Origin of the sequence: Streptomyces europaeiscabiei (genome assembly GCF_036346855.1) — a bacterium.
Classification (GTDB): Bacteria; Actinomycetota; Actinomycetes; order Streptomycetales; family Streptomycetaceae; genus Streptomyces; species Streptomyces europaeiscabiei.
Window position 1 is genome coordinate 10,624,709 of the sequence record NZ_CP107841.1, and the last position, 56,579, is coordinate 10,681,287.

51 protein-coding genes and 2 pseudogenes (2 of these 53 running past the window's edge) are annotated in these 56,579 nt (G+C 73.3%); 13 read left to right on the top strand and 40 right to left on the bottom strand.

Translation table 11 applies throughout. The features are described 5' to 3' along the window. Both OG858_RS46220 and OG858_RS46225 read left to right on the top strand, forming a co-directional pair. Positions 1-64: the 3' portion of an MFS transporter gene (locus OG858_RS46220; RefSeq protein WP_319067553.1), read on the top strand. Its footprint begins 1,163 nt before the window's first position; only the last 64 of its 1,227 coding nucleotides appear in the window; its start codon lies beyond the left edge, outside the window; the stop codon is at positions 62-64. A 407-nt stretch (positions 65-471) separates the two neighbouring features. Further along, positions 472-648, top strand: a pseudogene (locus tag OG858_RS46225) (IS110 family transposase); the annotation flags it as partial. Between the two features lie 143 nt (positions 649-791). On the opposite strand, the gene OG858_RS46230 reads toward OG858_RS46225, so the two are convergent. The 3 genes from OG858_RS46230 to tnpA form a co-directional block, all read right to left on the bottom strand. Next, positions 792-1,307 (bottom strand): putative immunity protein, encoded by a 516-nt coding sequence (locus OG858_RS46230; protein ID WP_319270038.1) that lies wholly within the window; start codon positions 1,305-1,307, stop codon positions 792-794. Between the two features lie 98 nt (positions 1,308-1,405). Beyond that, complete coding sequence (locus OG858_RS46235) at positions 1,406-1,603, bottom strand: hypothetical protein (RefSeq protein WP_319270040.1); 198 nt, start codon at positions 1,601-1,603, stop codon at positions 1,406-1,408. Positions 1,604-1,697: 94 nt separating this feature from the next. Next, on the bottom strand, positions 1,698-2,126 hold the full coding sequence (gene tnpA, locus OG858_RS46240; protein ID WP_086747703.1) for an IS200/IS605 family transposase: 429 nt from the start codon (positions 2,124-2,126) through the stop codon (positions 1,698-1,700). A gap of 50 nt (positions 2,127-2,176) precedes the next feature. Between tnpA and OG858_RS46245 the strand changes: the two genes are divergently transcribed. Then, on the top strand, positions 2,177-3,307 hold the full coding sequence (locus OG858_RS46245; protein ID WP_328545254.1) for an RNA-guided endonuclease InsQ/TnpB family protein: 1,131 nt from the start codon (positions 2,177-2,179) through the stop codon (positions 3,305-3,307). A gap of 63 nt (positions 3,308-3,370) precedes the next feature. On the opposite strand, the gene OG858_RS46250 is transcribed toward OG858_RS46245, so the two are convergent. The 3 genes from OG858_RS46250 to OG858_RS46260 are packed head-to-tail and all read right to left on the bottom strand — an operon-like array spanning position 3,371 to position 4,618. Beyond that, on the bottom strand, positions 3,371-4,009 hold the full coding sequence (locus tag OG858_RS46250; protein WP_328543757.1) for an ExeA family protein: 639 nt from the start codon (positions 4,007-4,009) through the stop codon (positions 3,371-3,373). After that, a complete protein-coding gene (locus OG858_RS46255; protein WP_328543756.1) occupies positions 4,002-4,214 on the bottom strand; it encodes a hypothetical protein in 213 nt (70 codons plus the stop codon). The genes OG858_RS46250 and OG858_RS46255 overlap by 8 nt, the downstream gene beginning before the upstream one ends. Next, positions 4,211-4,618: a Mu transposase C-terminal domain-containing protein gene (locus tag OG858_RS46260; RefSeq protein ID WP_328543755.1), complete on the bottom strand. Its 408-nt coding sequence runs from the start codon at positions 4,616-4,618 to the stop codon at positions 4,211-4,213. Before OG858_RS46260 ends, OG858_RS46255 begins: the two co-directional genes overlap by 4 nt. Before the next feature lie 54 nt (positions 4,619-4,672). Here OG858_RS46260 and OG858_RS46265 point away from each other — a divergent pair. Continuing rightward, positions 4,673-5,685: pseudogene (locus OG858_RS46265) on the top strand (IS110 family RNA-guided transposase); the annotation flags it as partial. Between the two features lie 533 nt (positions 5,686-6,218). Here OG858_RS46265 and OG858_RS46270 read toward each other — a convergent pair. After that, the gene (locus tag OG858_RS46270) at positions 6,219-6,380 is read right to left on the bottom strand and encodes a hypothetical protein (protein ID WP_327747636.1); all 162 of its coding nucleotides are present in this window, start codon (positions 6,378-6,380) and stop codon (positions 6,219-6,221) included. Positions 6,381-6,866: 486 nt separating this feature from the next. Here OG858_RS46270 and OG858_RS46275 point away from each other — a divergent pair, with 486 nt between their 5' ends. From OG858_RS46275 to OG858_RS46315, 9 genes are all read left to right on the top strand, one after another. Further along, positions 6,867-7,844 (top strand): NADPH:quinone reductase, encoded by a 978-nt coding sequence (locus OG858_RS46275; RefSeq protein WP_319067555.1) that lies wholly within the window; start codon positions 6,867-6,869, stop codon positions 7,842-7,844. A 372-nt stretch (positions 7,845-8,216) separates the two neighbouring features. After that, the gene (locus OG858_RS46280; protein WP_086754350.1) at positions 8,217-8,771 is read left to right on the top strand and encodes an SRPBCC family protein; all 555 of its coding nucleotides are present in this window, start codon (positions 8,217-8,219) and stop codon (positions 8,769-8,771) included. A gap of 108 nt (positions 8,772-8,879) precedes the next feature. Further along, a complete protein-coding gene (locus tag OG858_RS46285) occupies positions 8,880-10,448 on the top strand; it encodes a class I adenylate-forming enzyme family protein (protein ID WP_319067556.1) in 1,569 nt (522 codons plus the stop codon). Between the two features lie 143 nt (positions 10,449-10,591). Beyond that, the gene (locus OG858_RS46290) at positions 10,592-12,568 is read left to right on the top strand and encodes an FAD/NAD(P)-binding protein (RefSeq protein WP_319268819.1); all 1,977 of its coding nucleotides are present in this window, start codon (positions 10,592-10,594) and stop codon (positions 12,566-12,568) included. Then, positions 12,565-13,962, top strand: a complete 1,398-nt coding sequence (gene pcaB, locus OG858_RS46295) for a 3-carboxy-cis,cis-muconate cycloisomerase (protein ID WP_328543754.1) — start codon at positions 12,565-12,567, stop codon at positions 13,960-13,962. Before OG858_RS46290 ends, pcaB begins: the two co-directional genes overlap by 4 nt. Positions 13,963-14,041: 79 nt before the next feature. Continuing rightward, the gene (locus tag OG858_RS46300) at positions 14,042-15,421 is read left to right on the top strand and encodes a nitrate/nitrite transporter (RefSeq protein ID WP_319067559.1); all 1,380 of its coding nucleotides are present in this window, start codon (positions 14,042-14,044) and stop codon (positions 15,419-15,421) included. Continuing rightward, positions 15,411-17,546 carry a molybdopterin oxidoreductase family protein gene (locus tag OG858_RS46305; RefSeq protein WP_327745708.1) on the top strand — a complete coding sequence of 712 codons (2,136 nt, stop codon included), beginning with the start codon at positions 15,411-15,413 and terminating at the stop codon, positions 17,544-17,546. The genes OG858_RS46300 and OG858_RS46305 overlap by 11 nt, the downstream gene beginning before the upstream one ends. Beyond that, positions 17,543-18,973 (top strand): FAD-dependent oxidoreductase, encoded by a 1,431-nt coding sequence (locus OG858_RS46310; RefSeq protein ID WP_328543753.1) that lies wholly within the window; start codon positions 17,543-17,545, stop codon positions 18,971-18,973. Before OG858_RS46305 ends, OG858_RS46310 begins: the two co-directional genes overlap by 4 nt. Continuing rightward, positions 18,970-20,190 (top strand): FAD-dependent oxidoreductase, encoded by a 1,221-nt coding sequence (locus OG858_RS46315; RefSeq protein WP_319067565.1) that lies wholly within the window; start codon positions 18,970-18,972, stop codon positions 20,188-20,190. The genes OG858_RS46310 and OG858_RS46315 overlap by 4 nt, the downstream gene beginning before the upstream one ends. Before the next feature lie 302 nt (positions 20,191-20,492). Here OG858_RS46315 and OG858_RS46320 read toward each other — a convergent pair whose 3' ends face one another. The 33 genes from OG858_RS46320 to OG858_RS46480 form a co-directional block, all read right to left on the bottom strand. Then, entirely contained in the window at positions 20,493-21,077 is a 585-nt protein-coding gene (locus OG858_RS46320) for an NADPH-dependent FMN reductase (RefSeq protein ID WP_037697755.1), read from the bottom strand. A gap of 154 nt (positions 21,078-21,231) precedes the next feature. Next, positions 21,232-21,396, bottom strand: a complete 165-nt coding sequence (locus OG858_RS46325) for a hypothetical protein (RefSeq protein WP_179201269.1) — start codon at positions 21,394-21,396, stop codon at positions 21,232-21,234. Between the two features lie 42 nt (positions 21,397-21,438). After that, positions 21,439-23,112 (bottom strand): class I adenylate-forming enzyme family protein, encoded by a 1,674-nt coding sequence (locus tag OG858_RS46330; RefSeq protein WP_319268829.1) that lies wholly within the window; start codon positions 23,110-23,112, stop codon positions 21,439-21,441. A 227-nt stretch (positions 23,113-23,339) separates the two neighbouring features. Next, the gene (locus tag OG858_RS46335; RefSeq protein WP_086750881.1) at positions 23,340-23,978 is read right to left on the bottom strand and encodes an NAD(P)H-dependent oxidoreductase; all 639 of its coding nucleotides are present in this window, start codon (positions 23,976-23,978) and stop codon (positions 23,340-23,342) included. Positions 23,979-24,148: 170 nt separating this feature from the next. Next, on the bottom strand, positions 24,149-24,532 hold the full coding sequence (locus OG858_RS46340; protein ID WP_037697753.1) for a YybH family protein: 384 nt from the start codon (positions 24,530-24,532) through the stop codon (positions 24,149-24,151). Positions 24,533-24,566: 34 nt separating this feature from the next. Then, on the bottom strand, positions 24,567-25,181 hold the full coding sequence (locus tag OG858_RS46345; RefSeq protein WP_319268833.1) for an NAD(P)H-dependent oxidoreductase: 615 nt from the start codon (positions 25,179-25,181) through the stop codon (positions 24,567-24,569). A 106-nt stretch (positions 25,182-25,287) separates the two neighbouring features. Then, complete coding sequence (locus OG858_RS46350) at positions 25,288-26,412, bottom strand: MFS transporter (RefSeq protein ID WP_179201270.1); 1,125 nt, start codon at positions 26,410-26,412, stop codon at positions 25,288-25,290. A 247-nt stretch (positions 26,413-26,659) separates the two neighbouring features. After that, positions 26,660-28,147 (bottom strand): MFS transporter, encoded by a 1,488-nt coding sequence (locus tag OG858_RS46355; RefSeq protein ID WP_086750884.1) that lies wholly within the window; start codon positions 28,145-28,147, stop codon positions 26,660-26,662. Positions 28,148-28,239: 92 nt separating this feature from the next. Continuing rightward, positions 28,240-28,704, bottom strand: coding sequence for an RrF2 family transcriptional regulator (locus tag OG858_RS46360; RefSeq protein WP_218779655.1), 465 nt, complete (start codon positions 28,702-28,704; stop codon positions 28,240-28,242). Positions 28,705-28,760: 56 nt separating this feature from the next. Further along, complete coding sequence (locus tag OG858_RS46365; protein WP_319268841.1) at positions 28,761-30,362, bottom strand: FAD-dependent oxidoreductase; 1,602 nt, start codon at positions 30,360-30,362, stop codon at positions 28,761-28,763. A 6-nt stretch (positions 30,363-30,368) separates the two neighbouring features. Continuing rightward, a complete protein-coding gene (locus OG858_RS46370) occupies positions 30,369-31,169 on the bottom strand; it encodes an arylamine N-acetyltransferase family protein (RefSeq protein WP_319268844.1) in 801 nt (266 codons plus the stop codon). A 10-nt stretch (positions 31,170-31,179) separates the two neighbouring features. Further along, entirely contained in the window at positions 31,180-32,235 is a 1,056-nt protein-coding gene (locus OG858_RS46375) for a 3-oxoacyl-ACP synthase III family protein (protein WP_319268846.1), read from the bottom strand. Positions 32,236-32,396: 161 nt separating this feature from the next. Further along, a complete protein-coding gene (locus OG858_RS46380) occupies positions 32,397-34,313 on the bottom strand; it encodes an anthranilate synthase family protein (protein ID WP_319268848.1) in 1,917 nt (638 codons plus the stop codon). Then, positions 34,310-34,933, bottom strand: coding sequence for an isochorismatase family protein (locus OG858_RS46385; protein ID WP_319268851.1), 624 nt, complete (start codon positions 34,931-34,933; stop codon positions 34,310-34,312). Before OG858_RS46385 ends, OG858_RS46380 begins: the two co-directional genes overlap by 4 nt. Positions 34,934-35,024: 91 nt before the next feature. Then, a complete protein-coding gene (locus OG858_RS46390) occupies positions 35,025-35,795 on the bottom strand; it encodes a 2,3-dihydro-2,3-dihydroxybenzoate dehydrogenase (protein ID WP_086750892.1) in 771 nt (256 codons plus the stop codon). A gap of 53 nt (positions 35,796-35,848) precedes the next feature. Next, positions 35,849-37,018, bottom strand: a complete 1,170-nt coding sequence (locus tag OG858_RS46395; RefSeq protein ID WP_086750890.1) for a 3-deoxy-7-phosphoheptulonate synthase — start codon at positions 37,016-37,018, stop codon at positions 35,849-35,851. 122 nt (positions 37,019-37,140) lie between these two features. Then, positions 37,141-38,781 (bottom strand): carboxylesterase/lipase family protein, encoded by a 1,641-nt coding sequence (locus OG858_RS46400; RefSeq protein WP_328543752.1) that lies wholly within the window; start codon positions 38,779-38,781, stop codon positions 37,141-37,143. A gap of 229 nt (positions 38,782-39,010) precedes the next feature. Next, positions 39,011-40,249 (bottom strand): IS701 family transposase, encoded by a 1,239-nt coding sequence (locus OG858_RS46405; protein ID WP_319067574.1) that lies wholly within the window; start codon positions 40,247-40,249, stop codon positions 39,011-39,013. A 594-nt stretch (positions 40,250-40,843) separates the two neighbouring features. Further along, positions 40,844-41,062: a hypothetical protein gene (locus tag OG858_RS46410; protein ID WP_086750110.1), complete on the bottom strand. Its 219-nt coding sequence runs from the start codon at positions 41,060-41,062 to the stop codon at positions 40,844-40,846. A 164-nt stretch (positions 41,063-41,226) separates the two neighbouring features. Beyond that, positions 41,227-43,221, bottom strand: coding sequence for an AfsR/SARP family transcriptional regulator (locus OG858_RS46415; protein WP_328543751.1), 1,995 nt, complete (start codon positions 43,219-43,221; stop codon positions 41,227-41,229). Continuing rightward, positions 43,218-44,969, bottom strand: a complete 1,752-nt coding sequence (locus tag OG858_RS46420; RefSeq protein ID WP_328543750.1) for an AMP-binding protein — start codon at positions 44,967-44,969, stop codon at positions 43,218-43,220. Before OG858_RS46420 ends, OG858_RS46415 begins: the two co-directional genes overlap by 4 nt. Continuing rightward, the gene (locus tag OG858_RS46425) at positions 44,966-45,832 is read right to left on the bottom strand and encodes a helix-turn-helix domain-containing protein (RefSeq protein WP_179201191.1); all 867 of its coding nucleotides are present in this window, start codon (positions 45,830-45,832) and stop codon (positions 44,966-44,968) included. Before OG858_RS46425 ends, OG858_RS46420 begins: the two co-directional genes overlap by 4 nt. Positions 45,833-46,112: 280 nt before the next feature. Further along, on the bottom strand, positions 46,113-47,192 hold the full coding sequence (locus OG858_RS46430; protein WP_328543749.1) for a transaldolase family protein: 1,080 nt from the start codon (positions 47,190-47,192) through the stop codon (positions 46,113-46,115). Further along, on the bottom strand, positions 47,189-47,479 hold the full coding sequence (locus OG858_RS46435) for a hypothetical protein (RefSeq protein WP_328543748.1): 291 nt from the start codon (positions 47,477-47,479) through the stop codon (positions 47,189-47,191). The genes OG858_RS46430 and OG858_RS46435 overlap by 4 nt, the downstream gene beginning before the upstream one ends. Continuing rightward, positions 47,476-48,816: an IS701 family transposase gene (locus OG858_RS46440; protein ID WP_328543747.1), complete on the bottom strand. Its 1,341-nt coding sequence runs from the start codon at positions 48,814-48,816 to the stop codon at positions 47,476-47,478. Before OG858_RS46440 ends, OG858_RS46435 begins: the two co-directional genes overlap by 4 nt. Continuing rightward, positions 48,813-49,913 carry a 3-dehydroquinate synthase family protein gene (locus OG858_RS46445; RefSeq protein WP_319320678.1) on the bottom strand — a complete coding sequence of 367 codons (1,101 nt, stop codon included), beginning with the start codon at positions 49,911-49,913 and terminating at the stop codon, positions 48,813-48,815. The genes OG858_RS46440 and OG858_RS46445 overlap by 4 nt, the downstream gene beginning before the upstream one ends. Before the next feature lie 8 nt (positions 49,914-49,921). Further along, entirely contained in the window at positions 49,922-51,106 is a 1,185-nt protein-coding gene (gene aroC, locus OG858_RS46450) for a chorismate synthase (RefSeq protein WP_319269941.1), read from the bottom strand. Between the two features lie 232 nt (positions 51,107-51,338). Continuing rightward, positions 51,339-52,505 carry a prephenate dehydrogenase gene (locus OG858_RS46455; protein ID WP_086753159.1) on the bottom strand — a complete coding sequence of 389 codons (1,167 nt, stop codon included), beginning with the start codon at positions 52,503-52,505 and terminating at the stop codon, positions 51,339-51,341. Further along, positions 52,505-53,356, bottom strand: a complete 852-nt coding sequence (locus OG858_RS46460; RefSeq protein ID WP_086753149.1) for a class II aldolase/adducin family protein — start codon at positions 53,354-53,356, stop codon at positions 52,505-52,507. The genes OG858_RS46455 and OG858_RS46460 overlap by 1 nt, the downstream gene beginning before the upstream one ends. A 54-nt stretch (positions 53,357-53,410) precedes the next feature. Beyond that, positions 53,411-54,949: an FAD/NAD(P)-binding protein gene (locus tag OG858_RS46465; protein ID WP_086753151.1), complete on the bottom strand. Its 1,539-nt coding sequence runs from the start codon at positions 54,947-54,949 to the stop codon at positions 53,411-53,413. Between the two features lie 355 nt (positions 54,950-55,304). Next, the gene (locus OG858_RS46470; protein WP_327723089.1) at positions 55,305-55,613 is read right to left on the bottom strand and encodes a LysR family transcriptional regulator; all 309 of its coding nucleotides are present in this window, start codon (positions 55,611-55,613) and stop codon (positions 55,305-55,307) included. Positions 55,614-55,718: 105 nt separating this feature from the next. Beyond that, positions 55,719-56,099, bottom strand: coding sequence for an AMP-binding enzyme (locus OG858_RS46475; protein ID WP_327723088.1), 381 nt, complete (start codon positions 56,097-56,099; stop codon positions 55,719-55,721). After that, positions 56,096-56,579 carry the 3' end of a class I adenylate-forming enzyme family protein gene (locus tag OG858_RS46480; RefSeq protein WP_327723087.1) on the bottom strand. It continues 1,130 nt past the right edge of the window, so the window shows 484 of its 1,614 coding nt (coding positions 1,131-1,614); the start codon falls outside the window, past its right edge; it ends in the stop codon at positions 56,096-56,098. The genes OG858_RS46475 and OG858_RS46480 overlap by 4 nt, the downstream gene beginning before the upstream one ends.

Sequence of the window (56,579 nt, forward strand, 5' to 3'; positions counted from 1 at the left end):
CCTGCGCGTACCGGGGCCGGCCGCCGTGCACGAGCACAAGACACCGGCCGCGGCCCCCGCCTGACGGTACGCCAGGACCGGCCGTACACCGGCTTCGGCACCGGCCGGCCCCGCAGCCGGATCGCATGTGCCCGGGCCCGCACCGGGGCGGGTACCGGCCCGAAGGTTGTGCCCGCTCCACGGGTGTGCCGTCCGCCGGGCACGTGCCCGGCTCCGACGCCGCCCATTGCCTTCCTCGTAGAGCCCGGTTCGGGCTCGTGGCCTCCAGGGCCGGTATGACTCGTTGCCCCTGTCCTTGATGATCCGGGGGGTGCTGTCGCCGGTCCTGGCGGCACCGGAAGGTCGCTGATGGAAGCGTGTCCGCCGACAGGCAGGGCTGCGTAATGTGGCTGCCGATCTCCGGTGCCCGAGCGGGCCACCGGTAGTGACTCCGGGGAGGGAAACCCGGTGACCAGCAACAACTTCTCCTCGATCGACGTGTTCTGCGCCCTGGACGTGGGCAAGTCCACCCACCACGGCACGGCCCTGCTGGCCGACGGCCGCACTGCCTTCGACAAGCCGCTGCCCAACGGCGAGCCCCAGCTGCGGGAGCTGTTCACCCGACTGGGGCGCAAGGGGAAGGTCCTGGTCGTGGTCGACCAGCCGGCTGTTGCCCGGCGTTGAAAATGCCGACGAGGGCGGCGTTCACGATGCCGACGAACTCTGATGGCGACGCCCCGCCGGTTGGTGTTCCGGCGGGGCTGTTGTCGGTGAGGTGTCGTTTTCTTCGGCAAGGTGCCGGTGGATCAGCCTCAGCAGTCAAACACCGACCAGCAGATGTCGTTGCGCAAGCGCTGGTCGTCAAGTACGAGCTCGCGAATCGTTTCCGGGAGCTGGTCGCGCTGCCACTGGCACTCGAGTCGCCCTGCGGCCTCACTCTCGTCTTTTGGCGCGGCAGCGCGTGCCGCCTTGATCGCATAGGCAGCCGCACCGAGTTCATGCGCGGCGACGTGTGCGACGACTGCGGCCTGGCCGGCGGCGTAAGCGGCATGCCGTGCTGCGCCACGCAGGTCTCGAGCCGCGCCCATTGCATGGCCGCCCGCCGCGCGGGCCTGCATCATCTTGACCTCGCCGCGCACCCAGGCTCGGGCATGCTCGATCGCCTGGCGCGGCCGTGGGTCCTCAGACTGAACCGACTCGAAGAGGCCAAGGACGTGCTCCGCGCAGGCTGCCGCCCAGAGGGCGAGGAAATGGTGATCCGAATCGGTGAGGGTGCCACCGCGGCGGATCGTCACGAAGCGAGGGTCCCTGACCTTCGGGAGGATCATGGTTGGCATTCCTTCCTGCTGGTATGGAGCGAAGCCTGCAAACCCGGTGGTCGGTCCGCAAGCCCGGCTGCCATCTCCCGGCCAGATCCGACGAGTTGTCAGTCGCCGACCACCTCGCTCACGGAGGCGCGGGCGGCGGCCTCGTCGACGAGGTTCTTGCCGGTGGTGAACGCGGCGACCAGGGCCTGCAGGGACAGGATGTTGACCGCTCTCGGAAAGCCGCGCGAGGTTGTGTGGATCAAGGTCAGCGCGTCCTCGGTGAACAACTGGTCCGGGCGGCCGGCGATCTTCAGCATGATCTAGCGCGGAACCCCGGGCGTTCACGCCCGGGAGGAAGCGCTTCTTAACACTGCTCTGACGTGCACGGGTGCAGGGTCTGCACTGTTGGCCTCAGTCGGGACGTTTCTGGTTCTCGATGTACTCCTTGATGACGGCGAGCGGGGCGCCCCCGCATGAGGCGGCGAAGTAGGACGGCGACCAGAAGTGCTCACCCCACAGGTACTTGCGGATGTGGCCGGGGAACTCCTGCCGCAGGCGCCGGGCGGAGACGCCCTTGAGGGAGCCGACGAGCCGGGAGATGGCGACCTTGGGCGGGTAATGCACGAGCAGGTGGACGTGATCGCGTTCGCCGTTGAACTCCCGCAGCTCCGCGCCGAAGTCGGTGCACACGTCGCGCATGACCTCTTCGCAGCGCCGAAGGATCTCGTCGGTGAACGGTCCGCGCCGGTACTTGGGGGTGAAGACCAAGTGCGCATGCAGGGTGCAGACGACGCTACGGCCCCTGCGGATATCGGGGTTTGGCTCCCAGCGTGGTGACATAGATCAATGCTACGATCACTCTCGTGAAGATCGTGACGCAGGTCAAACTCATGCCGGACGCCGTGCAGGCATCCGCGCTTGAGCGCACCCTGCGCACGGTCAACGATGCCGCGAACTGGGTGTCACAGGTGGCGTTCGAGCGCGGTGTGCCGCGTGAGTACGAGCTGCGCAAGCACACCTACGCCGAACTCAAGGCCCGTGGGCTGGGAGCGCAGGCCGCGCAACACGTCATCAAGAAGGTGCGCGACTCGTACACCACGCTCAAGGCCAACATCCGTGCCGGGAACCTCGGCAAGGAGGGCTCGAAGCGCCGCCGCAGGGCTGAGTCCAAGCCGGTCACCTTTCGCCCCGAAGCCGCACAGCCGTATGACGACCGGTGTCTGAGCTGGCAGCACGACCAGCGGACCGTGTCCGTCTGGACCGTGGACGGCCGAGTCAGGAACATCCGCTTCGCCTGCTCCGCCGACGCGCTCAAGACGCTCCAGGCGCACCGGCAGGGCGAATCCGACCTGATCCAGCGCGACGGCGTGTTCTACCTCGTCGCCACCTGTGACGTGCCCGAGGCCGAGAGTTACGAGCCGGACGGCTTCATCGGCGTGGACCTCGGCATCGAGAACATCGCCACCGCCTCCACCGGCTACCTCGCCACGGGGCGGAGACTCAACCGGTACCGCAAGCGACAGCTTGCCCTGCGCGCCAAGCTCCAGAAGAAGCGCACCAAGTCCGCCAAGCGGCGGCTCAAGGCCCGTGCCCGCAAAGAAGCGCGGCACGCCGCCAACCAGAACCACATCATCTCCAAGACGATCGTGACCGAGGCTGAACGCACCGGACGCGGCCTGTCCCTCGAAGAACTCAAGGGCATCCGCAACCGGGTACGGCTCCGCAAGCCCCAACGGGTCGCACTCCACTCCTGGGCCTTCGCCCAGCTCGCAGACTTCATCGTCTACAAGGCCAAGCGGGCCGGGGTGCCCCTGGTCTTCGTCGATCCCGCGTACACGTCGCAGACGTGCGCCGAGTGCGGCCACGTCGACAAGCGAAACCGTGTCGACCAGGGGCTCTTCATCTGCCGGAGGTGCGGGGTCGTTGCCCACGCCGACCGGAACGCATCCCACAACATCGCCACCCGTGGCGAGAGCGTGTGGAATGCGGGGCGTGAGTCACGCGTCCCTGCCACCCCATAGGGGTGTCTGGACGGAGGAGTCCACCCCAGCAGCCAGCTGGGCACTACCTCCAAGCCCGGTCCTTCAGGGCCGAGTCAAGTTGACGTGGTGGGCGACGTAGCTGGTCGTCTCCTTCGAGGTCATGCCCGGCATCGTGTAACGCAGAGCGGTCCGCTGTTCGAGGGCGGCCAGGACGGCGAGCTTCATGGTGCGTCGGAGGGTGGGCTGGCCGACCAGCAGGCAGGACGGCGGAGAGTCCTGGTCCATGCCCTGATTCGTCAGCATCCGGATGGATTCCAGCTGTTCGTAGGACATCAGGTGGGCCTCGTCGACGACGAGGACGGGAGTGCGTCCGCGTTCTTCCCGTTCGGACAGCAGGGCCCTGCCGGTCTGGACGGTCAGCCGCGAGCCGAGGTGGGCGGGGGTCTGTCCAAAGGCGTGCACGATCTGCTCGTGGATGCCGCGGACCCCGATCATCGGGTTCGGTATGTAGATGACGCTGTATTTCGACGGGTCGAGGGCGTCCAGGCAGGTGCGGACCGAGACGGTCTTGGCGGCGCCGACCTCGCCGGTGACCACGCCGATGGAGCGTTCGGCGATGCACCAGGTGATGCGGGCGACGGCCTGGTTGTGGGACTCGTGCCGGTGCAGCATGCCGGGCGCCAGGTTGCGGCCGAAGGGCATGCGCTCGAACCCGTAGTGGGCCTGCAGCTTCTCAATCATGTTGATCCTTCCGGGAGTTCGCGGGCGAGGGCTGCTGCTGGAGGTGTTCGGTGACCAGCTCCAGGCCGGCGCTGATCCAGTCGACGGCGGCGGGGAAGCCGAAGCGGGCGGCGAGTGCGTCGTCCACTTCCTCGCCGCAGGTTTCGAAGAAGGCGTGCAGTTCGGCCAGGACCACGGCCCAGTCGCCGGTGCCGGGCCTGGTCATGGCCTTAAGTCCTGGCCGGTCAGGTCGACGGCCTCGGCGGGCGGGTCGGCCAGTGCCGCGTAGTTGATCTTCTGGCCGAGGTGGTTGGAGTGCGCGGTGTCGACCAGGTGGAGGTAGTCGATGCCGGTGGTCACCCGCGCGGGTTCTTCCTCGGCGGGCACTTCGGGGCGGGCCTTGAGGTGGGAGTGCCGTTCGATCTGGAACGGTCTCGCGGTGCCGGCGTCGTTGCCGTCAAGGCGGACCCGTAGGAAGGTCAGGTCGAAGGGGTCGAAGACCAGCTCGACCTTGTGGCCGACCAGCTCGGGTTCGACCTGGTAGCGGTTTCCGTGCAGCGAGACCGTTGCGGTCTTGGCGACCCGGCGGTGCTCGGACCAGCGGAAAGCCTCCGCCAGGTCGGCGCGCACAGCATGCCCTCAACTCACCGCCCACGTAGGCATCTTGAGTGTCGTTGAACAGCGGCCTCCATCGGCACCCTGGCGGTCACCGTCGCCCGCGACTGTGGATGCGAAGTCGCCTACCTGCCAGGCCTGTCGATGCGCCGGCTGGCCGATCTGCACCCCGGCACCGCAAGACCGACGCCCGCGATGCCTACGTCATCGCCGACGCCGCCCGCACCCTGCCCCACCTGCTGCACTCCATCGAGGCCGACGAGAGCGTGCGGGCCGAACTGACCATGGTCCTGGGCCACGACGACGACCTCGCCCAGGACGCCACCCGCACCTCCAACAGGCTGCGCGGACTGCTCACCTCCATCCACCCCGCCCTCGAACGCGTCCTCGGATGCCGCCTGCGGCACCCGGCCGTCCTGGCCCTGCTGCAGACCTTCGGCTCCCCGGCCCAGCTGGCCCAGGCCGGCACCGAGCAGATCACGCAGGTCATGCTCCAGGCCGCCCCGCGCATGCGCAGTGCCCGCACGCTGGCCGGCCAGATCACCACCGCCCTGGCCGAGCAGACGGTGCAGGTCCCCGGCACGGCATCGGCAGGGGAGATCATCTCCGGCCTGGCCGAGGCCCTGGCGGTTCTCCTCAGGCGCCGGGACCTCCTCAAGATGCGGGTCGCCGCACTGCTGGATGCCCACCCTCTCGCGAAGGTCCTGACCTCCATGCCCGGGGTCGCGGTCAGGACCGGTGCCCGCGTCCTGGCCGAGGTCGGCGACGCCAGCGCGCTCCCCACCGCCGCCCACCTGGCCTCCTACGCGGGACTGACCCCCACCACCCGCCGTTCCGGGACCTCCATCCGGGGCGAAGGACCACCCCGCGGCGGCAACAAGATCCTCAAACGGGCCCTGTTCCTGGCCTCGTTCGCCTTGCTGAGCAGCCCCGAATCGCGGGCCTACTACGACAGGAAGCGCGCGGAAAACAAGCGCCACAACGCAGCCCTCATCTGCCTCACCCGCCGCCTCGTCGACGTCCTGCACGCCATGCTCAAGCACCGCACCCTCTACCAGCCCGGGCACGAACAAACAGCCTGACCAAGCCCACAGACCTTGACCGAACAGATAGAAGCACCCCCCCACGGGCGCGCAGCGGCGCGGGCCGCCGCCGCGGGCGCGGCCGGTCCAGGACCGGGCCCCGGGGGCACGATCGCCTGAGCCGATGCCCTCTTGGCGCACGACGCGCAGTGCGTGGCCCGCAGGTGTCCTGGCAGGCGCAGCCGGTCGGCTCCGGTGCCGGGCCCGTCTCCTCGGCCACACCTCCCCGACGGCCCGGCCCGGGCCCTGGCGGTGCGCAACGGGTGCCCAGGGCCGTGCGGCGCAGGCAGGTCACCTCATCGCCCGTACCTCTGCCGGGCGTCCGCCACCCGCACCGGCCCCCCTTTCCCCTTCCTCGCCCGCGACGCGCTCCAGCACCGCGCGGGCTTGGGCCGTCGTCCTCGCGGCGCGGGGCCCGTGCCCGGTGCCCGCCACGGTGTGCAGATGCGCGAGCAGGGCCGCGAGGCGCCCCTCACCGGCATGGGGAAGAGCGACAGCGCCCTCCCACAGGGCGGACCGGATGCGCTCGGCGGTCAGTTCGCTGTCCCGGCACAGGCCACGAGCAGCATCCGGGCGATCCGGCGCTCCAGCGGGCCGGGCGTCCACGCCCCGGTGTCCAGGCCGTGCGCCAGGGCCGTGCAGGGGCCGGCCGCGCAAGAGTCCTGCCCGCGCGCGGGGACGGCGGTGTCGGTCATGGAAGTGCTCTTTTCGCCCGGTCGTCATCATGGTGCTGCTCGTGCCGGCGGGGCACGCCGGGCCCACCCTCGGCACGGACGGCCGAGGATCGGCCAAGGGCCGGCCAAGGCGTGCCCGGACCCCGGCCGAGCCGCAGCCGGGCTCGGCCAAAAGGCCGCGAGCGGACCGGCGTTCACCTCACCTGTTTCTTGTGAGGAGGCCCGGCGTTCACGCCGGGGAGGGATCGCATCCGGGTGTCGCGACGCGGAGCGTCGCCGTATCCGGTTCAGGGCGCGGAGCGCCCGTGCCGCTGTCGGCATCGTCGAGGTGGATGCGAACGCGTGTGCCTGTCATCGCTGGTCGGGGTGGCCCGGGCCCCTGGGCGGGCCCGAGTTGACATACCGGCGCCCCGAGTTGACACACCGCCGGCCCGACCTGACGGACCGCGCCCCGCGATGGCGGCTCACCCCCGCCACGGCGCCGGCGCGGTGCCAGACTCCACGACCATGCGTGCCGCCTACATAACCCGACTCGGCTCCCCGGACGTCATCCGTCACGGCGAGCTGCCGCCGCCCGCCCCCGGCCCCCACGACGTACTCGTCGACGTCGAGGTGAGCGCCGTCAACCACGTGGACACCTTCGTGCGTTCGGGTGCCTGGCGCACCCCGCTCGAGTTCCCCTTCGTCATCGGCCGCGACCTGGTGGGGACGGTGGCCGCCGCCGGCCCCGGCGCCACGGGGTTCCGCACCGGCGACGCGGTCTGGTGCAACAGCCTGGGCCACGACGGCCGTCAGGGGGCCGCCGCCGAACAGGCGGTGGTGCCCGCGGACCGGCTCTACCACCTGCCCGCAGGGGTGGACGCGGTCGACGCGGTGGCGCTGGCCCACCCGGCCGCGACCGCCCACCTGGCCCTGTTCACGCACGGGAACCTGCGCGCCGGCGAGAGCGTCGCCGTGCTGGGCGCGGGCGGCAACGTGGGCAGCGCCCTGGTCGTGATGGCCGCCCGGGCCGGAGCCCGGGTGATCGCCGTCGCCTCCGGGCACGACGAGGAATACGTGCGCTCCCTGGGCGCCGAGCACGTCATCGACTACCGCACGGGCGACGTCGCCGCCCGGATCCGGGCCGCCGCACCGCACGGCGTGGACCTGTACCTCGACACCTCGGGCCGCAACGACCTCGACACCGCGGTGGACCTGCTGGCGAGCCGGGGCCGGATCGTGGTGATGGCGGGACTGCGCACCCGCCCGGTACTGCCCGTGGGACCGCTGTACCTGATGGACCGCTCCGTGCGCGGTTTCGCCATCTCCCACGCGGACACCGCCCAGCTCGCCGACGCCGCACGCGGCATCAACACCCTGCTGGCGGCGGGCCGGCTGCGCCCGCGCGCCAGCGAGGTGCTGGAACTGACGGAGGCGGCCCGGGCCCACCGCCGTCTGGACGAGGGGAAGGTGCACGGCAAACTGGTACTGCGGGTACGCGGCTGAAGACCCCGGCGCACGGCCAGGCCGGCTGCCGTGGGCTGCACGCCACCCGGTGCTGCGCGGTACGCGGCCGAAGACCGCCGGGCGGCGGCACCCCCCCGGGCCGCGCGAACCGCCGGACGGGGCCCGCACCACTGCGATGCGCGGAAGCATTCACCCCCCGCCCCCGCCGAAGAAAGACACCGCACAACAATTCTCCGCAGGCCGGCTTCGCCCGCCCGGACGTCACATGAGGGAAACCCCGCGGACGTCACAAGAGGGAAACCCGCCCGGACGTCACATGAGGAAATTCCGTGCGGACGTCACCTAGGAAACCTGACGGACCCCGGACCGCTTCATTGCTCACATTCCTCGGCCATCGGCAGGATTGCCGCCATGACAGTCACCAGTGAAAGCGTCATCAACCAATCCCCCCTCTTCGAACTCGACGCCCGCATTCGTATATCGGCGAGTGCGGCCGAGATCTACTCCGTCGTCAGCGATCTGGCCCGCAGCAAGGAGTGGAGCCCGGAGTGCATGGGCGGCCAGTGGATCCAGGGCGAGCCGTCGGCCGTCGGCTCGGTCTTCCGCGGCGAGAACCTGCGCAGCGAGGACGTGGTCGGCTGGGCGCCGCTGGTACGCGGCACCTGGTACACCGAGTCCCGCGTGGTGGCCGCCGAGCCCGGCCGGACCTTCCGCTGGATGATGCTCACCCACGCCCGCGAGGACCAGGAGTCGATCTGGGGCTTCGACGTCGAGGACGCCGGCCAGGGCACCTCCTGGCTCGTCCACCACTTCCGGATGGGCAGGGCCACCGCCGGAATCCACAAGATCGTCGCCGGCCTCGACGAGGACGCCCGCAAGCGGTTCGTCGACGAGTGGACCGCCAAGCTCGCCCGCGACCTCGACGACACGCTGGCCCGTATCAAGGACGTCATCGAGAAGAACTGACGCACACGCACGGCGCGGTTGTCACCCGCCGGCGAAGAACCGTCAGCTCCGAAACGAAACGCAGCACCCCCTTCAGGAATCCGCAGCCAGGGACGAGAGATCGGTTACATGTTTCTCCAACGAATAGGAAGCAAGGGAATTCGGCTGGGCACGCTGTTCGACCGAGCGGCGGCACGGCATCCGGCGAATTTCGTGATACTCGACCACGACCTGGACATCGCCCCGGACCTCGGCCGGCGCGCGACACTGACCGAACTGGCCGACCTGGTGGACGACTTCGCCTCCCGGCTGTGGTCGGTCAAGGTGCGCCCGGGCGACCACGTCGTGGTGCACAAGAGCGACGGCTTCGACATCTCCCTGCTCGCCTGCGCCATCGCCCGCACCGGCGCCATCCCGGTCCTGCTGTCGCCCAAGCTCGACGGCGCCACGGTCGCCGAACTCCTGCGCCGCGTGGGCCGGCCCTTCCTCGTCACCGACCAGGACAAGCTCGAGCACGACCTGCCCGCCGAGGTCTTCGGCCTGTCCCGCACCGTGCTGCTCGCCTCCGGCGAGCACGAGCAGGCCACCTCCTTCGCCTCGCTGGCCGGCGCCGAACGCGTGCCCGCGGTGGCCATGCCGATCGACCACCCCACCCTCATCACCCACACCTCCGGCACCACCGGCACACCGAAGCTGGCCGTGCACACCGCCATGAGCTTCCAGTCCCGCTACCGCCCGCAGGCCACCGTCGTGGCCACCACGGTGCGCCGCAGCGAACCCGTCGCGATCCACGTGTCGTTCGTGCACTCACGGATGTTCACGGCGATGCCCATCTCGATCCTCCAGGGCCACCCGCTCATCATCCTCAAGGACGACGACCCGCAGACCGTGGGGGAGCTGTTCACCAGGATCCCGCCCGGCTTCATCGAGGCCCACCCCAACACCTTCCTGCGCTGGGAGGAACTGGCCGAGGACCCCCGCGGGCCGCTGGCGAACGTGAAGTACTTCTCCAGCACCTTCGACGCCATCCACCCGCGCACCGTCAACACCCTGCTCAAGGCCTCCCGCCGCAAGGGACGGCGCTTCGCCCAGGCCTACGGGCAGAGCGAGGTCGGCCCGATCGCGGCACGCACCTACTCCCTCAAGGACGGCGCCGACTTCAACGGCCGCTGCGTCGGCGTCCCGTTCCCGGGGATGACCGGGGTACGCGTCGTCAGCCGCAACGGCGCCCCGGTCTCCAAGGACAACCCCGGCTTCATCGAGGTCAGGAGCGACGGGCGGATCGTCACCTACCTGGGCGAGCACCAGCGCTGGCAGCAGCAGGTCAACGACGGCTGGTGGCGCATGGGCGACGTCGGCTACCGCACCAGGTTCGGCTGCCTGCACCTGCTGGACCGCGAGGTCGACGAGATCCCCGGCGTGCAGTCCACCCTGGAGATCGAGGACAAGCTCTTCACCCGGCTGCCCGAACTCATCGAGGTCATCATCATCCCCGGCCCCGACCAGCGCGCCGTGCCGGTGGTGTGCACCCGCAACGACGCGCCGCTGGACGAACTGTCCTGGAAGAGCGCCGTGGTGGACCTGCCGGCCCTCGCCGATCCGGTCCAGTGGCGGCTTCAGGACCTCCCGCAGACCGCCACCACCAAGATCAAGCGCCTGGAGCTGGCCCGCCTGCTGGCGGCAGGCACCGGCGGCTAGCACCTGCCCGAACGCCCCCGCCCCCCGGGGCCCCCGACGGCCCGCACCCTTTCAAGGCCCCCGGCATCCCGCTTCCCTGCCCGCGGCCGGCGCCCGGCCCTCCCCGGCCGCCGGCCGTCCCTGCCCAGAAACGGAGTCGTCCCATGAGCAGCACCCTCGAGGTCTGTGTCATCGGTGCCGGTCCCCGAGGCCTGTCGGTCCTCGAACGACTGCTGGCCAACGAACGCGGCACCCCCTCCCACGACGCGGTCACCGTCCACGTCATCGACCCCTCGGCACCCGGCGCCGGAGCGGTGTGGCGCACCGAGCAGTCCCAGCACCTGCTGATGAACACCGTGGCCTCACAGATCACCGTCTTCACCGACGACAGCGCCCGCATCAACGGCCCCATCGAGCCCGGCCCCAGCCTGTACGAGTGGGCCCGCAGCCTGGCGCTGCTCGGCGAGGTGGCCGACACCTCGGCCGGCGCCCTGGCCGAAGCGGCACGCCTGGGCCCCGACTCCTATCCCACCCGCGCCTTCTACGGCCGCTACCTGCGGGACTGCTTCGAACGCATCGTCGCGGGCGCACCCGCCCACGTCGAGATCCGGGTACACCGCTCGCGCGCCGTCGCCGCGGCCGACACCCACGGCGTGCCCGGCGGACCGCAGGGCATCCGGCTGGAGAACGGCATCCGCCTCAACGAACTCGACGCCGTCGTGATGGCCCAGGGCCACGTCTCGGCCCGGCTGTCGGCACGCGAGGCACGCACCGCCAGCCTGGCGCGCATCCACCACCTCACCTACATCACCCCGGCCAACCCCGCCGACCTGGATCTCAGCAACATCCAGCCCGGACAGCACGTCCTGCTGCGCGGCCTCGGCCTGAACTTCTTCGACCACATGGCCCTGTTCACCCTGGGCCGCGGCGGGCGCTTCGTGCGCGAGGACGGCCGCCTGGTCTACCGCCGCTCGGGCAGCGAACCCAAACTGTTCGCCTTCTCCCGCCGCGGGGTGCCCTACCACGCGCGCGGCGAGAACGAGAAGGGCGCCACCGGCCGCTACTTCCCCAGGCTCCTCACCCCCGCGTACATCGCGATGCTGCGCGAACGTTCCGCCGCCGGAGTGCCCGTCACCTTCGGCGAGGACCTGTGGCCGCTGATCTCCCGCGAGGTGGAGAGCGTCTACTACGCCACCCTGCTGAGCGCGCAGGGCCGCACCGAGCTGCGCGAGGAGTTCACGGAGCAGTTCCTCGCCACCGACACCGACGGCGAGCGCAGCGCACTGCTCGACTCCTACGACATCGCCGGCCAGGAACGCTGGAACTGGGAGCGTCTGTCGCGCCCCTACGGCGAGCGTGTCTTCACCGGCCGCGAGGACTTCACCGGCTGGCTCCTGGACCACCTGCGGGCCGACGTCGCCGAATCCCGCCGGGGCAACGTCAGCGGACCGCTCAAGGCCGCCCTGGACGTGCTGCGCGACCTGCGCAACGAGATCCGCCTCGCGGTCGACCACGGCGGCCTGGAGGGCGGCTCGCACCGCGACGACCTGGAGGGCTGGTACACACCGCTGAACGCGTTCCTCTCGATCGGCCCGCCCGCCTCCCGCATCGAGGAGATGATCGCGCTGATCGAGGCCGGTGTGCTGAGCGTGACCGGCCCGGGCACACAGGTCCGCATCGACACCACCGCCCAGGTGTACTGCGCCCGCTCCACCGCGGTACCGGGCGAGCCGGTGCGGGCCACCGCGCTCATCGAGGCCCGCCTGCCCGAGCCGGACCTGCGCCGCACCGAGGACCCCCTGCTCAAGCACCTCCTCGACACCGACCAGGCCACCCCCTACCGCATCGCGGCCACCGGCGGCCCGGCGTACGAGACCGGCGGCCTCGCCGTCACCGAACGCCCCTACCGCCTCCTCGACGGCCGCGGCCGCCCCCACCCCCGGCGCTTCGCCTACGGGGTTCCCACCGAGTCGGTGCACTGGGTGACCGCCGCCGGCATCCGGCCGGGCGTCGACTCCGTCACCCTCGGCGACTCCGACGCGATCGCCCGCGCGGTCCTCGCCCTGCCGCCGGCCGCCCGGGTCCCCGACGGCGTACGGCCCATGGAGGCCGACAGCGACCTGTCCGGGGTGATCGTGTGACCCCGGGCCGGGAGGAGGACACCGACGCCGGGCTGCTGTCCCCGGTCCGGGCCGGCACCCCCGTCGAGGAGGCCACCTGCGACCGGGCCTGGCTCCAGGCCATGCTGGACGCCGAGGCCGCCCTGGCACGCGCCCAGGCCTTGCTGGGCACCCTGCCCGCGCACGCCGCCGAGACCATCACCGAACTGGCCCGCGCCGACCGGCTCGACCTGCGCGCCCTGGCGCTCGCCGCCCGCGAGACGGCCAACCCGGTGATCGGCCTGGTGCAGGCGTTCACCGCGGTGGTGGCCGAGAAGGACCCGGCAGCCGCGCAATACGTGCACCGGGGCTCCACCAGCCAGGACATCCTGGACACCGGCGCCATGCTGGTCGCCGACCGCGCCCTGAAGATCATCCGCGCCGACCTCGGGCGAACGGCCCGGGCACTGGCCCATCTGGCCGCCCGGCACCGCGACACCCTCGCCGTCAGCCGCACCCTCGCCCTGCACGCCGTCCCGACGACATTCGGCCTGCGGGCGGCGGGCTGGCGGCAACTGGTCCTGCACGCCGAGGCACGGCTGGCCCGCGTGCAGGAGGGCGGGCTGCCCGTCTCCCTGGGCGGGGCGGCCGGCACCCTGGCCGGCTACCTGGAGTACGCCGCCGTCGGCGACGGCCCGACCCCCGATGCGGAGACCTACCTGGACCTCCTCACCGACGCCTACGCGGCCCAGACACACCTCGCCCGGCCGGAACTGCCCTGGCACGCCCTGCGCACACCCGTCGCCGACCTGGCGTCCGCGCTGGCCTTCACCACCGGCGCGCTCGGCAAGATCGCCGTGGACGTGCAGTCACTGGTGCGCACCGAGGTCGGCGAGGTCAGCGAACCCGGCCCCGCCGGCCGCGGCGCCTCCTCGGCGATGCCGCACAAACGCAACCCCGTGCTGGCCACCCTGGTGCGCAGCGCCGCCCTGCAGGTGCCGGCCCTCTCCGCGGCCCTGACCCAGTGCCTGGTGTCCGAGGACGAGCGCTCCGCGGGCGCCTGGCACGCGGAATGGCAGCTGCTGCGCGAATGCCTGCGGCTGACCGGCGGAGCGGCCCACACGGCCGTCGAACTCACCGAGGGCCTGCAGGCCAGCCCCGAACGGATGCGCGCCAACCTGGACATGACGGGCAGCCGGATCGTCTCCGAACGCGTCGCCGCCCACCTCACCCCCCTGCTCGGCAGGGACCGGGCCCAGACCGTGCTGACCCAGGCCGCGCAGCAGGCCCTGGCCGACGGACGGCCGCTGGCGGAGGTACTCGCCGCCCTGCCCCAACTCCCCGCCCGCCTCAAGGGCGAACTCGCCCACCTGTGCGACCCCGCCCACTACACCGGGGCCGCCGCCGCCCTGGTGGACCGCGCGCTGCGGCCCTGACCCCCTTCCTTGCGCCGCGGCCCGGCAGGACCCCACCACCGGGCCGCACCGCCCCGACCCGAAGAGAGCCGAGGAAAAGATGACCAGCGCACCATCCGCCCGAGGGCGGTGGATCGAGAACTGGGACCCCGAGGACGAGGAGCAGTGGGAGCGCGGCGGGCGACGCGTGGCCCGCCGCAACCTGGTGCTGTCGGTACTGTCCGAGCACATCGGCTTCTCCGTGTGGAGCATGTGGTCGGTGCTCGTGCTGTTCATGTCGCCGAAGATCGGGCTGGACTTCGCCCCCGACGAGAAATTCCTGATGGTGGTGGTGCCCACCCTGGCGGGCGCACTGCTCAGGCTCCCCTACAGCTACGCGGTGACCCGCTTCGGCGGCCGCAACTGGACCGTGTTCGCCTCCCTGCTGCTGCTCGTGCCCACCCTGCTGACCGTCCACTTCGTCCAGCGGCCCGGCACCGAACTGTGGGTGTTCCTGCTCATCGGCGCGAGCGCCGGGGCGGGCGGCGGCAACTTCGCCTCCTCGATGACCAACATCACCGCCTTCTACCCCCAGCGCCACCAGGGCTGGGCGCTGGGAGTCAACGCGGGCGGCGGCAACCTGGGCGTCGCCGCCGTCCAGCTCCTGGGCCTGCTGGTCATCTCCGTCGCCGGCGACACCCACCCCGCCTACGTCGCCGCCTGCTACCTGCCGCTGATCGCGCTGGTGTCGGTGCTGGCCGCACTGCGCATGGACAACGTCGCGGTGGTGCGCACCCCGCCCGGCGCCCAGCGCGAGGCCGCCGCCAGCAGCCACACCTGGTGGATATCCCTGCTGTACATCGGAACCTTCGGCTCCTTCATCGGTTTCGGGTTCGCCTTCGGCCTGGTCCTGCAGAGCCAGTTCGGCTCCACCCCCCTGCAGGCCGCCTCCTTCACCTTCCTCGGGCCGCTCCTGGGCTCGGTGGCCCGCCCCCTCGGCGGCCGGATCGCCGACCGGTGGGGCGGAGCGAGGGTCACCCTGTGGTCGTTCGCCGGCATGGCCGCCGGCATCGGCGTGCTGCTGCTGGCCACCCGCAGCGGATCCTTCCCCCTGTTCGTGACCGGGTTCACGGCCCTGTTCGTGGTCAGCGGCATCGGCAACGGCTCCACGTACAAGATGATCCCGGTGGTCTTCGCCCGGCAGGCCGAGGCCGCCGTCACCTCCGGCCACGACGCCGCCGCGGCCTTCGCCCGGTCACGCCGCCTGTCCGGCGCGGTCCTCGGCATCGCCGGAGCGGCCGGCGCGCTCGGCGGCGTCGCCATCAACCTGGCCTTCCGCACCGCCTACGGCCAACTGGGCGGCGGCGAGGCCGCCTTCTACACCTTCCTCCTCTACTACGGGCTGTGCGCGGCCCTGATCCGGACGGTGTACCTGCGCAGCGACCGCGACAGCGGCGCACAGCCCCCCGCCCGGAAAGCGCAGGCCTCCCATGTCCGCTGACCCCACGGCACCCGCCCGCACCGCACCGCCGCCCACGACGCGGGCGGCACCCCGCCAGAGCACGACACACTGCCCGTACTGCGCCCTGCAGTGCTCCACGGTGCTCTCGGGCGAACAAGGCGGCGTCACCGTGACGCCCTCGCCCGACTTCCCCGTCAACCAGGGCGGCCTGTGCCAGAAGGGGTGGACGGCCGCCACCGTGCTCGGCGCCCCCGACCGGCTGCGCACCCCCCTGGTGCGCGGCAGGGACGGTGAACTCGCCCCCGCGAGCTGGGACGACGCGCTCGACCTGGTGGCCGAGAAGCTCACGGCGATCCGCGCAACGCACGGCGCCGACGGCGTCGCGGTGTTCGGCGGCGGCGGGCTGACCAACGAGAAGGCCTACACCCTCGGCAAGTTCGCGCGCCTGGCCCTGGGCACCGCCCAGATCGACTACAACGGGCGGTTTTGCATGTCGTCGGCGGCCGCGGCGGCCGGCGAGGCGTTCGGCCTCGACCGCGGCCTGCCCTTCCCGGTGACCGACCTGGCCGACGCCGATGTGGTGCTGCTGGCCGGCGCCAACCCGGCCGAGACGATGCCGCCGCTCATGCGCCACCTGCAGCGCGCCGACCTCGTCGTCATCGACCCCCGCCGCACCCGTACCGCCCAGCAGGCGGCGCTGCACCTGCAGCCGGCCCCCGGCACCGACCTCGCCCTGGCCCTCGGCCTGCTGCACCTGGCGGTCACCGAGAACCTCATCGACCTCCCGTACATCGAAACCCGCACCACCGGCTTCGAGGAGGTCTGGGCCAGCTGCGTCGCCTGGTGGCCCGAGCGCGTCGAACAGGTCACCGGGGTACCCGCCCACGACCAGCGCACGGCGGTGCGGATGCTCGCCGCGGCCCGGCGGGCCCATCTGCTGACGGGACGGGGAGCGGAACAGCACAGCAAGGGATCCGACACCGTCGCGGCGTTCATCAACCTGGCGCTCGCGCTGGGCCTGCCCGGCCGCGAAGGCAGCGGTTTCGGAACCCTGACCGGGCAGGGCAACGGGCAGGGCGGCCGCGAGATGGGCCAGAAAGCCGACCAGCTGCCCGGCTGCCGCTCGCTCACCGACCCCGCCGACCGCGCCCACGTGGCCCGCGTGTGGGGCGTGGACGCCAGCACCCTGCCCGGGCCGGGCCGCAGCGCCTACGAACTCCTCGACGCCCTGGCCACCCCCGACGGGCCGAAGGCACTGCTGGTGTTCGGCTCCAACCCGGTCGTCTCCGCACCCCGGGCCGCCCGCATCACCGGCCGGCTGAGCGCCCTGGACCTGCTGGTCGTGGCCGACTTCGTGCCCTCGGAGACGGCCGCGCTCGCCGACGTGGTACTCCCCGTCGCCCAGTGGGCCGAGGAGGAAGGCACCCTGACCAGCCTGGAGGGCCGCGTCCTGCGCCGGCGCGCCCACCTGAGCCCGCCGCCCGGCACCCGCACCGACCTTCAGGTCCTGCACCAACTCGCCGTCCGCCTCGGCCAGCCCGCCCACCGCTTTCCCACCCGCCCCCGGGAGGTCTTCGAGGAACTGCGCCGCGCCACGGCGGGCAGCCGCGCGGACTACTCGGGCATCAGCTACGAACGCCTGGACGCCGGCGAGGCACTGCACTGGCCCTGCCCCGCCACCGGCGGCCAGGACCATCCCGGCACACCGAGACCGTTCCTGGACCGCTTCGCGCACCCCGACGGACGCGCCCGGTTCACGGCCGTGGACCACCGCCCGCCCGCACAGACACCCGACGGCCGGTTCCCCCTGTACGCGACGACCGGCAGAGTGCTGGCCCACTACCAGTCGGGCGCGCAGACCCGCCGGGTCCCCGACCTTCTCGCCGCGGCACCGGAGGCGGTCGCCGAGATACACCCGGACACCGCCCGCCACCACCGACTGGCCGACGGACAGCTCGCCGACGTCGCCTCCGCCTACGGCACCGCCCGGGTCAGGGTCCGCCTGACCTCCACCGTGCGCAGGGACACCGTCTTCGTGCCGTTCCACTATCCGGGCGCGGCCCGCGCCAACCTGCTCACCGGCGACGCACTGGACCCCCGCAGCCGGATGCCCGAGTTCAAGGTCAGCGCCGTACGCGTCACACCGGCCGGGGAGCAGACATGAGCGGCGGCGTCGTCATCGTCGGCGGCGGCCCCGCCGCCCACCGCCTGGCCCACCGCCTGCACGCGCTCGGCCACCGGGACGCGGTGACCGTCATCGGCGCCGAACCCCGGCCCGCCTACAACCGGGCCCTGCTCGGCTCGGTCCTGGACGGCACACTGAGCGCGGAGAGGCTGGCGCTGCCCGCACTGCCCGCGCCCGTGCGCGCGCTCACCGGCGCACGGGCCGCAAGGATCGACCGCGCCCGGCGCACCGTGCACCTCAAGGACGGCCGCGAACTGCCCTACGACATCCTCGTCCTGGCCACCGGCGCCCGGCCGCGGATCCCGGACGTCCCCGGCCTGATGACCGCCCGCGGACGGCTCGCCGAGGGAGCACGCACCCTGCGCACCGCCGCCGACAGCCACCCCCTGCCCCCCGGGCCGGTCGTCGTCCTCGGCGGGGGAGTCCTCGGTGTCGAATCCGCCCTGGCCCTGCGCGCCGCCGGCAAGGAGGTGACACTCCTCCAGCGCTCCGGCCGGCTGATGCAGCGCCAGCTGGACGGCCCGGCCTCCCACGCGCTGGCGCAGTGGGCCCGCAGCCGGGGCGTCACCCTCCACCTGGGCCGGCGGGCCGAGGAGTACGCACCGGGCAAACTGGTCCTGGACGACGGACAAATACTGGCGGCCGGCACCCTGCTGCTGTGCACCGGCACGCAGCCGGAGACCGCACTGGCCCGGGCCGCCGATCTCGCGGTACGCGACGGGATCGTCGTCGACGCGCAGCTGCGCACCGACGATCCGCACATCCACGCGATGGGGGACTGCGCCCAGCACACGGACATCACCGGCACGACCCTCATCCAGGCATGGGACCAGGCCGAGGCACTCGCCCGGATCCTCACCGGCACCGGCACCGCCTACACACCCGCGCGCCACCTGCTGCGCCCGCGGGTATCGGGCCTGGACATCGTCTCGCTCGCCCCGCAGGCACCCGAGCGGGACACGGACACGGCCGTCTCCCTGCTGGATGCGGCCCGGGGCCGCTACGCCCGCCTGACGCTGCGCAACGGCCGTATCCACACGGGCGTCGTCGTCGGCCCGGCCGCCGCGGTCACCGCGGTCAGCGGCCTGTACGCCCGTGACGCGCCGGTGCCCGCCGACCTGCTGGCGTTGCTGAGCGGCGCCGACGTCGAATACGCGGACACCGACGCCACGGCGGACGACGCGGTGGCCTGCCACTGCAACAACGTCACCTTCCGCAGGCTGAAGGCCGCCTGGGCAGGCGGGGCGCACGACAGCCGGGCACTGGCCCGGGCGACCCGGGCCACGACGGGGTGCGGCGGCTGCACCTCGGTCGTACGCCGGCTGTGCACGACACTCGCCGCCGCCGGCGCAGGGCCCGCAGGCACCCGCACAGCGGTGGACACCGCAGAAGGAGGAACACCGTGACCACGCGCACGCTGGTCGTGGCCGGCCACGGAATGGCCGGCCACCGCCTGGTCGAGGAAATGCTGGCCGGCGACCGGCACGGCCGGTGGCGCATCGTCGTCCTGGCCGAGGAACCGCGGCCCGCCTACGACCGGGTGGCGCTGTCCACCCTCCTGGACGGCGCCCGCGCCGACGATCTCGCGCTGGCCGGCCCCGGCGTCCTGGACGACCGCCGCCTGCGGCTGCACCTGAACACGAAGGTGACCGCCGTGGACCGCCGCAGCAGAAGGGTGACCTGCGCGGACGGAACCGGGTTCGGATACGACGCACTGGTCCTGGCCACCGGGTCCCGGCCCTTCGTGCCCCCGGTCGCCGGACACCAGGCGCCAGGATGCTTCGTCTACCGGACGGTGCAGGACGTCGAGGCGATCCGCGCGGCCGCGGTGCCCGGCCGCCCGGCCGTGGTGGTCGGCGGCGGCCTGCTGGGACTGGAGGCCGCGGGCGGCCTGCGGCTGCTGGGCATGCGGCCCCATGTGGTGGAGTTCGCCCCGTGGCTGATGGCCCAGCAGATCGACGAGGGCGGCGGCCGGGTCCTGGCCGCGGCGATCGCCCGGCTCGGCGTGCGCGTGCACTGCTCGACCGCCGTCCACGCGGTCGGCACCGGCGCGGACGGCCGCGCGGAGCGCGTCGAGCTGGACGACGGCACCGCCTTGGACACCGCGCTCGTCGTCTTCGCCGCCGGGGTACGCCCCCGCGACGAGGTCGACGCCCCCGGGCTCGTGCGCGGCGAGCGCGGCGGCTTCCTGGTGGACACGTGGTGCCGCACCGCCGACGAACGCATCTGGGCGATCGGCGAGTGCGCGGCCGTCGAGGGCCGCTGCCACGGCCTGGCCGCCCCCGGCTTCCGGATGGCCGAGACCGTCGCCCGCCAGCTCCTCGGCGTGCCGGGCGAGGCGTTCACCGGCGCCGACACCTCCGCGAGCCTGAAGCTCCTGGGCGTGGAGGTGGCCGGTTTCGGCGACGCCCACGCCCGCTCGCACGGGGCGATGGAGTACGTGCGCGAGGACCGGCGGGCCGGCACCTACGCCAAGGTGGTCCTGGACGCCGACGGCCGCACGGTCCTGGGCGGGGTCCTCGCCGGAGACACCCGCACCTACCCGGAACTGCGCGCCCTGCTCGGCCGGCCGCTGCCGGCCTGCCCCGACGACCTGCTGGCCGCGCCGCCCGCCCGCCGCTGAAGGCCGGCACCACGGCCGAGGCACACGGGACGGCGCCGGCCGTCCCAGCTCTTGTCCCGCCCACCGCAGCGCCTTTGAACACGCATCAGCGAACAACGGCTGCGACCCTGCCGGGCCGTCCGGGCGCGAGTGGTGCCGGACGGCTCGGCAGGGTCTTCGGCGAGCGGCGCAGGGGGTGGGCGCCGCTCGCGGCCCGGGAGGGGGTCTGTGCCGGCCCGGCCGGCCCGCCGCGGGGCCTCGGCCGCAGGGTGAGGGGGCGGAGGCGGGGGAGCTGCCCGGGGTTGCCGGGTGCGGCGGACAGGTCAGCTGTCGTAGGGCAGGCGCGCCCTGGCCTCCTTGGTGGCCAGGGCCCACCAGCTCAGCTTGTCCCACAGGACCTTGGCGGCCGCCTCGGCGTCGGCCGGCTCGATGAGGTTGCCGTCGGTGTCGAACTGGCCCCACGGCCCGTGGAAGCTGACGGCGTCGCGGACGGGGACCGCGTGCAGCTCGTTGACGATGTGACGCAGCTGCTGGACGGCCCGCAGACCGCCGGCGAGGCCGCCGTAGCCGACGAAACCGACCGGCTTGGCGTGCCACTCGTGCTGGGTCCAGTCCAGGGCGGCCTTCAGGGAGGCCGGGAAGCTGTGGTTGTACTCCGGTGTCACCACGACGAAGCCGTCCGCCGCCGACAGCCGGGCCGAGAACGCGGCGAGCAGCTCGGCGACCTCCGGCTCCGGCTCGGCGCTCAGCGCGGTGGGCAGTGGGAAGTCCGCCAGGTCGACCAGATCGACCTCGATGTCGTCGCGCTGGTCGGCGGTGCCGACGAACCAGTTCGCGATCGTGGGGCCGAAACGGCCCTTGCGCACGCTCGACAGGATCACGGCCACGCGGATGCGGTCACTAGGCATGTCAGCCCTTTCACTACGGTCAGTCCTCTCCCCACAGAAGAACAAACCCGCATGCGGGTTTCCAAGTGATATCGAAGAAACCGATGGGACACGCCTGAGCTGCCGGCTCCGCCCCGGAAGGGGGCGCCACCCGGCAGCTCACGGTCGGTCGGCGTCAGTCGACGCCCTGCAGTATGTGCGGTTCGGCCAGGTCGTCCTCGTACCCGGCCAGGCGGATCGGGGCGCACCTCGCCCACACCTCCAGGAAGCCCGGGTCCGCGGGCGCCGGGCAGCCCCGGGCGTTCCGCGTCGTCTCCTGCCACACCTGATGCGCTGTCACCGGTGTTCTCCCTTCCCTTCGCCGGCTTCTCGGCCGGGCCGGTCAGCAGGCTGCGGTCTCGGAGCGGGCCGGCACCCGGCCGTCCTCACCCTCCGCGGCCGCGGCCGCCTGCCCGGTCGTGGCGGAGCCCTCCTCGCCCGCGTCGGCGGCGCGGGCCGTGAGGGTCTCGGCGAGCTGCCGGGCCAGTTCCAGCCGCCGGATCTTCGCGGTGGCGGTGCGCGGCAGGTCCGCGAGGCGACGCTGCACGGGTGCGCCCAGGGCGGGCTGGTCGGCGACGGCCGCCTGCCAGCGCCCGAGGTCCAGCGGCACGTCGCCGCGGGTGCACACCACCGGCACGGGGCGCTTGTCGGGGCCCGGCACGACCACGAGCTCGGTCAGCTCCTCCAGCCGGTGCAGCACCGCGTCCTCGACCTCCAGGGTCGACTCGATCCCCTCGATGACGTCGACCTCGCGGTCGAGCAGGTGCAGACAGCCCCACCGGGTGCGGTAGCCGACATCGCCGCCGCGCCACCACTCGCCGATGACCTGCTGGTCGAAGCGCTCCTGCTCGCCGTAGTACGTCAGCGCCCGCCCCGCGGTGGCCACGTCGATGTAGCCGGGGCTCTCCTTGGAGGGAGTGCCGCCCCGGGACACCAGCCGGTACTTGGTCATGCCGGGCGTGGGGTAGCCCTGGCAGCGGCCGTCCGCCTTCAGCGCGTTGCGGCGCCGGTAGGTGCGGGCGGCCAGCGGGCCGCACTCGCTCTGCCCGTACACCTGGAGGAACACCGGGCTGCGCCGGTCCGAGGCGTGCAGGAACTTGTGCATCGTGCTCGGGTGGATCGCGTCGAAGGTGCTGTTGAAGTACTTGACGTTGGAGACCGGCCGGCGCGGGTCGTCCAGCATCTCCTCCCACTCCAGGAACGAGTTGGGGTGCGTCTCCAGGACACCGGGACGATGCCTGACCAGCATGTCGGCCACGTGCGCCGGGCTGGCGTCGTTCATGAACACCATCGGCATCCCGCGCATCTGCAGCACGGCCAGGCCCAGGTACATCCGCGAATGCACGTACGACACATGCATCGCCACGGTCTCCCGCTTGCGGATGAAGGAGACGACCTTGTCCTGCCAGTTGCCGCGGGCACCCAGCGAACGCGCCGAGTGCACCACCAGCTTGGGAATGCCGGTCGTCCCCGACGTGTGGGTCATCAGCGCCGGCTGGTCGGGGCCGAGCAGCACCGGACGGCGCTCGGGGGCGCCCGCCAGAGAGGCGAAGGAGACGGCACCGGGGTGGGAGCCGGTGGTGGTGACGACCCGCGCGGTCAGCTCGGCCAGCGGCAGGCCGGCCAGCGCACCGGTCAGCTTCGCCTCGTCGGTCAGCACCGTGGGCCGCTCCAGGCGTTCGAGCAGCTTGCCGATGCTCTCCCCGTCCAGGTGCGGGGAGAGCATGACCGGCACCGCACCGATCCGGGCCGCACCGCAGGCCAGCACGGTGATGTCGAAGTTCGACGTCTTGTACACGGCCACGTGCTCGCTGGGCCGCACACCGGCGGCCCACAACCGGTTGGCCGTCTCGGCCACATGCCCGGCGAACTCCGCGACGGTCAGTTTCTGTCCCGCCGAGGGGAAGGCCTCAAGGTCGTGGTCGAGTGAGATCGGAGTGGTGCCGAACTTCTGGGCAGCGCGCTCGGAGACGACCCCGAGGTAGAGGAACTTCTTGCTCTTCGGAACCTTGAACATAAGGACTCTTCCTCTGGTGAACCGGAACACGGAAAATAAGAACTCCCCCCGAAAACCTCGCACACCAGAGGGCCACGGAACAGAAAAAGCCGCTTAATGCGTCATCTCGCGAACGTGCGCTGAATCAATACCGGAGAAGCCGGGGAGAAGCCGGGGAGAAAAGAGAAAGGGGCCGGATCCGTGCGGTGCACGGATCCGGCCTCCCCGGCGCCTTTCGGGCAGTCCTCCTACAGCGACTGCCTGAGCGCCTCGGCCACCTTCATGGTGCGTACGGTCTGGTAGCCGACGGCGGCGAGGTTGTCGTCGGTGACGTTCTGCGCGAGGTGACCGGGAATGGCCTGCAGGCCCGACGTGGCGCTGACCCCGTAGGGGTTGCCGTTGCTCGGTGCGAGCAGGATGTCGTCGGTCACGCCGGGCGGCACGATCACGGCCCCCCAGTGGTAGAAGACGTTGCTCAGCGACAGCAGGGTGGACTCCTGGCCGCCGTGCTGGGTGCCCGTGGAGGTGAACGCGGACATCGCCTTGTTCATCAGCCCGCGCCGGGCGTGCAGTTCGAAGGTCTGGTCGATGAAGTGCTTGAGCGGGCCGGCGAGCAGGCCGTAGCGGCCCGGAGTGCCCCAGACGACGGCGTCGGCCCAGTCCAGGTCGTCGATCTCGGCCACCGCGACGTCCCGGCTGGCGGCGACGTGCTCGGTGTTCGCCTGGCTCCATTCCTTGTAGTTGGGCGCGAGCGGCTCACCGGTGATCTCCGCGACCCGGCGCAGCCGCACCTCGGCACCCGCCTTCTCCGCCGCCTCGGCAGCGGCGACAGCCAGCTTGTGGATGTTCCCGGTGGCCGAGTAATAGACGATGGCGACATTGGTCATGGACGTACTGCTCCCTCATCGGATTCGGTGCCCGCGCCGTCCTTCCGGCTGCCGGTGCACGCCCCATCGTGTCGCCGGGCCCGGCCGGGCAGCGACCTCGTTCCCATAGTCCGTCAGGTACCGGCCCGTGACGGCGAAAGCCGCCTTTCTCTGGCCCCGCGGGGCGCGGCTCAGGCGCCACCGGCCTCCACACCGGGCGGGTTGTCGATGATGTAGCGCCACAGTCCGTCCGGCCCGCGGCGGGCGACATCGGTGGCGGTGCCCTCGATGTGCACCCGCTCGCCGTCCGGGCCGGCGCCGTCGATGACGAAGTCACCGATCAGCAGCGCGGTGTCGTCGTACACATAGGTGTGCCGCAGACTGATCTCGATCGGCACACCCAGGGCCAGGAAACTGCTGGTCGCCTGCCGGCGGCCGTCACCGCTCACCACCACGCCCGGTCGCAGCACACGCACCGCCCCGGGTTCGAAGAGACGGTCGATGGCGGCGAGGTCCTTGGCGTTGAAGGCCTCGACGAAGGTCTGGGGCAGCGTGGCCGGGTCGCTGACTGCCATGTTTTCTCCTCAAGCGTTCTGGTCAGATGGTCCTTCAGGCGGCGGCCCGGACAGGTGCGGCGGCCTTCAGGGCCGCCGCGACATGGATGGTGCGGCGGGTCTGGTAGGCGATGGCACCGACGTTCTCGTCGTGGATGAAACCGATGCGGTTGCCCGCCACGGTGCTCGCGCCGTACGGGTTGCCGTTGTTCTTCTCGTACAGCACCGGATCGGCGGAGCCGGTGGCGACGATGACCGATCCCCAGTGGCAGATGGCGTTGTGCAGCGCGAGGATCGCCGTCACCTGCCCGCCGTGCTCGGCGGAGCCGGAGGCGAAGGCGGAGACGGCCTTGTCCAGCAGACCGCCGTGGATCGACAGCGACGAGGAGGTGTTGATGAACTGCATCAGCTGCGGCGCGGCGAGCCCGAAGTGGACGGGCGTGCCGAGCAGGATGGCGTCGGCCCACTCCAGGTCCGCCACGCACGCCTCGGCTATCTCCAGGGCGTCGGCCGCGTGCTCGTCGGAGCCGGGCCGCCCCGTGGCGGCGGTCTCCGCCACCCGGCGCAGCCGTACCTCGGCGCCCTGTTCGGCGGCGGCGTCGGCCGCGGCCCGCGCGAGCCGGTGGGTGGAACCGGTGGACGAGTAGTAGATGACGGCGACGTTGGTCATATGGGTGGCTCCCTGGGCGTAGCCGGTGAACCGGCTTGGAGTGCGGGGACGTCCGGCATCGTGGCCGACCGCCCGGCACGGCGGCAACGAAGCGCCCGCGAGTGCGTCAGGTCGCCCGCGCGGCGCGCAGGACACCGGCGGTGGCGACCGCCAGAGCCGCGGCCAGGAACAGCGCCAGCGAGGAGAAGTCCGAGAAGCCGACGGCGAGCTGGGCGCCGGCGCCGGCCCCGACGTTGAGGGTGAAGCCGTACACCGCGATCGCGGTGGTCTGCGCGGCCCCGGCCCGGGCGCCGACACTCTGGATGAGCGCCGGACCGAGCGTGGAGAACCCCGCCATGAACGCGAACAGGGCGGCGCCCAGGGCCAGGGCACTGTCCGCGCCCCCCACCGCGGCCAGCATCGCGGCGGTGGTGACCACCAGCGCCCCGCCCGCGCGGCGCGCCGCGGAGAACCGGCTCAGGGCCGGGGCGAGCAGCACGGCGGCCAGCAGCGCAGGCAGGGCGCTGGCGCGCAGCGCCAGCAGGGCCGGGCCGTCGTCCGCCATGCCGGCGGGGCCGTGCAGCTGGACACCGGTGTAGGCGGCCGTGAGGCTCGCCGCGCCGACCATGATGACCAGGTACAGCGTGACCATCCGCCCGCCCAGGACGGCCCGCAGCCCGGAGCGTGCGGCCGGGTCCGCCCGGCCGGCGTCCCTGCGCTCCTGGGGCAGCAGCACCCGCCAGGAGACGGCGGCACCGACCAGCAGCAGCGGCACGGTCCCCCAGAACACCCACGTCCAGCCGAACAGCGACGCCACCAGCTGGGCCTCGGCCTGCCCGATCACCACGGTGGCGCCCATACAGGCGGAGACCACGGTCAGGGCCAGGGCGACCCGGTGCGGGGCCATGCGGGCGTGCAGATACGCGTACGACATGGGGATGAACGAGCCCGCGAACAGCCCCTGCAGGGCGCGCAGGGCGACTCCGGTGCCCAGTGACGTCACCAGCGGCAGCAGGGCCGTGACCACGGCCATGGCCAGGACGCTGGTGACCATGACGGTACGCCGCCCCCAGCGGGTGGCCAGCGGGCCGCTGATGAGCGAACCCGCCGCGTGGGCGAACGCGAACGCCGTGGTCGACAGCGCCGCCGACTGTGTCCGCACACCCCAGGCGGCGGCGAGTTCGGGCATGAGCGGAATGGTGACGTACATCTGTCCGACCACGAGCACGCCCATGAGGGACACGGTCGTCACGGTCGCGGCGAACGGGGCTGTCCGTGACGTCGCCGAAGGCACTTCGGCAACCGATAATTTCGACATACACCGATCCTGCGGGGGAGGCCGCGGCCCCGGCAATCGAACGGCCCGCTATGCGTCAAGTCCCCCATGGCCGGCGTTGAATCCGTCCGCGGAAATGCCGAACCCCCGCACCCGCGGGGGAACGAAACAGTGCGAGGGGCCGGCAGCCGGCGCACCCGGTGGGGTGCGCCGGAGATGCGGGTCAGACCTGAGCGGTCTGCGGCTCCTCACTCGCGGCGGCCGTGGCCGAACCCCCGGCCACGGCCCGCCCCTTCTTGGCCGGCTTCTGCAGGCCCAGGGAGATCAGCGCGGTCAGTGCGATACCGACCGCGGCGATGAACACCGCGGTGCGCAGGCCGTCGTTGGTGGCCGCGCGCAGCGCCTCGCCCTGCAGACCCTCCAGACCGGAGTTGGCGACGGCGACGAGGACGGCGAGACCGACCGCACCACCGATCTGCTGCGTGGTGGAGGCCATACCGGAGGCGATGCCCTGCTCCATCGGGTCCACACCGACCGTGGCGGCGCCGAACATCAGGGTGTAGCCGGCGCCCTGGCCCAGGCCCAGGACGACCATGCCGGGGATCAGGGAGACGTAGGAGCCGTCGGTCGCCAGCGTCAGACCGACGATCACCGTGCCGGCCAGGCCCACCAGCAGGCTGGCGATCATGATGGCGCGCAGACCGAACTTCGTGGCCAGACGGCCGGCGGTCTGCGCGCCGATGGAGATGGCGACCATGGGGACCAGGAACGCCAGCCCCGTCTCCAGCGCGTTGTAGCCGTGCACGCCCTGGAAGTAGACGGTCAGGAAGTACAGCAGGGAGCCGAACGTCGCCATGTAGAAGAAGGTGACCGCCGCGCCGGTGCTCAGGTTCCGGTTGCCGAACAGCCGCAGCGGCATCAGCGGGTCCTTGCTGTTCTTCTCGATGACGAAGAACGCCGCCAGCAGCGCGGCGCCCAGGACGAGCGCGCCGACGATGACCGGCGAGCCCCAGCCCGACTCCGGGCCCTGCACCAGGGCGAAGACGACGGAGGTGGTACCGACGGTGGCGGTGAGCGCGCCGGCCAGGTCGAAGGAGCGGCCCGAACTGCTCAGGGTGTCGCGGGAGATCAGCGGGAAGGCGAACAGGATGGCGATGACGGCGAGGGGAACGTTGACGTAGAAGACGGACTCCCAGCCGAACGCCTCGGTCAGCACACCGCCCAGCAGCGAGCCCAGGATCATGCCGGAACCGCCGGCCGTGCCCCACACGGCGAAGGCGCGGTTGCGCTCCTTGCCCTCGGCGAACCTGGTGGACACCAGCGTCAGCGTCGCGGGGAAGAGGAACGCGCCGCCGATGCCCTGCACCGCCCGGGCCGCCATCAGCACGGCAGGCTCGGTGGCCAGGCCGCCGGCCAGCGAGGACACCCCGTACAGCGCCAGCCCCAGGACGAAGATACGGCGCGGCCCCCACAGGTCGCAGGCCCGGCCGCCGAGCAGCAGGAACCCGCCGAAGGCGACCGCGTAGGCGCTGATCACCCACTGCAGGGTCTGGGAGGTGAAACCGAGAGCGTCACCGATCTCGGGGAGCGCGACATACACGATGTTGTAGTCGATGGAGATGATCAGCTGGGCGAACGCCAGCAGCGCCAGGAGGAGTCCGGGGCGCCGGCGCGGTGCCTCGAGGGCGGCGCCTGTGGCCGAAGACGGCATGACTGTGCCTTTCACTACGGGTCGGAAAAAGAGGGGCGCGCGGGGCGCCGCACCGGGAACGAACAGCCCGGCGCGTGGTGCGGGGGGTGCACTCAGTCCTGGTCGAACCAGTTGCGTACGTGGTGCGGTGCTGCGGGGTCGGCCCGTCGCACGGTGTCGGCCGGCTCGGCGATCGTCCGGCCCGCGGGCCGGTGCCGCCAGGCCGGTTCCGCGCCGGCGAAGGCCTGGGCCACGGTGCAGGGGGCGCGCCGGCCGGCCGGGCCGTGGTGACGGATTTGCGTGCACGAAAAGGCTTGTGCCGCACCGTCGATGGCCGTGGCCACGTCCATCAGGCTGATGTCGTCCGGCTTCCGGCCGAGACGGCAACCGCCACGGGGGCCGGAGCGGGACGAGACGATGCCGGCTCGTCCCAGTGCGTTCATCTGCTTGTTCAGGTAGGCCGGCGGCAGAGCGTGGAACGCTGCCGGTCCGGCCGCCGGCACCACCTTGTCAGGAGAGAGCCAGGACAGGCTGATGCAGCAGTGCACCGCCCATTCCACGCCCTCTCTCAGCTTCATGTCCTGGACATTACGCATCGGCGATGTCCGCGGTGAAGGCCACACTTCTTTTAATGTCAGGTCGCGTCCGGGGCGGCCGGCCGGGCCGTCAGGGACGCTTTCAGCTCCGTCTCCAGACGGCCGAGGTCCGCCTCGTGGCCGTGCGCCGCGATGTGCCCGTCCGGCCGCACCAGCCAGTAGCCCGCACGGCGGCAGCCGGTGGCCAGGGCGCTCTCCGGGCGGCGCAGCACCACCGTGCGCAGCAGCCGTCCGTAGCGGGCGGCGGCATGCCCGGCCTCGGTGCGCCAGGTGTCCGAGGGCGGGGCGAGGACCAGGGTCCAGCCGTGGGGATCGGTGCCGGGGCCGCTGATGTTGTGGGCGAGGGCCGCCCGCCGCGGGAAGACCGCGCCCTCCTGCAGGCCGCCCGGGATCCGCCCCAGGACCCGGCAGCCGGCCGGCCCGGAGGGCCGCTGGGTGGCACGCACCGGCGGGTAGGCCAGACGCCGGCCGGCCATCACCGGCGTGTAGTACCGCGACACCACGCCGCTGCGGTCGAGGAGTTTGAAGGCGGTGTCCCGGGCGAGCACCTTGGCCGGGCTGCGGGCCACCCAGGCGCGGGTCTGCAGGTCGGTGTCGCGCACGATCTGGCGGGTGGCCTCGGAGCGTTCCGTGCCGTAACTGGCGAGCAGACAGGCCGGCGAGGCGCCGCGGATGACGGCGGCCAGTTTCCAGGCGAGGTTCTGGGCGTCCTGCAGGCCGTTGTTCATGCCCTGGCCGCCGGCCGGGCTGTGCACGTGCGCGGCGTCGCCGGCCAGGAAGACGCGCCCGACGCTGAAGTCGGACGCGTGACGGGCGTGCACGCGGAAGACGGCCTGCCACACCGCCTCGGTCAGCCGTACCCCGCGCGGCCCCCGCTCGTCGAGGATCTCCTGCATCAGCTCCAGGGAGACCTCACGCCGGCCCTTGGGCATGACGGACAGGAAGCGGTGGATGCCGCCGGGCATCGGCACCACGACCAGGGCACCGCCGGCCGCCTGGTAGAACAGGCACTCGTCCCGTGGCAGGTCGCCCTCGGTCCGCGCGTCGACGAGCGCGAACGCCATCTCGTAGGTACTGCCCGAAAACCCGACGCCGAGCTGGCCGCGGACCGCGCTGCCGGCCCCGTCGGCGCCGATGACGTAGGGCGCCCGGATGCGGCCGACGCTGCCGTCGGCCAGCTCCACGACGGCCGTGACACCGTCGGTGGCGGCGAGGTCGCCGGAGAAGTCCACCCCTTCCAGGGCCAGCAGCCGCACCCCGCGCTCCACCTTGCCGCCGAGTTCGGCCAGACGCTCGGCGAGCAGACGCTCGGTCACGTGCTGCGGCAGCACCCGGCAGGCGGTGTCCTCGTCCAGGGGGAAGGAGGCGAGCGGCTTGCGGTCGGAGAAGTAACTGAGCCGGTTGATGCGCAGGGACTCGCGGTGGACGGCGTCGCCGAGCCCGGCGTCCTCAAGGATGTCCAGGGCGCGGGGCCACACCGACAGTGCCTTCGGTGTCGTCGACGCGGCCCGGGCACGGTCGATGACCCGCACCCGTATGCCGCGGCGCAGCAGTTCCACGGCCGTCAGCAGGCCGGTGGGTCCGCCGCCGACGACGAGTACGTCGATGTCGGGCGGCCCGGTGGTGGTGATCTCGCTCATCGCTCTTCAGTCCGTCCGCACGCCGGCGGTGACGCCTCCGGCGGGCCGGTCGGGCAGCCGGTCCAGGTGGATGCCGAAGTACTTCTCGTAGGCCTGGAGTGCCTCGCTCTCGCTTCCGAGGGTGTGCTTGGAGCGCTCCTCGCCCGCGACCATGCTGACCTGGGCGTTGCCCTTGAGCGTGACCAGGCCGTCGGGGGTGCGGATGGAGCAGAACAGGCCCTGCAGGAACGAGGAGTCGGGCGAGGTGCGGTACCACCACAGGGTCGGGGCGAAGTCGGCGATCTGCACCGGCCGGTCCGCGACCCGGTAGAGGGGCTTGCCGCCGAGGTACACGTCGACGACGCCGTCGCCCGCGTCGTGCAGCTGGTAGTCGCCGTGCGGGTCGTGCTGCACCTCGCGGGAGGCCAGGTTCAGCGGGAAGCGGCTGTTGCGGCCGAAGCCGACGTCGACCAGCCAGTCCTGGCCGTCGGCCCTGACGCGCAGCGCCAGGTGGCCCAGGAAGGGGCCGAGCCCGTCGGGGCGGTGCACCCAGCCCGGCAGGATGTCGAGCTCGTAGCCGAGGGACGTCAGCAGGAACGCCAGGGCGGGGTTGACCTCGTAGCAGCCGCCGCCCCGGTTCTTGCGGACGATCTTCTCCAGGACGCGTTCGTCCATGAAGATGTCCTCCCCGAGGTGGTAGTCGAGGTTCTCGAAGGGGACCGACAGGATATGACGCTCCATCAGATGGCGGAGTCCTGCCAGGTCCGCGCGGTGCGGCCGGTCCGCTTCGATCCGGCGCAGGTAGTCGTCCATGATGTTGTCCGGCATCACCGTCTCCTTAGACGTGCGGGGTGCTGTGTGAGGGGTGGTTGCGCTGCCAGCGCAGCAGTGACAGGCCCATGGCCATGCCGCCGCCGAAGCCGGCCAGCAGAATGAGGTTTCCGTCGCTCAGCCGTCCCGAGCGGGCCGCGAGGTCGAGGGTGACGGGGACCGAGGCGGATCCGGTGTTGCCGAAGTCCTCGTAGCTGAGCCGTGTGCGGCCGGCCGGGACGCCGAGCGAGGCCGAAAGGTCCTCGAGCATGCGCCCGTTGGCCTGGTGCGGAACGAAGTGGTCGATGTCTTCGACGGAGAAGCCCGCGCCGGTCACGAAGGCGCCGATGGCCGGGGCGACCGTGGCGTCGACGAACTCGCGCACACCGCGCCCGTTCATGGTGAAGTAGTGCAGGCCCTGGGCGAGGGTCTCGGGCGTCGCCGGCAGGCGGCTTCCTCCGGCCGGCACCTCGATCAGGTCGCGTTCGGCGCCGAACCCCGCCAGCTGTCCGGCCAGCAGGCCGCGGGCGGGCCGGGCCGGGCCCAGCACCACCGCTCCGGCTCCGTCCCCGAAGAGGATGGCGGTGCGCCGGTCGGCGGGGTCCAGGATGCGGGAGTAGATGTCCGCGCCGATGACCAGCGCGTAGGGGGAGTCGGAGCCCGCGAGGATGTGCGCGGCCGTGTTCAGTGCGAAGACGAAGCCGCTGCAGACGGCGTTGACGTCGAAGGCGGCGGGCCCGTGGCCCGCGCCGAGGCCGTCGGCCACCACGCAGGCGGTGGGCGGCTGCGGCGAGTCGGGCGTCGAGGTCGCCACGATGATCAGGGAGAGGTCCGCGGCGGTGATGCCGGCGGCCTCCAGCGCGGCCCGGCCCGCGGCGACGGCCAGGTCGGACGTCGCCTCGTCCGGTTTGGCCCGGCGCCTGTTGCGTATCCCGGTCTTGCGGTGGATCCATTCGTCGGTGACTCCGGCGGCGGCGGCGACCTCGTCGTTGCCGACCGCATGGGAGGGCAGACAGGAACCCGTGCCCAGGATCGCGATGCCGGCGGGCCTGCGGGTTGAGCGAGCCGTACCCGTGGTGATCATGTGTGACCCTTCGGTTGAGAGTTCGGTCCTCCCGCAGCAGATGGTCCCCAGGGCGTCCGGTCGGGGGCAAAGCCCGGCCGGAGAACCCGTCAGGTCGCCGGGGAGTACGTCAGATGGCGGCCGGCCGGCGCTCGACGCCGGCCGGCCGCCGACAGCGGTGGTCAGTCGGCCACGGCCAGGCGGGAGCCGGCCAGGAGACCGTGCACGAGGTCGCCGGTGATCCCGACGCCGTTCTGGGTCAGGACGGACTCCGGATGGAACTGCATCGACGCGAACCGCGTGCCGCGCAGCGCGTGGACCTCCAGACTGCTCGTGTCCCGGGCGATCTCCACGACCCCGGCCGCGTCCGTCTCCGTCTTGTCCTCGCAGCTCACGGCCGCGAACGTGTTGTAGAAGCCGACCCGTTCGCGCCGGCCGAACAGGTCGATGTCACGCTGGACACCCTGGTTGGGGACGGCTCTGCGCCGCAGGTCCAGGCCGAGGCGGCGGCTGAGCACCTGGTGGCTCAGGCAGATCGCCAGGAACGGCCGCTGCTCCTGGAGCAGTGTGGTGATCGTGCGGTCCAGATGGGCGATCTTGGGGTGGGAGAGATCGCCCGGGTCGCCGGGGCCCGGGCCCATCACCACCAGGTCGTGGCCGGCGAGCCGGTAGGGCTCGTCGAACCGTTTCACCGTCACCTGCAGCCCCAGGGAGTGCAGCTGGTGCCCGATCATCGAGGTGAAGGTGTCCTCCGCGTCCACCACGAGGACCTTCAGCCCGGGCGGCAGCGGCCGTTCGGCGGCGGGCGGGCCGCCCGCGAGCCAGAACCCGGCGATGGTCTCGTTGCGCTGCTCCAGCGCCCTGCGCACCTCGGGATGGGCGGCGAACCGGGTCGGGCCGTGGCCTTCCAGCGCGGCGAGCAGCCCGGCGGCCTTGGCCCGGGTCTCGGCCACCTCCGACAGCGGATCGGAGTGGCGTACCAGCGTGGCTCCGACACCGATACGCACCTGCCCGGCCGCGTCGATGTCGGCGGTGCGGATGCAGATCGCGGAGTCCAGGGCGAAGCCGCCCGCCGCGTCGCGGCCCATCAGGGCGGCCACGCCGCTGTAGTAGCCGCGGCCGCTGTGCTCGTAGCGGCCGATGACCCGGCAGGCGCTCTGAAGCGGGGAACCGGTGACCGTCGGCGCGAACATCGTCTCGCGCAGCACCTGACGCGGGTCGATGGCGGTGCGTCCTTCGATGAAGTACTCGGTATGGGCGAGCCGGGCCATCTCCTTGAGGAAGGGGCCGCTGACCCGGCCGCCGTCCGGGCAGATCCGGGCCATCATCTTCAGTTCCTCGTCCACCACCATGTACAGCTCGTCGGTCTCCTTGCGGTCGGCGAGGAAGTCCATCACCTCGGGCAGGGTGGGGCCGGAGGCCGGGTAGCGGTAGGTGCCGGAGATCGGGTTCATCACGGCCGTGCCGTCCTGCACGCTGATGTGCCGCTCGGGTGTGGCACCGACCAGGGTGCGGGTGCCGGTGTGCACGACGAACGTCCAGTACGCGCCCTTCTCGCGCTCCAGAAGCCGCTTGAAGAGGGTCAGGGCGCTGCGCGGGGAGTACTCGCCGATGTCGAGGGTGAAGGTCCGCTTGATGACGAAGTTCGCGCCCTCGCCGGTGCCGATCTCGTCGGCGATGATGCGGCGGACGGTCTCGGCGTAGGCGTCGTCGTCCACGTCGAAGCGGGCGCCGGAGGTACGGATGTTCTCCTCGGGCAGCCGGGCGAGAACGGTGCCCAGGGCGGCGCTCTCCTGCCGGGTGACGCTGAGGGCCACCAGGGGGGTGCCGTCGTCGTGGGCGGTGAAACCCCGCTCGGTGATCTGCCGGTAGGGCACGAGGGCGAGCACGTCGTGGCGGGGACCGTCCGCGCTCCCGGGCTCGGGCAGCGGGATGTCGGACAGGGTCCGGGGGTGCGACACCTCGCCGACGAGGATGTCGACCAGCTGGGGGCCGTTCGCCTCGGGCCGGTGCAGCAGGGCGAACGGGCCGGGCTCGGCGCCGAGGATCTCGTCGAGCAGCGTGCCGTTGGGCGGCCCCTGGGGGCGGTCGCCGGTCATGACAGGGCCTCCTTGGCGGTGGTGACGACCGCGCAGCGCGCGGCCGCGTACTCCAGGGCCATCCGGTGCTGGCTCTCGGTGAAGTCGGCGACGGCGTCGGCGATCACGAACGTCTCGATGTCGTGGCTGAACGCCTCCACGGCCGTGATGAGCACGCCGACGTGGGCGTAGACCCCGCAGACCAGGAGCTGGTCACGCTGGTGGAAACGCATCCGGGTGAGCAGGTCGGTGTGGTGGAAGGCGCTGTAGCGCCACTTGGTCACCAGCCAGTCCCCCTGGCGGGGGGCCAGGGCGTCGACCACGGCACGGTCGGCCGGGGCGGGACGCATGCCCGGGCCCCAGAAGTCCTTGAGCAGGCCCCGCTGGTGGGCGCTCATGCCGCCGGGCTGGGCGGTGTAGGCGACGGGGATGCCGAGCCGGGCGCACTGCTCGCGCAGCTGGGCCGCGTTCGCCACGAGCCGGCTGCGCAGCGGCTCGGGGAACGGCTCGAGGAAGTAGCGCTGCATGTCGTGGACGAGGAGCACCGCGCGCGCCGGGTCCACGCTCCACGGTGCGGTGTTCGCCGGCAGCTGTGACGAGGAGGGCAGGGGGTACGACTCGATGGTCGGAAGTCCGGCCATGGTGGTCTCGGTTCCTTTCTCCGCGGTGTGTGCCGCCCGCCGCCGCGTCAGGCGCGGCCGGCGGCGACACAACCGTGCTTCCGGCACGGGGCTAGGCGCCGAGCGCCGCGCCGCCGTCGACGGTCAGGGTGTGCAGGGTGATGTGGGAGGCCTGGTCGGACAGGAGGAAGGCCACGGCGCGCGCGACGTCGCCCGGCTGGGCGAGCTTGCCCAGCGGGATGCCGACGCGGAAGGCGTCGAGGTTCCCGGCGACGGTGGCGCGCGGACCGGCTTCGTCCTGCCACATGGAGCTCAGCATCGGGGTGTCGGTGGAGCCGGGGGCGACGATGTTGCAGCGGATGCCGTGCCGGGCCACCTCCAGGCCCAGGCTCTTGGTGAACATCTCCGCCGCCGCCTTGGAGGCGGCGTACGCCGCCATTCCGGTCCGGGGGGTGGCGGCGGCGTTGGAGGCGACGGTGACCACCGCCCCGCGGCCGCGCGGCACCATACGGGCGACGACGGCGCGCGAGAGATGGAAGACGCCCGTGGTGTTGACGGCGAAGGTGCTGTTCCAGTCGTCGTCGCTGAAGGTGGACACCTCGCCCAGGCGCAGCACCCCTGCCGCGTTGACGAGGAAGTCGATGGGGCCCAGGCGCGCTTCGATCTCGGCGACGGCCTCGTCCACCGCCCGGCTGTCGGTCACGTCCGCCGGGAACGGTGCCACCGGCAGCCCGTCCGCGCCCAGTTTCTCGATCATCTCGCCGAGCTGGGCGGCATCGCGGTCGACCGCGGCCACCGCGGTGCCCTGTTCACCCAGGACACGGGCGACGGCCGCGCCGATGCCGCCGGCGGCTCCGGTGACCAGCGCCAGTCTGTTCTCCATGTCGTGCCTCTCCTTCACATGCCGTGCGGGCAGGGGCTGTTCGGTGTGGCCGGTCACGACTGCCAGGCGGACACCACGGAGATGCCCTGGCTGACGTTGAGCCGCGGGTCGCACAGGCTCTGGTAGGCGTCACCGACGAGGCCGGCGGCCCGCGCGTCGCTGACGCACTCCATGACCGCGTCCGGCGTCGTCTCCAGGTGCAGGCCGCCGGCGATGCCGCCGCCCGCGGTCACCGCGTGGTGGAAGGCGACGACCTCGCGTTCGGCCGCCTCCACGTAGCGGGTCTTGAACCCTTGCGGGGTGGTGACGGTGTTGCCGTGCAGCGGGTCGGTCAGCCAGATCACCGGGTGGCCCGCCCTGCGTACGGCCTCGACCAGCGGGGGCAGGGCGTCGGCCACCGCGTCGGCGCCCATGCGGGCGATGAGGGTGAGCCGTCCCGGCTCGCGCCGCGGGTCCAGACGCCGGCACAGATCCAGCAGTTCCTCCGGGGTGATGCTCGGGCCGACCTTGCAGGCCACCGGGTTGACCACGCCGGTGAGCAGGGCGACGTGCGCGCCCTCGGGCTGGCGGGTGCGCTCTCCGATCCACGGCCAGTGCGTCGAGGACAGCACGAGTCCGTCGGTCTCGTGCCGCAGCAGGGGCACTTCGTAGTCGAGGAGCAGGGCCTCATGGCTGGTCCAGACAGCGGGGTCGATGAGGTCCGTGCCGCGGGCACGGTGCCAGTTCAGGTGGTGCATGATCTCGTCGGCCGCCATGTACCCGGTCAGCAGGCGCAGCGGATCGGGGCGGCGTCCTTCGGGGGTGGGCTCGGGGTTGTTGACCATGTGGCCGCGGTAGACGGGCAGTTCGACGCCGCCGATCAGCTCGGTCGGTTTCGAGCGCGGCTTGCCGAACTGTCCCGCGATACGGCCCACCCGGATCACCGGCTTGCCGGTGACCAGCCGCAGCGCCCCGGCCAGCAGGTCGAGCACGGCCGCCTTGCGCGCGACATGCTCGGCGGTGCATTCGTCGGGGTCCTCGGCGCAGTCCCCGGCCTGCACCACCAGGGCCTCGCCGGCCGCCACCCGGGCCAGGTGGCCGCGCAGGGCACGCACGTCGTCCGCGCGCACCAGCGCGGGCCGGCTTGCCAGGTCCGACCGGACCCGGCTCACCTGCGCCGGGTCGTCCCAGACCGGCTGCTGAGGGGCGATCTTCCATTCGAGGTCGAGCAGTGGATAGTCCACGGATGTCTCCAGACAGGGAATACGGACGGTGGGGAAAAAAGACACGGCACGGCTGCCGCGGTGTACGGACGATCGGGGAGAAGGTCGAAGGGCCCGGCCGGGGCGGCACGGGGCGGCCGGGTTCAGAAACGGGGCGTCCAGCCCACCGCGTCCCAGAACCCGAGCTGGGCGAGCTTGGGGGTGTGCGTGACCTCGGCGATGCGAGGACCGCCCAGGACCAGGGTGCTGGGCGCGTCGGGGGTGAACGGCGGCCAGCCGCAGGTGTTGGGGGTGTCGGGCACGGAGGTACGGGCGAAGGCCGCCACGGCGTCGATGAGGATGTCCGACAGCAGCCTCTCCACGGGGCCCGCGCCGGCGACGGGCGCGAACTGCGGGAGCCGGTGGGTGCCGAACAGGAACGGTGAGGTCGCCTCGTGCGGGGTGCCGAAGTGCGGCGCCGGCGCCGGGTGGGCGAACTCCATGGCGTACAGGGGGCTGTTGCCCGCACGGGCATGGCGCTCGGCGGACCGGACGATCTGGTGCCGGAACAGCGCGTCGCCCCAGATCTCCGTCCACAGCGACAGCGGATCGCCGGGCAGGGCGGCGTCCCGTGCGGCGTCCCGGTAGGCGAGGGTGCAGGCGTCGGCGAGGTCGTCGCCCGCCTCCGGCCGCACGAGCCGCAGCACATCGCGCACGGCCCGTCGCAGGGCGACGGCGTCCCGCGGCGCGGGCAGGGGCTGGGGGGAGGCGGGTCCGGTGTAGAAGGAGCCCTCGGTGCTGGTGTGGACCGACAGCACGGGCACGTCGGGGGCCGGCAGCGCGTGGTCGGGCCCGGCCATGGTGCGCCCGTCGACGACCGGCCCGCGGTACCAGCGTCCGCTGGTGACGATCCGGTCCTCGGGGCGCGGCGCGAAGATCTCCTCCCAGGCCGCGGCGAGCGCGCCGGCCGGCACCTCGCGCAGGCCGGCGACGGTGGTGCCCAGCCGGCGGGCGACGGCCCGGTAGACGGTCCGGGAGTCCTCGGGGGTGAGCGCGGTCGCGGGCGGCGTGACATGGCTGGGGCTGATCGACACGATGCGCCGGATCAGGCCGCGCAGGCCGGGCAGCAGGGCGAGCTGCCAGGCGCTGGCGCCGCCCGCGGAGGTACCGCACACGGTGATGTTGTCCGGGTCGCCGCCGAAGGCGGCCGCGTTGGCGTGCACCCAGCGCAGCAGCGCCTGCTGGTCCTGCAGGCCCCAGTTGGCGAAGTCGCCGGTCAGCGGATCGGTGAGGTCCTCGTGCAGACCGAACCCCAGGACGCCGAGCCGGTAGTTGAAGGTGACCACGACCATGTCCGCGCGGGCGGCCAGCCGGGCCCCGTCGTAGGCGGGCATGCTGCCTGCCCCGGCCTGCCAGCCGCCGCCGTGGATGTACACCATCACGGGCCTGCTGCCGCGGGTGCGGGGCGTCCACACGTTGGCGTACAGCGAGTCCTCGCTGCAGGGCGGCACGGGCCGGCTGGGTATGGAGCTCTGGAAGGAGACGTCGGCGAAACGCACGGCGTCGCGCACCTCGCGCCAGGGCACGGGCGGCCGCGGGGAGGCGAAACGCAGTTCGCCCAGCGGCGGCCTGGCGTAGGGGATGCCGCGGAAGGCGGCGACACGGCCGGTGCGTTCGCCGGCCACCGGCCCGGCCGTCGTGCGCACGACGACGCGGGACCCGCTCGCGGCGCGGGGACGAGGGCCGTCGGTTGCGACGGCGTTCGCCTTTGTCCGCCCGTCGGCGGCCTGCGGCTGGACGGTCATGGTGAACTCCTCGGGCACTGGGACGGGCTGTCCGCAGATCGTGTGCCGGGGGTTCAGAACTCGCCAAAGGACGTTCGGACAATCCGTCAGCTGCCCTGCGCAGTCCGTCAGCTCGGCGGGCCGGGTGGCCGCCGAGCTGACACAGGGGGTGAAAGGACGGCTGACAGAGCGGACCCTCGTCCGTACACTGCGCCGTTCTCCATGCTCACGCGCAGGCCCGCGTGCATGACTACGCGGATGCCTGCGTCACCTCCGCGGCCTCGGTCTGCGGCTCGACCGTGCCGGACAGCACCGCGACGGCGTGGGCGGCCGAGGCCAGGGTGGCGTGCCGGTGCCAGCCACTGAAGGAGCGGCCGGAATAGTCCTTTATGCCCACCCGTTCGGCGATCTGCGCGAAGTCCTGGTTCACCCGCTGGGGCAGCTTGCTCAGCCGCAGGAGCTGGGAGGGGTGCAGGTCGGTGATGTTGGTCAGCCACAGTTCGGCCGGCCAGCGCCCGCCGTTGTCGCCGACGCCGAACAGCACCAGGTCACGGCACCAGGAAGGGCGGCGGGCGGTGCGGCGCGGAAGCCGCACGCGCACCGTCGCGGTCAGTCCCGCGTGCACGGTGCGACCGCCCGGGCCGGGCCGGCGCTGGATGACCGGCTGGCGCAGCGGCCGGGCCATCAGCATGAGCTGATGCGCCGTCATCTCCGTGCCGGCGGCCGTACGGGGCAGCCCCGCGTCGGCGGCGGCCAGCCGCAGGTTGGCGCTGACCCGTAACAGCATCGGCGCACCCGCGTCCTGCAGCCCGCGCACCGTGCCCGCCACGTCGGACTGGCGGGCGTCCATCAGCGCGGGGCGCACCGGCAGGCCCCAGTCCCGGGTGATGCCGAGGTAGGCCTGAACGCAGCACTGGTCCATGGACTCCGGCAGCACCGTCTCCGGGATCGCCGCCTGCCGGCGCCGGGTCTTGTCGTCCAGCCAGGTGTCGGGCAGGTGCAGACGCCAGTTGACCGGGCTGCTGTGCTCCTCGGAGACCGCCCACACGCCCACGGCCTGCTGGGCGTTCATGATCTGGCCGCGGCGCGGGCAGAAGCGGCGGTCGACCCCCACCGAACTGTCGCCGGCCTTGGGTATCACCATCGGCTGCAGCACATAGGCGCGGGCGGGGGAGACCTCCTCCAGATGCCGGGCCAGGGCGCGGCGGACCGGGCCCCAGTCCCAGGTGGAGCCGCTGATGAAGTGGTGCAGGCTCTGCTCGGCCGCCTCCCCGCCGAACAGCGAGGAGATGTTCCGGATCGACTTGCGTCCCTCGACACCGAGCAGACCCTGCACGTACTCCATGCCCCTGCGCCGCTGGTCGCTGCGCGGCAGGGACCCGAAGAGCACCGCGCTCAGCTCCCGCAGCACGCTGTCCCGGGTCGCTTCCCGCGCCGGGTAGGACAGCTCCCCGTCCGTGGTGCTCCTGTGCTGCAGCCTGGTCTGCATCCCATCCCACCTCGCCACTCGGTCGACCGGGCCCCGTTGGTCCGGCCGCGACCCGCGTCTGTGCGGTTGCGCCTGCGGCAGCCGTACGGTGTGGTCCCGACTGCCTGCTGAGGCAGCCTCTGATCAGGCGTCCAAGGGGGGACCAAGGCCGGGGAAACGCGCAGGCCAACGGGGTTTCGGCGGGCTCTGCGAGGACCTGACGGCGGCCGGGCGGGACGCAGGCGAAGGCATGGGGCGGGCAGGTCCTGCGGCCGGGCGGTGCGGGGGAGGAGAGCCGGAACACGCCCGGGCGGGACGGGCGGGCGGGGCGTACGGGGCGCCGGCCGGGCCCCGCCGGCCGTACGGGCCCGACCGGCCGCCCGACCGGCCGCACCCGGCCGAGGCCCCGCCCGCCTGTGCCCCCGCCCCGGCATCGCCGCGCATGTCGCCGCGCCGCCCGGGCACCAACTGTCCCGCCCGTCGCGCCCGTCCCGTCCGTCCGAGGGGACGGCGCCGCCGCGACCGGCCGGCGAGGCAGCGCCCCAGGGACACCGGGCCACTGCTGCGACGCCGTCAACACCCCGCCGGGCACAGCCGGTTCCTCCGCCGCCCCGGCTACGCGGCCGGCCGGACAGCGCCGCAGTGGCAGCAGGACTCCCGGTGCTGCCCGGGGCGCTCCCCGTCCGGCTGCCGGTGCCCCGCCGAGGAGCGCCCCGGCGAGGACGGATCGCCGCACCGGACACGCCTGCCGGGGCCGGCGGGGGTGAGCTCGACCTCCAGTCCCGCGGGCACCATCAGCCAGCGGGGCGGTGGAACCTCGTCCTCGAAACGCATAACCGTCTCCTCACTCGAATCCCGCCGCACGAGGCGGGACCACGCCCGTGACGGCCCGTCGGTCCGGCCGCCACGGCCAGCGTCGGCCCGGGCGATCCAGGCCGGGTGAAGTCATGTCCAAGGTGCTGGCCGGCCGGCACGCGCCGGACCCCGGGCCGATTCCGTCAGCCCGCCGCGGTCAGCACCCCGGAGACGGAACGGTTCCCCAGGCCGCCGCGGTCGCCGCCGGGCAGAACGCGCAGTTCGGCGTTGTCGGCGGACGGCAGGGACAGCCGGATCAGATCCGGCACCCGGAAGGCGAGAGCCGCAGAACCGGACTGCTCCGCCCTGACCACCACGTGATGGTCGAGGAGTTGGCCCACCAGGGAGTCGCCGTCCCAGGAACTGCCGCCCAGGAGCTGTCTGGCCCGTGCCATGTCGAAGGGGGCCGCTCCGGCCGCCGCCAGCAGCGCCAGCGCCCGCCGCAGGGAGCCGGGCAGCCGGGCGATCGCCCCGGCCGCCCGGGCCAGCACATCGCAGGCCTCGTCGTGCAGTTCCGCCGCCAGGCGGCCCTCGTCCACCAGCCCCAGGGCGAGGTCGCCAAGCGTCCACATCGGGCGCGCCGCGAACTTCTCGCCCACGGCACGCAGGGAGAGCGGGAAGTTGCCCATCAGGTGCGTGACTTCCCCCAGGACGTCACCGGCACCGACGCGTTCCGCCCCGGCCACCCTGGTGAAGAACGCGGCGGCGTCGTCGGCCGACAGCGCCCCCAGGGCCATCGACCGGGCGCCGGGCAGACCGGGCAGGCGGACCCGGGAGGTCACCAGCGCCAGGCTGCCCCCGTCCGCCGGCAGCAGCGGGAGCACCTGGTCGGTGCCGGCCGCGTCGTCCAGCAGGACCAGGAGCGACCGCTCGGCACTGAAGGACCGGAACATGCCCGCCAGGTCGTCGGCGTTGTCGGGCAGCGTGGCCGGATCCATTCCGCAGTCCCGCAGCAGGGCATGCAGGACGGCGTCCGCCCGTCTGGGGCGGTCCGCGCCGTCGTGCAGCCGGGCGTGGAGCGCACCGTCGGGGAACCGGTCGGCCATACGGTGTGCGGCGCGCACGGCGAGGGCACTCTTGCCCACACCGGCCGCGCCCAGGACCACCACCACCCGAGGCCCCCCGGAGCACTCCCCGCCGGTCGTGTCCCCGGCGCCCGCGTCCGGGCCGGCGAGCGAGGAGAGCTGCGCCAGTTCCGCGACGCGTCCGGTGAAGTCCGGGGTGTCCAGCGGCAGCCGCCCGCCGACGGGCACCGCCGCCGGCGCCGGCGCGGCGGCACTGCCAAAGGGCGGGGCGCCCGCCGCGTCCTGGGCCGGCAGCGGGCCCGGGCCCGTCACGGCGGCGGCCGGCTGCGGCAGTGTCTCGTTGAGAACGTCCTGCTGCAGCCGCTGCAGCCGCTCCGAGGGCTCGATGCCGAGTTCGTCGACGAGCCGGCGGCGCAGCCGGGCGAACGCCTCCAGCGCCGTGGCGCGCTGCCCGGACCGGTGGGCGGCGAGCATGAGCTGGGCGGCGAACTCCTCGTGGAAGGGATGGTCCGCGATGAGCTGGTGCAGTTCCCCCACCACAGCGCGGTGGCGGCCCAGTTGCAGGTCGGCCGTGATGCGCAGCTCCAGCGCGCCGAGCCGTGAGTCGGCGATCTGCGCGATCTGCGCCGCCAGGAGCGGTCCGGCGTCCAGTCCGGCGAACGGTTCACCCCGCCACAGCCCGAGAGCCTGGCGCAGCAGGTGCGCCGAGGCACGGGGGTCACCCTCGCTCAGCGCGGTGCGCGCGCGCATGACGCCGTGCTCGAACTCCCACAGGTCCAGTTCCCCCGGCCGCAGGTCGATGCGGTAGCCGCCGGGGCCGGTGCGCACCCGGTCGCTGGGATCCGCGGGGCACTTGAGGGCCTTGCGGATCTGGTACACGTACGTCTGGACGGTCTTGCGGGCCAGGCGCGGCGGGTCGGACTCCCACAGTTCCCCGATCAGGGCCGAGGTCGACACCAGACGGTTGGCGCTCAGCAGCAGCACGGCCAGCGCGCGCCGGGCCATGGGCGCGGTGGGCGTACGGTCCTCGCCCTGGGCGCGGACCTCCAGCGGCCCGAGCACCCCTATCCGCAGCGCACCGCCGTCCGTGTCGGCCGGTACGGAGTCGTTCATGGTGTCCTTCCCATCACGGGCTGCGCACCGCGGGCGTCACGGGTGACGGGCGCGGTGCGCGGATCGAAGTGGTTGCTGTTCGGCCGCGGTGTGGGCCCGCCGCCGGCGGGGCCTGCGTGGCGTGTCTCGTACCAGTGCCGCATGCGGGAGCGGCGGAGCTTTCCGATGCCGGTCCTGGGGACGTCCTGGGCGCGCACCGGCACGACCTGGCCGATGTGCAGACCGAGCCGGTCCGCGACCTGTGCGCGGATCAGGGCAGCGGCCCGCTCGGGCCCGGTGCCGGGCCGCGGGTGGTAGAAGACGGCGAGTTCCTCTCCCTCGGGGCCGGTGACCGGGCAGGCCACCGTGTGGGCCGGCGCGACGAAGTCCAGTTCCTCCACCGCGGCCTCGATCTCGTGGCTGTGGCAGCGCACACCGGCGCGTTCGATCAGGTCGTCGGCCCGGCCGGTGACGGTGAGGACGCCGTCCTGGACGAAGGCCAGGTCCCCGGTGCGGAACCAGCCGTCGGCGGTGAAGGCGCGGCGCGTGTGCTCGATGTCGTCGAGGTAGCCGGGGGTGACCGAGGGGCCGCTCACCTGGAGGTGGCCCGGGGTGCCCGCCGGGACGGGCTCGTCCTGCTCGTCGACGCAGCGCACCGCGGTGCCGGGCTGGGGCCGGCCGGCCGGGACGTAGCGCGCGTGCCCGGGGTCCAGGTCGGACAGCCGGCAGTCGACGACGCCCGCCGCCGTCTCGGACATGCCCCAGCCGGGGAACATCGCGTCCGGCGGCAGGCCGAAGGGGGCGAGCAGCTCCATGAAACGCCGTACCACCGAGGCGTGCACGGCCTCCCCGCCGTTCATGAGGTACCGCAGCCGCCTCAGGTCCCAGTCCTCGCCGGCCAGCCGGTGCGCCTGGTCGTTGACCAGGGACAGGGCGAAGTTGGGAGCCCATGTGGTGCAGGCCCGGTGCCGGGCGGCGAGGGCGAGCCAGCGCAGCGGGTCGGCGAGGACGCGTTCGGGGCGGGCGTGCACCTGGTGCGCCCCGAGGAACACGTCGCGCACATGGAACAGCAGCAGCCCGCCGGCATGGTCGAGCGGCATCCAGTTGACGCTGCGGGTCGTGGCACCGAGCCCGTTGGCGCGGGCCGTCGCGGCGCTGCGGCTGAGGATGTTGCGGTGGGTGAGCATCACGGCCTTGGGCGTGCTGGTGGAGCCGGAGGTGAGCAGCAGGACGGCGAGGTCGTCCGGGCGGGACGGGTGCCGGCGGTGGTCGGGGTGTGTGGCGCGCAGCTGGTGGGGGTGGCCCAGCCAGGACCTGGCCCAGCCGGGGTGTGCGCGGGTGCGCGCGGCGAGGTGCTGGTCCGGTCCGGTGACGGTGTACGGCCTGCCGTAGCGGTTCCACACCGCGTCCAGCAGGCCGGGGGCGGCGGTCCGGGCGGCGGGTGTGGCGCCCGTGCCCACGGGCAGGGGGACGAAGCCGCCCAGGACGCAGGCCCAGAAGGTGGCCAGCAGGTCCGGCTGGTGGGCGACGTGCACGAGGACCCGGTCCCCGGGCGTCACTCCCGCCGCCCGCATCCCGGCCACCAGCCGGCCGGCCTCGTCGAGCAGCCGGGCGTAGCTCCACCGTGTCTCGCCGCCGTCGGTGTGGACGAAGCACAGGCCCTGGGCGCCGGAGGCGGCCGCGGCCCGCGTGAGCGCCGTGGTGAGCGTGGCGTACTCCGGGCGGGGGGCGGGTCCGCCGTCCAGCAGTGAGACACCGAAGGAGGTCATCGGGTGTCACGCTCCCTGCGGTAGTCCCGGGGCGTGGTGCCGTAGCGGTCGCGGAAGAGCCGGCTGAAGTGGGACGCCCCGTACAGCCCGGCCCGCTCCCCGATCAGTGCGACGGGCAGGTGGTCCAGGGCGGGGTCGGCGAGTTCGGCCCGGCAGCGGGCCAGCCGTTCGTCGCGTATCCAGCGGGCCGGGCTGAGGCCGTACTCCTGGAAGACCTTCTGGAGGTAGCGCAGGGAGACGTTGTGCTCCCGGGCGATGGTCACCGGGCTGAGGCCGGGTTCCGCCAGCTGCCGGCGGACGTAGGCCTGGATGTGCAGCATCAGCGTCTGCCGGGCGATCTGCGGGTCGTCGGCGACCTCGCGCATGCGTTCGGCGAACAGTGCCGCGGTCAGCCCGACGACGCTGCCGCCGAGCAGGTCGACCGCGGTCTGCACCTCCCGGCCGTGCCGGCCGAGCCCTTCCAGCAGGGAGGACAGCAGGGCGGCCAGCCCCTCGGCGCCCGACCAGCAGCGGGCCGTCAGGCGTCCGGCCTCCGCCGCGGTCAGCCCCACCAGGCGGTGGGTGACCATCACGTCCACCAGCCGGTAGTTCTCGGGCATGACCACCTTGTAGGGGCGGGTGCTGTCGTAGCAGAGGAGCTGGGGGGCGCGCACCGCTGCGTGCCGGCCGTCCTGGACCACCCAGAGGGATCCGGTCAGCGGCCGGCACACCCGCAGGAAGCCCGCGGCCTGCGGGTCGATCTGCCGGGCCGGACGCACCAGTTCCCCGGGGCCGCCCTTGACCAGGGACACCCGCACCTCGCCGAACTGGTGGGTCCGCATCGTCCCGTCGAGCGGTTCGTCGTGTTCCCTGACGATCTGCACGCCCCCGCGTCCGGCACTCGAGGGGCCTTTGCCGGACGCGGGAAGGACGGCGCGCACCGGCTTCGGTTCGTCGAGGCGTAACACCGCATCAACCTCCATCCATGCGTCGGGACGGAGTCGGCCGTCGGGCGGCGGTCCGTCGCCCCACCATGTAAACATACCCGCATGCCGGTATCCCAGTTGCATCGGAGGATTCGATGCGACGTGGTCCGCCGCGGGCACGGCGCACCGGGGCGGCGGCGGACGGGCGTCGCGCTTGCGCGACGGCCCGGCGGGGCGTTCACCCCGGGGCGGCGGCGGTGCTCCCCCCGTCCGCTGCGGGCGGGGCGGCGGCGCGCAGGGCTGCCCCGACGAGCTGCGCCGTGTGCCGCTGGCGCCGGGCGGAGGCGGCCAGCGCGGCCGCCTCCGCCTTCGCGGTCAGCTCCCGGTAGCAGATGCCCTGCTCCGCCGGCGCGCCCAGCACGCGCCAGGCCCGGGCGCCGTCGCCGGCCGGCCGGACGCCCGGCTGCGTCGTGCCGTCCCACCGCAGCGGATACGGCCGGGCCCCCTGCTCCGCCAGCGCCCGCCAGCGCGTTCCCTCCAGGACCTGCTCACGGATACGCAGGGCCGTGTCCACGGTGGCGGCCGCCAGAGCGCCCCGCACCAGGCGGCCGGTGCCCGCCGAGCGCGCACGCGCCCCGCCGGGCACCGGCCCACCCGCCGGTGCGCCGCCCGGCGCGCCGCCGGGAGCACCGGCTGCCGAGTCCAGTCCGGCGACCGCCAGCGAGAGCGCCGTCGGCACCGCGCCGAGGTCGAGCCCGGCCCGCGCCGCCCCTTCGAGCCCGGTCAGGAAGGCGTCGACGACACGGGCGTACCGCTCGACGGAGACGACGCAGACGGCGTGCACCCCGATGCCCTCGGACAGACACCCGGTGATCGCCTGAAGCCCCCGCGCGGTGGCCGGGACGGTGATCATCAGGTTCGGCCGGCCCACGGCGCGGTGCAGGGCCCGCGCCCCCGCCAGGACGGCGAGCGGATCGTGGGCCAGCGACACGGGGACGGCGGCGCACACATGACCGCCCGGACCCCCCACGGCCTGTCGGCGCTCGCGCAGCCGGTCGGCGGCCGAACGCGCGCCGTGGACGACCAGTTCGCCCAGCGCCTCACCGGCCCCGCGGCGGCGCCGGGCCAGGTCCTCCAGATGAAGACGGTAGGCCGGATACGGCACGGGTGTGCCCTCCGTCTCCGGGCCGCCCGGATGATGCACGTGCAGGAACGGACCAAGCGGTCCGTTCTCCACACCGGCGCCCGCACCGGGGGTGGGGGTGGGGGTGGGGCCGGCCAGGGCGCCCAGTGGCGCGCACAGCGGCGCGGCGCTCATCGCGGGCCTCCGTACACCGCGCGCCCGCAGCCGCCCCGAACGCCCCGGACGGCCCGGACGGCCCGGACGGCCCGGACGGCCGGGGCGGGTGGCGGCCCCGCCGGCCCGTGCGGCCGCCGGCGGATGGAGCCGGCACCGGCACCCGACCGCGCGATGCCCACGGCCCCGCCCGCAAGGGCCCGTGCCCCCTCCGCGTAACGGCGGCCGGCGCCGCGCCGGACCGGTCCGGGCCGCGCGGGCGGCAGGAACCGGAAGAAGTCGTCGTACTCGGTGAGCGCCGCGGTCACGGCTGCCTCCTCGGACGGGTGCCGGCACCCTCGACCGCCCGCGGCCGGGGCTCGCTGCGGCCCCGGGCGCGCAGCAGGACAACGGTGGCGTGGGCCACCGAGGCGAGCGTCATGTGGCGGTGCCAGCCGGCGAAGGTACGGCCCTCGAAGTCGTACAGGCCGACCTGGCGGCCCGTCACGTCCATGTCCCGGGCCAGCCGTGCGGGTGCGGCGGCCAGCCGCAGCAGCGCACCGTCGGACAGATGGCCCAGATCGGTGAGCCAGTACCCGCCGTCCGCCGGGCCGCGGGGGTCCCTCTGCACCAGCAGCGTCTGCCGCTGCCGGGACCGGGACGGCACGCCGGCGGCCCGGCACGCCACCCGGGCCACCTCACGGGGCCCCGCCCCCGGCCCCCACGCGCACACACGGCTCCAGCGGCGCGGGGGCACCGCGCCCGCCAGCTGCCGCGCGGTGACCACGAGCCCGCCTTCCGGGCCGTCGGGGGCGAGGGGCGTCAGCAGCTGCGAGGCACTGACGCGCAGCAGATAGGGCACGCCGCCCGCGCCGAGCCGGGCGGCGAGCGGGCCCGCCTCGGCCGTCCGGGCGTCCAGGACGACCGGACGGCACGGCGGCCCCGCCGTACGGGCGGATGCCATCGCCAGGTCGACACCGGCGGCGGCCGCGTCCAGGACACGGGCGTCCTCGGGGATACCGGCCCGCTCGCGCAGCACGGCGTCCTCGGCCCAGCGTGCGCTGAGCCCGAGGTGCCAGTCGACCGGGTAGCCGCCCCACTCGGTGGCCGCCCACAGTCCCACGGACCGCCGCGCGTTGACGGGCCGTCCGGTGCGCGGGTCCGCGCAGTGGGCGTCGACGCCCACGCCGCCCGGGCCCGCGCGCGGCGTGGTCGCGGTGTGCAGGACCCAGGCGACGGGGTTCAGCAGGTCGCCCATGTGATGGGCGAGAGCGCCGCGCACCGGACTCCACCGCCACGTCGAGGCGGTCACGAGGTGGTGCAGCCGCTGGATGTCGGCCGGCACCCCGGTGTGGGAGGCGATGTTGCGGATGGTCTTGCGTCCCGTGGCCCGCAGCAGCCCCCGCACGTACAGCTCGCCGCTGCGCCGCTGGTCGCGGCGCGGCATGGACCACAGCACCCGGTGGGACAGGTCGGCGACCCGGTCGGGGGCCGCCCGGGCGGCGGGGCCGGGTACGGCGGGCCGGGGTACGGCGGCCGGGTCCGGTGCGGGGGGACCGGGGGAGCGGGCGGCCCGGTCCATGACGGTGCCCGGGGCGGCGATGCCGGGGGCCCCCGCCGGGAACGGGGGCGCCGCCAGGGTGCTCCGCGCGGCGGGAGCGCTCATCCGCCCACCCGGGCCCACGCCGCCTGCAGCAGTTCGGGATCGGGGCCCTGCAGCAGCCCGGGACGGCCCGGCGCGTCCAGGACGACGAACCTGAGCCTTCCGCCGCGGGCGGTGCCGTCCGCTCCGAGCGAGGCACGCAGCCGCTCCCAGGCGTGCCGCGGGTAGGAGGTGGGCAGTCCCAGCGACTCAAGGACGGTGCGGTGGCGCAGCACGTGCGGTGCGTCCAGCCGTCCCGCCGCGTGGGCGAGTTCGGCGGCGTACACCATGCCGATGGACACCGCGTGGCCGTGCCTGATGCGGTAGCCCTCCGCGTGCTCGACGGCGTGGCCCAGGGTGTGGCCGTAGTCGAGGAACTCCCGCGGGCCCTCGGCGAGCGGGTCGGTGCCCAGCAGGGCGCTCTTGGCCCGCACGGCGCCCTCGACCAGCTCCGCGGTGCGCCCGCCCGCGGGATCGGCCGCCGCCCGCGGGTCCGCCTCGATCAGGTCCAGGAGCGCGGGATCGGCGATCAGCCCCGCCTTGACCACCTCGGCGAGGCCGCCGACGTACTCGGGCAGCGGCAGCGTGGCGAGCAGGTCCAGGTCGCACACGACGCCGGCCGGCCGGTGCAGGGCGCCGACCAGGTTCTTGCCCTGGGGGACGTTGAGGGAGCCCCTGCCTGAGACCGAGGCACCGACCATGCCCAGCAGGGTGGAGGGCACCAGCACCAGACGCAGCCCCTGTTGCCAGGTGGCGGCGAGGAAACCGGCGAGGTCGGTGGTGGCGCCGCCGCCGACGGCCACGACCGCGTCGCCGCGGGTGAAGCCCACTTCGGCGAGCCGGGACCACAGATACACCAGCACACCGGCGTCCTTGGCGGACTCGCCGGGCGGTACCACCAGCTCCAGCACCTGACGGCCGTGCCGTTCGAGGTCGCCGGCGATGCGCCGGGCGGCGGCGGCCAGCGCCGGCGGATGTATGAGCGCCACCCGCGTCGCGCTGTCGCCGAGCAGCGGCCCGACGTGCTCGTGCAGGCCGGTGCCGACGACGACGGGGTACGGTGCCCCGCCGGTCGCCTGCAGGGTCGTCGGGGCGGTGTCCGGTTGCATGGAGAAAGTCATGGTCTGCCTCACTTGATCGCCAGGTGGCTCAGGTAGGTGCGGTGGTTGCGGGAGGTCTCCGCCACGCTGTCGCCGCCGAACTTCTCCAGCGCGGCGTCCGCGACGACCAGCGCGGTCACCGCCTGCGCGACCACGGCGGCGGCCGGTACCGCGCAGACGTCGGAACGCTGGTGGTGGGCCACGGCGGTGTCACCGGTGGCCACGTCCACGGTGGCCAGCGCCCTGGGCACGGTGGCGATGGGTTTCATGGCGGCGCGCACCCGCAGCGGCTCGCCCGTCGAGATACCGCCCTCGACGCCGCCGGAACGGGCGCTGGCCCGGCGCAGGCCACCCTCGCCGGGCACGATCTCGTCGTGCGCGCGCGAGCCCGGGACACCGGCGAGCGCGAAGCCCTCACCGAGTTCGACGCCCTTGATGGCCGGGATGCCCATGAGGGCACCGGCCAGGCGCGCGTCCAGCCGGCGGTCCCAGTGCACATGCGATCCCAGGCCAGGCGGAAGCCCGAACACCAGGACCTCGACGATGCCGCCGAGCGTGTCCCCGGCCCGGTGCGCCCGGTCCACCTCGGCGACCATGGCGGCCGATGCCGCGGAGTCGAAGCAGCGTACGGGGTCGGCGTCGAGCCGGCCGGTGTCCTGCGGGCCGGGCAGTACCGGTGAGGGCGAGTGCCGGCCGCCGAGCGCCACGACGTGGCTGACGAGTTCGACTCCGTAGGCCTGCCCCAGGAAGGCCTGGGCGAGGGCGCCCAGCGCCACGCGGGCGGCCGTCTCGCGGGCGCTGGCCCGCTCCAGCACCGGCCGGGCGTCGTCGAACCCGTACTTCTGCATACCGGCCAGATCGGCATGGCCGGGGCGGGGACGGGTGAGGGGGGCGCCGCGGGCCTGGCGGGAGAGGGCGTCGGCGCTCACCGGGTCGGCGGCCATCACCGTCTGCCACTTGGGCCATTCGGTGTTGCCCACGCGGACCGCGACCGGGCTGCCGAGGGTGCGGCCGTGGCGTACCCCGCCGACGAAGGCGACCTCGTCGCGTTCGAACTTCATACGGGCACCGCGCCCGTGTCCCAGGCGTCGGCGGGCGAGTGCGTCGGCGACCTCGTCGGTGGAGGTCCGCACATCCGCGGGCAGTCCCTCGAGCACGGCGGTCAGGGCCGGCCCGTGCGACTCGCCGGCGGTGAGCCATCGCAGAGTTGGCAATGCACTTCCTTCGTTCTGGTACGCGGGCGGATGGGAGCGAGCGGGACGCGGGCCGCGATGCGGACGCACGCGCGTCGCACGGACGTACGCGCCGTGTGCGCCGTGTGCGTCGCGCGGAGGTACGGCTGTGCGCGGAGGTACGGCCGTGCGTGCCGTGTGTGTTGTGCGTGCCGTGCGTGTTGTGGGTGTCGTGCGGTTCGGGGGAGGGGGCGGCAGGCGGCCTGGGCGGGCGTCAAGCGACGGTGCGGGCGCCGACCGGTCCACGGCGTGCGGTGCGCGGCGGGCTCTGCGCGCGGACGCCGGCCGGGTCCGCCGCCCGCTGCACGCGCCAGCCGCGGTCCTCCAGCCGGCCCGCCATGTCCTGCGCTGCGGCGGGCGCGACCATCAGTTCCACCAGGCCGCCCGGCCTGCCCGGCGGGTGGTCGACGGACAGGTCCTCGGCGGTGATGCCGAACTCGCAGGCGGTGCCCAGCAGCCGGGCCAGCTCGCCCGGCCGGTCCGCGATGAGGACGCGGACCGGGACACGGGCGCGTTCGGGCGGGCCGTGCGTGCCCGCGATGGCGTCGCGGCCGGCGAGCCCGCGGGTGAGCAGGTCGGCCAGCAGGGTCGTGCCCTGGGCGCGTTCGTCGGCGTCGACGGCGGCCAGGCCGCGCAGCGCCGCCACGGTGACCGCGAGATCCTCGGCGAGTTCGTCCAGGACGTCCGCGACCGCCGGAGCGTTGTTCTCCAGGATGTCGCCCCACAGCTGCGTGTCGCCGTCGGCGGTCCGGGTGGCTTCGCGCACGCTCCGGCCGGCCAGCCGCACCGCGTCGGCGGACAGGTGCTCCAGGCGGGCCGCGACGAGCGCGGCGACGACGTGCGGGGCGTGGGAGACGACGGCGACCGCCCGGTCGTGGGCCTCGCTGTCCATGAGGACGGGGGTGGCGCCGCACAGGGCCACCAGTTCCAGCGCCGTGTTGAGGGTGTCCCTGCCCGTGTGCGCGGACGGGCTGAGCACCCAGGGCCGCTCCTGGAACAGCTCGGCGCGGGCGGCCAGCGGGCCGGAGTGTTCCCGTTCGGCCAGGGGGTGGCCGCCGATGAACACCGCCGGGTCCACGCCGCTGGCGGCCACCTCTCGTCCCGGCCCGGCCTTGACGCTCGCGACGTCGGTGTAACCGCGGGCGAGCCCGCGGGCGCACTGCTCGGCGAGGACGGGGCGCAGGCGTCCCGGCGCAACGGCCAGCACCGCGATGTCGGCCGGGGCGGGCGGTGTGCCGACGAGCCCCGCGCCCAGTGCCGCGGCGGTGCGTGCCGCGCACCGGTCGGTGTCGCTCAGATACACGCTCACCCCGTGCCGGGTGAGAGCCAGCGCGATGGAGGTGCCGATCACTCCCGTGCCCACCACCGCGGCGGTGCGGATCATCCGGCGCCCCCGCCGTGCGCGCCGGCGCCTCCCGGCTCCTCCTGGAGCAGGTCGGGCTGCTCGGCGACGATCTCGTCCCACAGCAGCTGGAAGCTGAACCGGCCCAGCTCCTGGTCCCCGAAGCCTTCACGGGCGGCCAGGGCCTGTTCGGGGGTGAGGGTGCGGGGGGTGCCCGCGGCCCGGGCGAGGAGCTGCACCTGGGCGCAGCTGTCGTAGCTCAGGAACCAGTGCACGGCCTCGTCCAGGGAACCGCCCACCGTGATCAGTCCGTGGTGGCGCAGCAGGACGGCACGGTTGCCGCCGAGCCGCTCGGCGATGTCACGGCCCTGGGCCGGTGTCACGCAAGGCCCGTCGTAGCGGTTGTAGAGCACCTGGCGGCCGTAGAACGCCGCCGATTCCTGGTCGATCGGTTCGAGCAGCGTGCCCAGTGCGCCCAGCGCCCGGGAGTGCGGGGTGTGGCCGTGGGCGACCGCGGTGGCGTCGGGGTGCAGCTCGTGGATCTGTGAGTGGATGACGAACGCGCTGGGGTTGACCGGGTGGTGGCCGGCCACCACGTCACCGGCGGCGTCGACGCAGATCAGGTCGGCGACGCGGACCTGCCGGAAGGAGACGCCGAAGGGATTGACCCAGAAGCGGTCTCGGTGTTCGGGGTCGCGTACGGAGATGTGGCCGGATATCCCTTCCGCGAAGCCGTACTTCCCGAACAGCCTGACGGCGGCGGCCAGCCGCTGCTTGCGGTGGCGGCGGGTCTCCTCGTACGTGGCGAAGCGCGGTTCGCCGGGAATCGGCAGCCGGGTGGCGGTGGCGGCCAGGTAGGCGGGGCGAGGATCGGTCGCGGTCGGGCTCATTGCGCGGGCGGTCCTTCCTGGGTGGCTGGGTGCGGGCGGTGTGCCGGCGCGTCGTCAGGCGGCGACCGGTTCGGCCTCGCTGCGGGCGGCGTCGACGGTGGCCGAGTGCTGGAGGATCGCGGTGACGATGTCCTGGCTGCGGTCGACCAGGGAGGGGATGCCGAAGGTGAAGAACAGGGCTCCGGCGGCGATGTTGCCGAGCCCGTACAGCCGCGGGTCGGGCCGCCCGTTGCTGGTGAGCCGGCTGGTGGCGCGGGCCAGCTGCAGTCCGCCGTGCGGGTGGCGGCTGACCGCGCGGGCCTTGACCAGTGAGGTCACCAGGGGCAGCGCACCGCAGGGGATGCGCCCCTCGGAGGCGTTGACGGCGCTGATCACCTTGTCGGCGCGGAAGGCGGTGCCGTCGGCGGCCAGGACGTCGAAGCCGCTCCCGTCGGCCGCGGTGATGTCGAGCAGGCCCGAGAACATCTCCAGCCGGCCCGCCTCCACCAGGCCGAGCAGGACGGTGGCGCTGGAGGGCGGCATGGGGCAGCACAGGCTCATGAGGGTGCGGTAGTGGGCGCGCAGGACCCGGACCTTGTCCTCCTCGCGCAGCAGGGGCCATACGTCGGGTCCGGTCTCCGGCACGGCGCGCTGCAGGATGCGCATGCCCACCTGCGGCGAGTCGACCTCGTCGAGCTGGCGGCGCAGCCGGTCGACCGGGTCCTCCAGGTCGACGCGGATGATCTCCTCGATGACGCCGTCGAGATCCGCGCCGGCGTCCCTGAACTCCGCCCGCAGTACGGCGGCCACGTCCTCGATGGTCAGCCGGGACCGTTCCCGGGCGGCGGTCCTCACCCGCACCGGCGTCAGGTGGCGCAGTTCGAGGGGGGTGGGCCGCTGCCGTACGCCCGGCAGCACGCCGCGCCGCGACATCAGGCTGATGGGGCCCCGGTGGCCCCGGGCGGCCAGCGACAGGACGATGTCGACGGCGGTCAGGCCGCTGCCGATGACGGCCACGTGGTCGTTCTCACCGAGCTCCGCCAGCGTGCCGGAGAGCGGGTAGGGCTCTGCGATGAAGCCGGGCGTGCCGGTGAGTCCGTAGACGTCCTTGGGGCTGTCGCCGCCGACGCACAGCACCGCGTAGTCGAAGGCCCGCGTCCGCCCCGGACCGGTGCCCAGGAGCACCTGGCCGGGCCTTCGGCCGGCGGCCTTCACGGCCTCGCCGACGATGTCGACGCGCCAGCCCCTGCCCCGCAGCCGGCCCAGGGCCGCGTACGCGGTCTCCTCCAGGTAGTCGCCGTAGACGGCGCGCGGCGCGAAGCGGGCTCCCGACAGCCGGTCGGTGCCCCGGACCACGCCGGTGACGCGGTCGTGGGCCTGCAGCCAGCGCTCGAAGTGCCCGGGGTCGCCCGCCCGTACGGACATGTCGTCGGGGGTCGCGTTCACGCGCAGGATCTCGGTGTCGATCTGGTAGGCGCGGCCGCGCCACAGATGGGGCGAGGGTTCGAACACGGTGAGGCTGCCGGGGTCGCCCTCGCTCCGGGCCAGGTTGTCGATCAGGCAGACGGCGGCCGCACCGCCGCCGACGACGCCGATCGAGATTCCAGAGGGCATGTGTCTGTCACCTATCGGTTGGCGGAGGGCTCGCTTGCGGTGGCGGGAGACGAACACGGAACGCCGGGACGTGCCCGGCGCCGGTCCGACGCACAGCGACTGTAGGAACGCACCGGGCGGTCCATTTGCCGTGCCGCGCACCGGGACTTGCCGAATCACGCCGGGACGTGCGCGCTCGCGCGCGCCGGTGAGAGGGACGTCCCGCTCCTGTGCCCCGGCGGTGCCGGGGAGCGTGCCTCACCCGTGCCGGCGGCCCCGGCAACGGCACGAAGACGGCCGGCCCCTGACAAGGGACCGGCCGCGGCGGGTGAGCCGGTGCAGGCAGCGGGGCGGGCAGTGCCCCTGCCCGCGCGGATCACAGCAGTGCGGGCGGGCCGGCGGTACGGCGCGGGCCGTGGCCGTGCCGTGTGACCATGGCGATCTCGCGCCGGGCCGCCGCCGCTATGTCGATGATGCGCTCGGCGTGCGGCAGCAGCCGTAACCCTGCGTCCGTGAGGGAGAGCTGGCGCCTGCTGCGGTCGAACAGCTCGGCTCCCACGGCTTCTTCGAGGTTCTTGATCTGTGTGGTCACGGTCGACTGCGCGTAGTGGAGGTTCCTGGCGGCCCGCGTGATGCTCAACTCGGTCGCCACCTCACGGAACGCGCGCAGCTGCTGCAACTGCATGGACCAGCCCCCTTTTTCTCACACACGCACGGCGTGTTGCCGCCCAAATAATATACCAACCAACCCGTTTTTTTTGGGGTGCGTCGTCGGGCGGATCCGGGCACGTCAGTCGGACATGGCGGCCGGCGACATCAGGTCCCGGGCGATCTGGGGCAGCACCCGGTCCAGGAGTTCACTCCCGCGCACGGCGCCCTGGGCGGTGCGCGGCACCTCGTCCACGGCCACGGCATGCGCGTACAGCTCCGGCAGATTGCGCTGGCAGGCGGCGAGCACGGCCCGGCGTCCGGAGATCTCCTGGCGGGGCGTCGGCGGTACGAACGCCGCGACGACCGCACTGCCCAGTTCGGGCAGATCGGTGAGGACCACGGCGCACTCCCGTACGCAGGACAGTTCGAGCAGCTCCCCTTCCAGGGCGAAGAACCCCCTCTCCGGATCCATCTCCTGGGCGTCCTCGAACAGGTCGGGCAGGTGCGGGGTGGCGGTCATGCGGAGATCTCCTGGTGCACGGTCTGCTCCAGCTGGAGGTTGAGGGTGATGATGGGGACCACCGCCTCCAGCAGCTCGGCGGTCCTGATCCGGCCGGTCGGGCTGTAGGGGATGGCGTCGACGGCGATCACATGGGCCGGGATCGACGGCACCCGGCGGGCACAGGCCGTCCTCAGGGCCGTATGGCCGGTGACCTCGCGTCCGACGGCGACGGCGATGAACGGTACGACGAGGGCCTCGCCCCCCAGCGCGGGCAGATCGACCCGCACCACGGCGGTGTCGCGCAGACAGGGCAGGTTCAGCAGGTCCGACTCCAGACGGAACAGCGCGGCGTCCATGGCGCCGTCGCGGGCCACCGCCGTCACGCCCGAACCGCGGCCGGTCAGGACGAGCCGGCCCTGCTCGTCGAGGAGGCCGAGGTCGTCGGTCACGAGGAAGCGCTGCTGCCCTCCGCCGGTGTCGAGGGTGACGAAGGCGTCC

What these genes read in the sequence shown, in the direction of transcription:
- OG858_RS46245 (WP_328545254.1), top strand. Translation starts at nt 2,177, where the DNA reads ATGCCGGACGCCGTGCAGGCATCCGCGCTTGAGCGCACCCTGCGCACG.
- OG858_RS46465 (WP_086753151.1), bottom strand. Translation starts at nt 54,949, where the DNA reads ATGCCCTCTGGAATCTCGATCGGCGTCGTCGGCGGCGGTGCGGCCGCC.
- OG858_RS46280 (WP_086754350.1), top strand. Translation starts at nt 8,217, where the DNA reads ATGACAGTCACCAGTGAAAGCGTCATCAACCAATCCCCCCTCTTCGAA.
- OG858_RS46420 (WP_328543750.1), bottom strand. Translation starts at nt 44,969, where the DNA reads ATGACCTCCTTCGGTGTCTCACTGCTGGACGGCGGACCCGCCCCCCGC.
- OG858_RS46285 (WP_319067556.1), top strand. Translation starts at nt 8,880, where the DNA reads ATGTTTCTCCAACGAATAGGAAGCAAGGGAATTCGGCTGGGCACGCTG.
- OG858_RS46270 (WP_327747636.1), bottom strand. Translation starts at nt 6,380, where the DNA reads ATGACCGACACCGCCGTCCCCGCGCGCGGGCAGGACTCTTGCGCGGCC.
- OG858_RS46440 (WP_328543747.1), bottom strand. Translation starts at nt 48,816, where the DNA reads ATGAGCGCTCCCGCCGCGCGGAGCACCCTGGCGGCGCCCCCGTTCCCG.
- OG858_RS46390 (WP_086750892.1), bottom strand. Translation starts at nt 35,795, where the DNA reads ATGGAGAACAGACTGGCGCTGGTCACCGGAGCCGCCGGCGGCATCGGC.
- OG858_RS46275 (WP_319067555.1), top strand. Translation starts at nt 6,867, where the DNA reads ATGCGTGCCGCCTACATAACCCGACTCGGCTCCCCGGACGTCATCCGT.
- OG858_RS46330 (WP_319268829.1), bottom strand. Translation starts at nt 23,112, where the DNA reads ATGTTCAAGGTTCCGAAGAGCAAGAAGTTCCTCTACCTCGGGGTCGTC.
- OG858_RS46475 (WP_327723088.1), bottom strand. Translation starts at nt 56,099, where the DNA reads ATGACCGCCACCCCGCACCTGCCCGACCTGTTCGAGGACGCCCAGGAG.
- OG858_RS46365 (WP_319268841.1), bottom strand. Translation starts at nt 30,362, where the DNA reads ATGAGCGAGATCACCACCACCGGGCCGCCCGACATCGACGTACTCGTC.
- OG858_RS46255 (WP_328543756.1), bottom strand. Translation starts at nt 4,214, where the DNA reads ATGACCAGGCCCGGCACCGGCGACTGGGCCGTGGTCCTGGCCGAACTG.
- OG858_RS46445 (WP_319320678.1), bottom strand. Translation starts at nt 49,913, where the DNA reads ATGACTTTCTCCATGCAACCGGACACCGCCCCGACGACCCTGCAGGCG.
- OG858_RS46355 (WP_086750884.1), bottom strand. Translation starts at nt 28,147, where the DNA reads ATGCCGTCTTCGGCCACAGGCGCCGCCCTCGAGGCACCGCGCCGGCGC.
- OG858_RS46335 (WP_086750881.1), bottom strand. Translation starts at nt 23,978, where the DNA reads ATGACCAATGTCGCCATCGTCTATTACTCGGCCACCGGGAACATCCAC.
- OG858_RS46250 (WP_328543757.1), bottom strand. Translation starts at nt 4,009, where the DNA reads ATGATTGAGAAGCTGCAGGCCCACTACGGGTTCGAGCGCATGCCCTTC.
- OG858_RS46235 (WP_319270040.1), bottom strand. Translation starts at nt 1,603, where the DNA reads ATGCTGAAGATCGCCGGCCGCCCGGACCAGTTGTTCACCGAGGACGCG.
- OG858_RS46340 (WP_037697753.1), bottom strand. Translation starts at nt 24,532, where the DNA reads ATGGCAGTCAGCGACCCGGCCACGCTGCCCCAGACCTTCGTCGAGGCC.
- OG858_RS46300 (WP_319067559.1), top strand. Translation starts at nt 14,042, where the DNA reads ATGACCAGCGCACCATCCGCCCGAGGGCGGTGGATCGAGAACTGGGAC.
- OG858_RS46470 (WP_327723089.1), bottom strand. Translation starts at nt 55,613, where the DNA reads ATGCAGTTGCAGCAGCTGCGCGCGTTCCGTGAGGTGGCGACCGAGTTG.
- OG858_RS46370 (WP_319268844.1), bottom strand. Translation starts at nt 31,169, where the DNA reads ATGCCGGACAACATCATGGACGACTACCTGCGCCGGATCGAAGCGGAC.
- OG858_RS46430 (WP_328543749.1), bottom strand. Translation starts at nt 47,192, where the DNA reads ATGAGCGCCGCGCCGCTGTGCGCGCCACTGGGCGCCCTGGCCGGCCCC.
- OG858_RS46380 (WP_319268848.1), bottom strand. Translation starts at nt 34,313, where the DNA reads ATGACCGGCGACCGCCCCCAGGGGCCGCCCAACGGCACGCTGCTCGAC.
- OG858_RS46310 (WP_328543753.1), top strand. Translation starts at nt 17,543, where the DNA reads ATGAGCGGCGGCGTCGTCATCGTCGGCGGCGGCCCCGCCGCCCACCGC.
- OG858_RS46230 (WP_319270038.1), bottom strand. Translation starts at nt 1,307, where the DNA reads ATGATCCTCCCGAAGGTCAGGGACCCTCGCTTCGTGACGATCCGCCGC.
- OG858_RS46320 (WP_037697755.1), bottom strand. Translation starts at nt 21,077, where the DNA reads ATGCCTAGTGACCGCATCCGCGTGGCCGTGATCCTGTCGAGCGTGCGC.
- OG858_RS46415 (WP_328543751.1), bottom strand. Translation starts at nt 43,221, where the DNA reads ATGAACGACTCCGTACCGGCCGACACGGACGGCGGTGCGCTGCGGATA.
- OG858_RS46375 (WP_319268846.1), bottom strand. Translation starts at nt 32,235, where the DNA reads ATGATCACCACGGGTACGGCTCGCTCAACCCGCAGGCCCGCCGGCATC.
- OG858_RS46405 (WP_319067574.1), bottom strand. Translation starts at nt 40,249, where the DNA reads ATGCAGACCAGGCTGCAGCACAGGAGCACCACGGACGGGGAGCTGTCC.
- OG858_RS46400 (WP_328543752.1), bottom strand. Translation starts at nt 38,781, where the DNA reads ATGACCGTCCAGCCGCAGGCCGCCGACGGGCGGACAAAGGCGAACGCC.
- OG858_RS46385 (WP_319268851.1), bottom strand. Translation starts at nt 34,933, where the DNA reads ATGGCCGGACTTCCGACCATCGAGTCGTACCCCCTGCCCTCCTCGTCA.
- OG858_RS46410 (WP_086750110.1), bottom strand. Translation starts at nt 41,062, where the DNA reads ATGCGTTTCGAGGACGAGGTTCCACCGCCCCGCTGGCTGATGGTGCCC.
- OG858_RS46360 (WP_218779655.1), bottom strand. Translation starts at nt 28,704, where the DNA reads ATGAAGCTGAGAGAGGGCGTGGAATGGGCGGTGCACTGCTGCATCAGC.
- tnpA (WP_086747703.1), bottom strand. Translation starts at nt 2,126, where the DNA reads ATGTCACCACGCTGGGAGCCAAACCCCGATATCCGCAGGGGCCGTAGC.
- OG858_RS46345 (WP_319268833.1), bottom strand. Translation starts at nt 25,181, where the DNA reads ATGACCAACGTCGCCGTCATCTACTACTCGTCCACCGGTTCCACCCAC.
- OG858_RS46460 (WP_086753149.1), bottom strand. Translation starts at nt 53,356, where the DNA reads ATGAGCCCGACCGCGACCGATCCTCGCCCCGCCTACCTGGCCGCCACC.
- OG858_RS46305 (WP_327745708.1), top strand. Translation starts at nt 15,411, where the DNA reads ATGTCCGCTGACCCCACGGCACCCGCCCGCACCGCACCGCCGCCCACG.
- OG858_RS46290 (WP_319268819.1), top strand. Translation starts at nt 10,592, where the DNA reads ATGAGCAGCACCCTCGAGGTCTGTGTCATCGGTGCCGGTCCCCGAGGC.